This window comes from Streptomyces sp. WI03-4A (assembly GCF_033792105.1).
Lineage (GTDB): Bacteria > Actinomycetota > Actinomycetes > Streptomycetales > Streptomycetaceae > Streptomyces > Streptomyces collinus_A.
Map to the genome: position 1 here is coordinate 110,442 of NZ_JARAUO010000013.1, position 48,332 is coordinate 158,773.

Consider the following 48,332-nt stretch of genomic DNA (forward strand, 5'->3'; position numbering starts at 1 on the left):
GGCGTTCGGCCGGCTGCGTTCCTCGGTCGACCGGTACTGCCAGCGGCACGCTGCGGCGCCCGTGCTCGTCGTACCGCCGCACTGGGAGGCCCCGGCCGTCCCCGCCCTCGCGGCCTGAGGGGCCGGGTCGCGCGGGCCCGCTCCTCCCCCGGCCCTCCGCCCCTTCCCCTCCTCGCCGCTCCCGCTCCCCGTCCGTCCCCCTCGGCAGGCCCCGGTTCCGACCGGGGCCTGCCGCGCGTGCCGGCCGGATGCGCGGGTCGCGGGCCGGAGGGAGCATGAAGGAACAGCACGCAGCACGCCACACACGCCTCACCCTTCCAGACGGGTGTCCGACGCGGGACATGGCCATGAACCAGACGGACACGTACAGCACCCTGCACCGCGACTACGCCTTCGCGGACGCGTTGCGGGAGACCATCGAGCAGCTGGACGCGAACACGGGCCTGGTCTACCTGCTCGCGGACGACGAACGGACCCTGCGCACCGCGATCGTGGCCGGAGCCCAGCCGACGATCTTCACGATGCCGGAACAGGTGGACGTGGGCGATCCCTACGCCACGGCGGCCGCGTTCCGCACCGGGGAGATGACCATGGCCGGGTTCCCGACCCCCCACTCCCCCGACCTGAAGCTCGCCAGCCGGGTCCCGTTCCCGTACTCGGTGGTGTCCGTCCCCCTGGACACGCCGGCAGGGCGCCTCGGTGTGGTCACCGTCATCTGGATACCGCCCCGCACCCGCTTCCTGTACGCCCGGCAGGTGGCATGGCTGGTGAACAGGGTCACGAGCCTGGCCGGCGCCCTGGCCGCGTTGGCCGCCACGGGGGTCTCGATGCGGCCGGGCAACAAGCCCGCCCTGCTGCCGGTGTACCGGCGCGGCGTCCCGCCGGCGGGGACCGCCAACTTCGGCTGGGGCCTGCCGGGCCTTCCCGGCTCGACCGAGGTCAGCTTCATGTACCAGGTGCACCAGCTGGCCGCCGAGCTGAACGAGGCGGCCAGCGTGAACGAGGTCATGGCCGTGACCCGCAAGCGCATCATGACGCCCTTCGGCGCCCGCTCGTTCCTCGTCAGCACCTTCAGGGACGGCAGGCTGTGGGTGGCCGGCCACAGCGGCTACCCCACGGTCGCCCTCCGACTGCTGCACGGTTCGGCGGCCGACCCGCACCGCCCCGACGCCGACGCCCTGCTGAAACACACCTCCCTGTTCTTCGAGGACCGCACCACCCTGCTCGCGTCGTATCCCAGCGCAGTCGAGGACGGTGTGGAAGCGGCCGTGTTCCTGCCCATCGTCATGAGCGGCCGCCCCACCGGCGTGTGCACCCTCGGCTTCGACCGGCCACGGACCTTCAGCTCCCAGGAGCGCGCCGTCTCGATGATGATGATGGATCTCCTGGGCCCCGCCCTGGAGCGGGCGAGCCTCGGGGAGAGCGCGCGCACTCTCGCCGAGAGCCTGCAGAAGAAGCTCCTGCCCCGGGACCTGGTCGAGGTCCCCGGCATGGTCACCACCGCTCGCTACGTGCCCGCGCCCTCCACCGCGGGTCTGGGCGGCGACTGGTACGACATGGTGCCGCTGTCCGGCGGCCGCATCGCCCTGGTCGTCGGTGACGTCGAGGGCCACAGCATCGAGAGCTCCGTGGTCATGGGGCAGCTGCGCAGCGCGGTCCGCGCCTACGCCACGGAGGGCCACTCCCCCGGCGCCGTCATGGTGCGCGCCAACCGGCTGCTGAACGAACTCGACACCGACCTCATGGCCACCTGCTGTCTGATCAGCTTCGACATCAACAGCGGGCTCGCCGAGGCCGCGCTGGCCGGCCACCCGGGCCCGCTGCTGCGCACCCCCGACGGCTTCGTCCACTCGCCCCAGCTGCCGCCCAACGTCCCGCTCGGTGTCGAGCCCGAGGCGACGTACGGCGTCAGGGAGCTGACGGTCACCCCCGACACGCTCCTGATGCTCTACACCGACGGCATGACCGAGTCGCGCTCGCTCGACACCGCCCTGTGGGCGCGCACCCTGCTGAAGCCGGCGTCCGCCTCGCTGGAGAAGCTCGCCGACCACCTCCTCGAAGAGGCGACCACGCACGGGACGCACCGCGACGACGTGGCCCTCCTCCTCGCCCGCTACGAGGGGCCGCGCCCCGGTCCCAACCGGCGTATCACCCGCAAGACGTTCCACCGGCACGACCTCCGGGCGGTGAAGGCGGCCCGCCAGTTCATCAGCGACAGCCTCCACACATGGGGGATGGACCAGATGATCGACAGCTTCCAGCTCGTCACCTCGGAGATCGTCACCAACGCCCTCATCCACGCAGACAGCGACGTGGACCTGCGGCTGCGCGAGTACCCCGACCACCTGCGCCTGGAAGTGCGCGACGGGGACCCCACCCCGCCGGTCCCCGCGTCCATCACGCTCACCGACGACACCAACGAGCACGCCGAGCACGGCAGGGGCCTGATCATCGTCGACAGCCTCTCCTCCGAGTGGGGCAACTCGCCCAGCGGGCGCGGCAAGACGGTCTGGGTGGACATGTACAACCAGTGAGGCCCGTTCAGCGAGGCCCGTTCAGTGGGCCTCGCTGCCGGTGGCCGGTGCCCGTCGCCCGGTGGCGGTCTCGTGGGCCGTCTCGTCGTGTCCTGGCTCGCCGTGCGCGATCCGCGTCAGATCGGTCAGCAGCGAGTTCAGCCAGGACGTCGTCGCGTAGTACAGCCGGGGTGCGCCGGGTGGCTCCTCCGTGCAGGCCGTCAGGCTCGGGGCGATGTGCGCGACGGAGGCGGCCGGGGTGTCGCCTCCCGGGTCCAGCGCGGCGGAGACCAGCAGCATGCGTCCGCACACCCGGTCGCCCAGCCTGTCGACGGAGTCGGCCGCCGCGGGGACCAGCCCGGCGAGCGGCGGCTCCAGCAGGCGCTGTGAGCCCCACAGGGTGTGGTGCCCGGCGATCAGTGTCGCCTGCGAGTCCACCGCGGGCACCGCCACCCGTCTGCCCGTGGACCCGAAGGGCGCCGGCTCGCTCAGGAACTGCGCGTACGCGGATTCCGCGAGGATGACGGAGTGCTGCAGCGACCGGTGGCCGTGCACCCCGGGCGGCGCGGCCACCGCCCCGCCCTCCGCCACCGAGGCGCTGGTCGCCACGACGACCTCGGCCGCCCTGCGCAGGAGTTCCGCCTCGGCGTTGCGCAGCTCGTCGTGGGCACCCCGGGGCCAGGCCAGCAGGCCGAAGACCGCGCCGATCGCGCTGCCGACCAGGACGTCCAGCATCCGTACCTCCGCCAGATGCCAGGTCGGCGGCGCGAGCTGGGCGAAGACCAGGGCCACGAGCACGGTGAACATGCCCTGTGCCCAGCCGACCCCCTTGACCGGCCCCACGGTGAAGGCGAACAGCATCCACACCGGCAGGACGGCGGCGTACACGGCGGTGTCCGTCGCCACCAGGTCGAGGACGCCGGCGGTCACCAGGGCGCCGGCGAGGGTGCCGGTGAGCGCCTTGCGGATGGTGCCCCAGGTCTCGTCCATGGTGGTCCGGGTGAGGGTGAGGGTCGCCAGGGTGGCCCAGAAGCCGTGGGGCAGCGTGTCCACGCCGGCCACGAGCCTGGCCGCGGCCAGGGCCAGGGCGATGCGGACCGCGTTCTGGAAGAACACCGACCGCCGCTCGGCGTGGCCGCGCACCCGGTGCCACCACAGGGCCGGGGCGCGCTCGGTGGCGTACCAGAAGCGGCCGGGTGACTCCTGCGCCGGGGCCCGGCGGCCGTGCACCGCCAGATCCGCCGCGGTGCCCATGGCGAGCGCCGCGTCGGCGATCTCCAGGGCGGCCGCGTGCCGGCGCAGTACGGCGGGCGGGAACACCGGCACCGCGGCGGTCCCGTCGACCGGGCCGGCAGCGGAGGTGTGTGAAGAGGCGGGGGCACGTCCGGAGACCGTGTCGCCGGACAGGGCGGCCAGGCGGGCCCGTGCCGCGGCCAGTTCCTCGTACGCGGCCACGGGAGAGGGCCCCTGGCCCAGGCAGGCCGCCGTCGCCGCGGACAGCCGCGCGACCGCGTGCAGTACGGCGGTCACCTCGGGGCCCGGGTCGTCGCCGGGAGTTGCGGGCAGTTGCGCCAGCCGGCTGAGCAGGGTGCGAGTGGCCAGCCCGGTGTGGGTCAGGGCGCGCTCGCGCACCCCGGGCCCGGCCGGTCGTTCCGCCTCCGGCACCGCTGTCAGCCGCAGGGTCCGGCCGGCGTCCCGGGTGGCCCGGACGCCCGCGGCGTCCAGGGCGTACGGGGGCGCGGCGAGGAGGTTCGCGCAGCGCGCGGCGGTCCGCGCGGCCCCGGCGGCGCGCTCCCGGTACGGCGGCGGGGCGGGCTCGGGGAGGATCAGTGCCTCGGCGGCGATGAACAGGAGCAGCCCGGTGGTCGTCCCGAGCAGGCGGTCGCCGAGCGAGGCGGGGTCGTAGGGCGGGAACGACGGCAGGATGTAGAGGAGCTGGAGACCGGGTGTCGCGCCGGCCAGACGGGGGCCGCCCACGGCGGCGAAGGTCAGCGCGAAGCCGATCAGCAGCATGCCGGCGACGGCGCTCCACGTCTCCACCGAGAGGTAGGTGCCGGCCACCACCACGGCCCAGCACACCGGCAGCAGGCGGGCCGCCACCGCGGCGCGCTGGCGCCCGGTGCCGGGGATCTTGGAGAGGCCGCCCAGTGCCACCGCCGTGAAGAGGGCGTAGGTGGCGGAGACCGGGCGGTCGAGGCCGTAGCGGAAGAGGTAGAAGCCCGTCGCGGCGACGAGCGTCACGCGCAGCGCCCTGCGGCCCGAGGCCGCGTAGGTCGCCCTGATCCGGCCGGCTGGGACACCCCGCACCCTTACAGGATCACGCAGTCCCGGTCACCCGGCACGTTGCCGGGCCTCTGGTGCCCGTCCGGTGCCGGGTGACCAGGAGCCGGGTGACCAGGTGCCGGTTTCCCGGTTCTCGCGCGCCGTTCGTGCTTGTATGCACTCCTGGCCCGGTTCTGGAGGTGGCGGACTGATGGTGTCCTGGGGAAGCGTCGCCGCGTTCGCGGCACTGGCCCTGCTGGTGATCGCGGTCCCGGGGCCGAGCGTGCTGTTCGTGATCGGCCGGGCGCTCGCCCACGGCCGCCGCACCGCGCTCGCGACCGTCCTCGGCAACCTGCTGGGCTCCTACTTCCTGGTGACGGCCGTGGCCTGGGGCCTTGGCGCGCTCGTGGAGACCTCGGCGGTGGTGTTCACGGTCGTGAAACTGGCCGGCGCGGTGTACCTCGTCCACCTGGGGGTCCACGCCTTCCGGCACCGGAAGGCGCTGCGCGTCGCGGACGTCGAGGCGCCGGCGGCGGAGCGGCGCGGCGACCTGCGCACGGTCCTGGACGGGGCCCTCGTGGGGGCCACCAATCCCAAGGGCATCGTCTTCTTCGCGGCCGTGCTGCCGCAGTTCGTGAACCACTCGACGGGCAACGTCCCGCTCCAGATGATGCTGCTGGGTCTGGTACCGGTCGCCATCGGCCTGATCACGGACACCGCCTGGGGGCTGGGTGCCTCGGCCGCCCGTTCCTGGTTCGCGCGCTCGGAGCGCCGGCTGTCGATGGTCGGCGGGGCGGGCGGCCTCGCGATGATCGGCCTGGGCGTGACCGTGGCGGCGACGGGCCGCGCCGACTGACCGCGGGCTTGCCCGGCGGGCGTGCGGCGCGGTGATCGCGCCGCACGTCACGTGGCGCCGGCTCCGGTGATGCCGTCGTCCTCCTCCACCGCGGCCCGGCCGTTCCGGGCGGCCCGCACGCCGGGCGGCGGGGCGGTGAGGTGGTCCAGGACGTTGGTGATGCGGAGCATGCGCTCCAGCACGTCCGGGCGGTTGTCCAGGTGCAGGACGGCGCCCATGGCACTGGCACGGCGGTGGATCATCAGCAGCGCCGAGAGACCGGAGGAGTCGATCCAGGTCAACTCGCTGAAGTCCAGCCGTACGTCGCGCAGCGAAGCCTGGTCGCCCGTCAGGTGCTCGATGACCGCTTCGAGCAGATCGTCACTCGTGTCGTAGTCGAGTTCGCCTGCCACCCGCACGGTCAGGGTGGCGGGGTCGTGGTCGAAGCTGAGCGTGAACTCGCTGGGGGGCAAGGTCGTCATGCGTGGGTGCCGGGGCCGGGGACAGGACGGGTGGAGCGGTCGTGCAGGGCAGCGACTCCCAGTTTGACGAGGTGCACGCTGCGGGGGAAGTCTCGCAGTTCACCGGCCAGGATTTCCAGGCCGGTCGCCAGGGAGTGGGCGGGGACCCTGCGGGCTTCGAGGATGTCCGCGGTCCAGGTGACGAACGTGGTGAAGAGGTCGGGGTCGTCGACGTAGAGGGCCGTGGACAGGAAGTCCACGACGTGGGCGATGTCCTCCGCCGTGCGCTCGCGCTGCGCGTCGCTGTAGCCGCGCATGGCAGGGAAGCGGGCGTCCAGCTCGACCAGCGTCTGCTTGACGAGCTGGGGGCGGCTGCGGACGACCATCGTGTACTCCTGGTCGGCCAGGTGGGGCAGGTCGTCCACGGCGTGGCGGCTGGCCGAGGGGTCCGGCCGGGTCATGCCCTCCTCCAGCACGGCGACGGCGCCGAGCGCGTCGGCCGCCCACCGGTCGGCGCCCAGCGCCCGGGCGTAGCGGCCGTCGGGGCCGAAGGCGCGGCCGCCCGTCAGGACGGGGACGCCGACGGCCTGGCAGGCCGTGATGGCGGCGTGGGCCTTCGGGAGGTGGGTCGGGAGGGACCCGGAGAGCAGGACGGCCTCCGGGTTGGTGTGGTGCAGGTGGGCGACGAGGTGCGGAGTGGGGGTCTGGGCGCCGAGGAAGTCGACCCGCCAGCCGCGCAGCGACAGGATCTCGGCCACGAGCCGGGCGGGGAAGGCGTGCCACTCTCCGTCGACGCAGCTGACCGTGACCCGGCCCCGGTGCGGGGGGCTGCCTCTGCCGTCCCGCTGCCGTGCGTGGGCCAGGGAGGCGGTCACCCGCTCGTTTATGGCGGTGGCGGCGTGCTCCTGGGCCACCGTGATGCGGTCGGCGGCCCATTCGACGCCGATCCTCTCCTGGACCGGCGCGACGACTCCGAGGAGCAGCGTCTCCTCGTCCGTGCCGTCGGCGAGCGCCTGGTGGACGACGTCGGCGGCCGCGTGTTCGTCGCCGTCGGCGACGGCCTGCCACAGTCTCTCCGCGAGGTCGGCCGTCGCGGTGGGACGACTCACTTGTTCCTCCTGTTCGGGCCGTGCCCGCCCACGACCGTCAACGGGCCGGTCCTCGGAGCGCTGATGGCCACGGCGGCCATGTCGTCGTGCCGGCCCGAGCCCAGCCACTGAGCGGCCAGCATCTGCACCCGCTCCACGACGGCCTCGGCAGGCATGCCCGCGCATTCGGCCAGCGCCCGGTGCACGCGGTGTTCGCCGAAGAGTTCGTCGCCCAGCGGGCCGCCGCGGGCTTCGGTGATGCCGTCCGTGTAGAGCAGGCAGGTCTCCCCGGGCGCGAGCACGGTCTCCACGGTCTGCGTGGTGACGGTCGGCAGTGCCCCGACGAGGGTTCCGTGGGTGCGTACCTCCTCGACCGTGCCGTCGGCCCGGACGATCAGCGGCGGCAGGTGCCCGGCGCTGGTCAGCCGGAGCCGGGCGCGCCCGGCCCGGCGCCGTACGGAGGCCAGGACCAGGGTCGCGAAGCGGGTGTGGTGGGAGGTGAGAAGAGCGCCGTTGAGCAGGTTCAGGACCCGCTCGTGGTCGTCGGCGAGCGGCAGCAGGGCGTGCAGCGTGTTGCGGATCTTGCCGGTCAGCACCGCCGCGTCCAGGCCCTTGCCCGCCACGTCGCCGAGGACGACGAGGGTCTCCACCGACGGGTCGGAGCCGGGGTGGACGTCGTAGAAGTCGCCGCCGATCCGCTCGTGGTCGCTGGAGGCGCGGTAGCTGCCGGCGTACTCGACGCCGTGCACGTGGTGCAGCGCGGGCGGCAGCAGCTCGCGCATGAGCGTGGCGGTGATGGTGGCCTGTTCGGTGTACAGGCGGGCCGCGGAGAGGGCGGCGCCGGCCCGGGCCGCGAACAGGCGGGCGAAGATCTCCTCGCCCTGGGTGAAGGCCTGCTCGGTGCTGGAGCGCAGCAGGATCAGCGCGCCTGCGGGCACGCCGTGGCCGGGGAGCGGGGTGACGATCACCGAGCCGACGGGCCCGGCGAAGCCGTCGGGGATCACCCAGTCGGGGATGTCGGCGGGGTTGATCCAGCGCGCGGGCACGGGCGGGAAGCCCTGGAGCGCCTCGGCCAGGCCGGGCACGCCGGCGATGTCGACCTGCTTGGTGGTCTGGGTGACGGGCTCGCCGCGGCGCGCGTACGTCAGCGGGTGGCGCCGTCCGTGGGCGGGGGCGACGAGGATGGCGGCCTCGGCGAGGTGTTCCGCGGCCATGGATGCGGCCACCTCCATACAGCGCTGGGCGTTCAGCGTGGACAGCAGGGCGCTCGAGACCTGGGAGAGGACCTCGGACCGCGTCTGCGCGTCGGTCAGCGCGGTCTCGGCCAGGTGCCGGTCGGTGTCGTCGACCAGCCACCACACGACGTCGCCGTCACCGCCGAGGGTGGGGTGCGCCTCGAAGAAGCGGTTGTCGATGTGGCCGGTGGACGGGCCGGCGGACACGCCGCGCGATCCGTCGGCGATGCTCTGGTGCGCGCCCCAGAGCCAGGAGGGCACGCTCTCGTGCAGCCAGTCACCGCCGGCGACGCCGGGCAGGATGCGCCGGGCCGCCTCGTTGATCCGGACTAGACCGCCGTGCCGGTCCACGACCAGCACGGGGTAGGGCGCCTCGCTCCACGTCGCGCCGACCCTGAGGTCGGCGTCGGGCGGACGGGCGGGGGTACCGCGGGAAACTGACACAAGCGGAGGCACGCGCCGTGCGCACCTCACCACCTCTCTGCCCTGGGAAACAGTTGTCCTCCGGCAACCGTCCCGCATCCACCCCCTCCGTCGCAAGCCGCCCGGGAAATGCACACGGGAGCGACACACTGGACGCCGCCCGGATTCGACCGGGCGTTCGCCGGTCGATCGCCCGGGCCAGGACTCCGCGTGACGCACCACGGCTCCAGGGGCCGGCGTCCCGCGGCACGGTTCAGCCATCGCCTGCCCCGAAGCGATCCGAATCACTCATTAGGCGCCAGTGACGGATATCGCGCGATTTCCCGCCCGGGCCGCATGACATGTTGACCTCTCCCGTCTCCCCGGTCGTCCCGAGAGGACACGCATGCCCGCTTCCGCACCGGCCGACTCCGTCCCGCGTTACCCGAAGTGGTCGGACCGCCTCATACGCCAACTGGACACCTTCGCGGCGCACCGGTCGGGGGCTGAGACGGTCCCGGCCCTGGTACTCGTCAGGCAGGACGGCGGTGACACGCGGGCACCGGCCTTCGTGGTCCGCGAGTACAAGCACCGGCTGTCACGGGATCGCGGGAGCCCGCGCTTCCAGGTGCCGCACGCCGTCGTCGACGACGCGGACCTGCCCGGCGGCTTCCTGGCGGCCGTCGACCACGTCGCCCTGCGGTTCCAGCTCACCATGCCGTCGGGACGGCTGCGGCTGCCGGCCTTCCACACCTGCCGGACGGTGCTGGACGCGGAGAGCGGCAGCGGCGACGTCCGGGCACGACAGCAGCCGCTCGTCGAGGCGCTGTACGCGGAACTGCTGACCCGGCGGCAGACGCTGCGGGCCGGCGCCCGCGTCGCGGAGTTCCTGGGCCGGCACTTCCTGACCGGCTGGCTGCAGGGGCTCGTCGCCGCGCTGATCGTCGGCTTCCCCAACTGGTGCTACCGGTTCCACCTGCGCCACTGGGGTCTGCGGTGGGTCGCGGACGAGTGCGGTACGGCCGGTTTCCTGGACGCCGCGCTCGGCTTCTGCCAGGACGGCGACGCGGACCCTGAGGACCCTCGCGTGCGCCGTGTCCTGCTGCGCGCGCTCCTCACCGACCTGCGCCGGGCCACCCGTGGCAGAAGCCGGCTGAGCCACCTGTGGGCCAGGCGCCGCTGGTCGTTCGTCGTCCTCGTCCCGGAGATCGACGACGTCGAGGGCCCCGGCCGGGCGTTCCTCGACACGTTCGAGGAACTGGCCGCCGACCAGTCGTCGCGGCCGCTGCTCGTCCTGGCCGGCTGCGCGGGCACCCCGCCGGACTACGCCGCCCCGCCGGTCGCCGAGCCCGACCGGCCCAACGGCGTCGCCGACATGGTGTTCACCTTCCTCAAGGAGGGCAGCGCCGAACCCGTACGCCTGGTCACGCTCCCGGCCGAGGACGACACGGAGGGCACGGCACAGAAGAAGATCGGGGCGCACCCGGAGGTCAGCGCCCGCAGGGACCGCTTCCTGGACTGGCTGCGCCCGGCCGCGCTGCCCGTCCTGGCCACGGCCACCGCCGCCGTCGTCCTCGCCCCGCACTACCTCTGGCCGGCCACGCCCGCCGCGCGGCCGGCCCCGCCGTCGTGCGTCACGGTCGGCACGGGCGAGCGGGTGGGCGTCACCGACGGCACGCAGTGCGATCTCGCCGTGCCGGGCAAGCCCGGAGAGGAGCTGCGCGACCTGGAGCGCCGGGTCGCGGCGGAGAACGCCGGCGTCCCGGACGGGCGGTACCGCACGCTGGTCTTCCTGGCGCCTTTGAGCCTGCAGAAGGGCGTGTACGACGACCCGCCCATCGGCCTGCAGATCCTGCGCGGGGCCATCGCCCAGCAGCACCGGCTCAACAACGAGGTCCGGCAGAACAAGATGCCGATCCGGCTGCTCATCGCCAACACCGGCCAGTACTTCCAGTACGGCTCCCGGCGCTCCGGGGCGTCGAAGGCGCCGGACGTCACCAAGATGATCATCAGTCGGCAGCGCAAGGACCACATCGCCGCCGTCATCGGCATCACCCAGAGCCGCCCCGAGTCGCTGAACGCGGTGCGGGAACTCGACCAGGCCGGAATCCCGGTGATCGCCAACGGGGTGACCGGCAGCAACATGGTCGGCCCCGACTCACCGCAGCGCTACTTCCAGATCTCGGCGCCCGACGCGCGGGTCGCACCCGTCCTCGCCGACTTCGTCCGTCACTCCCCCGCGGTCCGCGGGCTCACCAGCGACGCCCCGCACGCCGTCGTCGTCTACGACCCCACCGACAGCTACTTCAGCACGGACCTGAAGAACCTCTTCGTCGCCGCCTACCGGGGACACGGCGGCGTCGACGAGATCACCTACAGCGAGAAGCCCGGCGCGACGACTCCGGACGACATCGCCACCGACGTCTGCAACCGGGTCGCGGCCACCCACGGCATCGTCGTGTACCTGGGCCGGTCGGGCGTCCTGCCCAGCCTCCTCAACGCGATGCGGAACGCGGGCGGCCAGTGCCAGCCGCCGCAGGGCACCACCGTTCCGCTGATCGCCGAGAGCGCCCCCATCGACTTCCAGCTCCACCCCGTGCGCACCGCGCACGCGTACCCGTACATGACGCTGCTCTACGAGACGGCCGACGCGCCCACGCACTCCCGCGATCCCTACGCGCAGTTCACCCGGGACTTCGCCGCCGTCTTCGGCCACCGCAGCGCCGACGCCGACGCCGCGGGCGGCTTCGACACCGTGGGCATCGTCACCAAGGTCGTCGAGAACCTGCTGCCCGCGTCCCGCGACGTCCAGCCCAACGACATCTACCTCTGGCTCACCGCCCACGGCGTGGCCCAGTACCCGGGGGCGTCCGGTGTGCTCCGCCTGGACGGCAAGGACAAGTACCCGCCCGACAAGGCGGTGTTCATCCGCGAGATCGCCCAGCCGGACGGCACCACCGCAACCCTGCTGAGCTGCGGGATCCTGCCGAACCGGCAGAATCCGGCCGACTGGGGCACACCTCCCGACACCTTCCCCTGCCCGAGGGACGGCGCGGCCCCGGCGTCCGGCTGAGGCGTCAGGCCGAGGCGTCCGGGTGAGCAGTTCGGCCGAGGCGTCCGGCTGGGGCGTCCGGGTACCGTTCCGGGCGCGTCGTTCAGGCGGTGCCGAGGAACCCTTCGAGTGCCTCTGCGACCTCGTCCGGGGCCTCGACCTGCGGATAGTGGCCGACGGCGGGCGGCCCGGCGAGCTCCGTCACCGTCGCGTGCGGCATGCGCTCCCGGATGCGCGGCAGCACATGGGCACCGCTGATCGGGTCGGCGGGCCCCCACACGAACAGCGTCGGGCCCCGGTACCCCTCCAGCACCTGCACCCAGCGAGCCCGGTGGGTACGCCGCTCGTCGATGTAGCGCAGCAGCCGCGGCGCCGGCAGGCGGCCACCGTCCCGGGAGACGCTCTCCCACATGGTGTGCAGATCCTGGTCCGGTACAGCCCGGCCCAGGACCCGGCGCATGGACGAACGGAAGCCGCGCTCGGTGACGGCCCGGGCGAGCACGGGGCCGAGCGGGCCGCGGAGGAGCCGCTGCACGGTGAGGGGCCGGTGCAGATCGGGGTAGAGGCCGCCGTTCAGCCAGGCCGTCCTGGTGATCCGGCCGGGATCCCGCGCGAGCAGTTCCTGGGCGACGCTCACCCCGTAGTCGTGGGCGACGAGGGCGGTGTCGCCGATGGCGAGGCGGCGCCAGACGTCCTCCACCAGGTCGGCCTGTTCGAGCACGGAGTACTCGTGTCCGCGTGGTTTGTCGCTGTACCCGAAGCCGAGCAGGTCGAGGGTGGTGACGCGATGGCCGCGCGCAGCCAGCCGGGGCACGATCAGCGACCAGTCGTGGGAGGAGGTGGGAAAGCCGTGCACGAGCGTCACGGGCGGACCGGCGGCGGGGCCGTCCTGGCGGACGAACAGCGTGTGCGCGCCCGAGCGTCCCTGGGCGGGCATCCGGTCTCCCCCGGCGGCCCACCGCGCGCCGGAGGGCATGGCGGTCCGTGACATCAGCGGTCCTCCCGGGTAGCGGCGACGCCGTCGAGGAGGCAGCGCAGACCGAAATCGAACTCGTCGTCGCCGTCCGGGCCGCCGAGCAGCGCGGAGTGGGCCGTGACGAGCGGGTGCCTGCCGGCGGGCAGCGCGGCGAACAGGTCGCTCATCGCCGCGCGTTGGGCGGGCGTACGGGCCGCTCCCCCGGTGTCCAGCACCACGGCGCCCACCACGTAGTGGGTGACGGTGAGGTAGATGCGCACCGCGCTCTCGGCCGGCCAGCCCGCCCCGGTCAGCAGCCGCAGTCCCTGTTCCCGGGCCAGGAGGGCGTTGGGGCCGAGGAGTTGCCCCCGGGTGAGCAGCGGGACGAGCGCGCGGTGCGCGAGGAGGACGCGCCGGTACTCCCGTGCCCCCGCCTCGGTACCGGCCCGCCAGTCCGGGCCCGGCTCGGGCAGGGTGATCTCTCCCAGCATGTGGTCGACCAGTTCGACGAGAAGGGCCTCGCGGCTCGGCACGTGCCGGTAGAGCGAGGTGTGCCGGACGTCCAGGCGTTCGGCCACCGTCCGCATCGTGAGCGCGTCGAGACCCTCCTCGTCGGCGATGCGGAGGGAGGCCCGCATGATCGCCTCCAGCGAGAGCCCTTCTGGCCGGGACCGACGACGGGCCCGGGCGGCATAGCGGGCACTCCACCAGGCGGGCGAGCCCACGTCGGGGGGCGAGCCGGCGTCGGGGGGCGGCGCGTTCTCCTGGCCGTGCGTGTCTTCCTGGTCGTGCGCGCTCATCCGGTCCGCCGTCCGTCAGTTCGTGTCCTGGCCTGCCGTTCGGACGCCGGAGAGGTGCCGTGCTTGCGTCCGGTGGACGCACTTTATGCGTCCACTGGACGCATGAGCAAGGATCGCTCGTCCGCCCGTCGGTCGGGCCGGGACGCTCAGGAGCCGGAAGGGCTCGCGCCGCGTGCGCCGTCCTGCTGGAGGAGGGCGCTGATCTGGGCGATGTCGGCGGCGATGGACAGGATCGCGTCGGCGGACGCCGCCATGGCGTCGTTGAAGGCGACGGCGAACAGCTGGTAGCGACCCCCTCCGACGTCGAGGTAGCCGGCCATGGCGCGTGAGTCGACCAGTGCCTGGCCGGTGAGGCTGTTACCGACGGCGCGGGTCCCGGTCTTCGCGAAGACCTTGCCCTTGGCCGGGCTGTGGGTACCGAACAGGGCGAGGTCCCCGCTCGTGCCCAGGACGGGCAGCGCCTCCCGGAACCGCGCCGCCTGCGGTGTGGTCGTCCAGTACGTCAGCAGCGGCATGTAGGCCCGGGGCGTGAAGGCGTCGCCGGGAACTCCGCCCTCGCCGTCGGCCTGCGAGGCCTGGGCGGGGTCGACGCCGGTCTTGGTGTTGAACGCCTTGATGGCGGCGAACCCGTCCTCGCAGTTCTTGCTGCCGCGCCGCACGGCGAGCATGCACACCTGCAGGTCGGCGCCCAGGTTGTGGCTGACCTTGAGGATCAGCGTCGCCTGCTGCGAGAAGGGCGCGGAGACCAGTTTCGCGACCGGGTCACCGGTCGGGGTGCGGGCCGGGGGCGCGGGGGCGGGGCCGGTCACCGGGGCGTCCACGGTGACGCCCGCGCGTTCCAGGGCCTCGATGAAGGCGGTGCGGGCGAACGGCGCAGGCGCCGTGATCGGGGCTGTGACCAGCCACGGCTGGGCGTCGGCCGCCAGTGTGCCGGTCACCTTGATGACACCGTCCGCGCCCGTGGTGGCCGTGATGGCGGTCGGCTTGCCCGCCGGGACGGTCCTGACGTCGTAGGAGACCGAGTTCCTGGCGGTCTGCGGGCGCCAGGTGAACGCCGCCTTCCGGCCGGGCTTGGTGGGCGTGCTCAGGATGTCGATGAGGTTGTCGTTGATGATGATCGGCGTCGGGTCCGTGGTGAGGTCCGGGTCGGGGGCGAAGAGGCGGTCGTCGACGCTCACGTCCCCTGTGACGTGCCGGATGCCGCGGGCGCGCACCTGTTCGGCCAGGCTGTCGAGTCCGGCGAGGGGGTTCTCGGGGGTCAGGGTGGCGTGCCCGGGCAGGGCGTCGGCGTAGGTGTGGTCCACGGGACGGTAGTCGAGAGTGCCGTCCGGCTTGGTGCGGCCGCCCATCGTCAGGTCTCCCGAGCCGACCAGCACCAGACCGCCGTCCAGGGTGTCGCCGTGCACCTGGCCCTGGGCGTACACCGGTGTCGTGATGCGGTGGTCGCCGCCGAAGACGTCCCAGGCGGTCGACACGGTGAACAGCTTGGTCGTCGAGCCGGGCACGAACAGCCGCTCCGGGTTCAGCGAGGTGACCGTGCGGCCGCTGACCGGGTCGACCACCAGCAGACCGAACTGTCCGTGCCGGTAGACGGGCTTGTCCATGATCTTCTGGATGCGCGGGTCGATCCGGTCCGCGTCCGTCTCGGCCGAGGCCCCGGTGCACGCGCCGGTCAGCAGCGCGAGCGAGCACAGGCACAGCCACGCGGCCGGCGCACGGCGCCATGTGTCACGCCGGGCGCGCGTGCGGGCGTACGCGGACCGCGCACCGGGGGCACCTTCGCGACAGGCCGCCCGCGCGCCACCTCGCGCACCGAAGCCGTGCGGGCCGTCGGGCAGCCGGTGTCCCGCGTACCTCGCCATGCCCGGGCCTCCCTGTCCGCGGACGGGAGCAGCCACCCGTCTCCGGGCCACCAGCGTCCTGGAGGCTCGAGGGACGTGCGCGCCGGGCAACGCATACGGGTGCTTCGCGCCGGCGCCGGCGTCGGCGGTGCGGATCGCTGGTCCGGTCGCCGATCCGGTCCGGCTGATCGCCGCAGCCGGGTTTCCAGCCCCCAGGCGGGCGAAACCCGGAGCGATACGAGGGGAGCCTGTAGGGATGCGGGCCTGCAGGGACACGGGTGGAGCGCGGAGGAGGCACGAACACGGAGGGCTTCGGGCGAGGGCTTCGGGCGCGGCCGTCCCCGGCCAGGTGGCGGGGGCGCGTCGGCCGGTCGGCGGGGTCGTTCCGGACATCTGACGGATGCCCCGCGGGGCCGCCGTCCCCGAACCTGGAGCACAGGAGACATCGCGGCGTCTCACACGATCCGGAGTCACGCTGCGCCGAGGAGGAGGTCGATCCCATGACGGTCCGCCTGACGTTCCTGTGCGTGCCCGGCGGTGGAGCCACCACGGGTCCGCTGTTCGACGACGCCCCCCTGAGCACCCACGGTCTGCACGTGGCAGGCGCCACGAGGACGACGCTGCCGCCCTGCCACGAGCTGGCCCTGCGGGCGCCCTCTTGGCGCTGTGCGCAGGCCGCCGACGCCCTCGGTCTGGTGGCGGCGCCCGAGCCGGCGCTGCGCGACCTCGACCTCGGCAGCTGGACGGGGCTCGCCCTCGACGACGTCGCCGCGGCCGACCCCGACGGGTTCACGGCGTGGCTCACCGATCCGGACGCCGCGCCCCACGGAGGCGAGTCCGTACGCGAGCTGTGCCGCCGTACCGCGGACTGGATGAACGGCACCGCGCCCGACACGGGCCACACGGTGGTCCTCGCCGAAGCGGCCGTGGTCCGGGCCGCACTCATCCACGCGCTCGCCGAACCGGCACGGGCCTTCTGGCACCTCGGCGTGCCGTCCCTCTCCCCCGTCTCCCTCACCCGGCGAAACGGCTCCTGGGACGTCCGTCTCGGCCACCTTGCCGGTGAGCCGGGTCGGCGAGAGGTGTTCTCGCAGTCGGCGACGCTCATCCGCCCGCGCCGGGCCGACTGGACGTCGGGGACCGACCAGGTCCTTCCGGGACACGATCTGCACTAGCGTCCGCCGCGAGGACGGCCGGGAGCCGCGCCACTCGCCGGCAACGGCCCTGGGCCGGGCAGGATCACCTGCCCGGCCCATCTTCGAGTCGGCCGCGAGCCGTGGATCAGCTCGTCAGCGGATCAGTGCCAGCGGCCGCCGCGACGGTCGTGGTCGCGGAACCGGTCGCCGCGGTCGTGCCAGCGGCGACCGTCGTGCCAGCCGCGGCCGTTGTGCCAGCCGCCGCCGTGGCGCCAGTGGTCGTCGCGCCGCCAGCCGCCGTCACGACGGTGGTCGCCCATGTGCCTGTGGTCGACGCGACGCCAGCCGTTGTCGTCGCGGCGGTGGTCGCCGCCCCAGGAACGGTCCCCCGGGCCGGGGTAGTTGTGCGGCGCGCCGAGGACGAAGCCGGCCGGGTGCGGGTGGGCCGCGGAGTGGTCGGCGGCAGCGGCGGGCAGGGCTGCCGCGCCGACGAGGGCCGCACCCACGCCGAAGGCGACGGCGAGGCGACGAGCGGATGCAAAAACGGACACCAGGTCCCCTTTCACGGGATGCGCCTCCCAGCCGGCCGCGGTCCTGCGTGTCGGCCGCCTGAGGGGCGTTGTTTCGGGTGGCGGCTGGTCGGCCGCGCATCCACACCCTGCAACCCGCGTCCCGGCGTTGCCGAACGACGCGCGAGGGACATTACCGATTGAAGACATTTCCATGACACTCACCTGCAATGACCATCTATGAGATGAATGCGCACTTTTCTACCCCTTTATGTCGTTTCTTGCCTGGTTAGACGGCGAATCGCACCGACCTCCGCCGAGCCGCACAAACCGGCCGGTCACCCGAAAGTGAGCAACAGACCACTAAGCCGGTCAGGTCACGATCAGACGATCGGACCGGCCCCGTGCATACTGTCCGCGCACTGATCCGCGTCACGATCCCCGGCATCCTCAGAGAGGTCGATCCACCGTGTGGACCGAGAGGGTCTCCGCAGTGGAGGACGACCGGGCGCATCGACCTCTAGGCCGCCTCTCGCGACCTCGCGAGCGACTGCCGAGGCTTGCTTGACTCTCACACCGTGTCAGGCGGTGAGGTCGGAGACATCATGTTCACCATCGGAGACTTCGCCCGGCACGGCCGCGTCTCGGTCCGGATGCTGCGTCACTACGACGCGACCGGCCTGCTACGTCCGGCCCACGTCGACCCCGCCAGCGGCTATCGCCGCTACACCGCCGCCCAACTGGCCCGTCTCAACCGGATCATCGCGCTCAAGGATCTCGGATTCACGCTCCGGCAGGTCCAGGACATCGTGGACGAGAGAGTCGACGCCGAGGAGTTGCGCGGCATGCTGCGGCTGCGGCGGGCCGAACTGGAGACCGCGGTGGCCGCGGCGGAAGCACGGCTGGTCCAGGTCGAGGCGAGGCTCCGAGCGATCGAGAGCGAGGGGCACATGCCCACGAACGACGTCGTGATCAAGAAGGTCCCCACCGTCCGGGTGGCAGAGCTGACCGCGACCGCCGCGAGCTTCGCGCCCGAAGCCATCGGCCCGGTCATCGGACCGCTCTACGACGAGCTGTTCCGGCGGCTCGGCTCGGCGGGCGTCGCCCCCGACGGGCCCGGCATCGCGTACTACGAGGACGCCCCGGAGGGCGGCGGAGGGATCAGCGTCCATGCCGCCGTGCAGGTCGCCGCGCCTCTCCGGGACGGAGGCGAGGACGGGACGGACGACGGCGTGCGCGTCCTGGACCTGCCGGCGCTCGACGAGGCGGCGACCATCGTGCACCGCGGTTCCATGGACACCGTGCTTCCTACGGCACAGGCGCTGGCCCGCTGGGTGGACGCCCACGGCTACCGGTCCACCGGCCGTCCCCGCGAGGTCAATCTGGAGTGCCCGGAGAACCGCGAGGACTGGGTGACCGAACTACAGGTGCCGGTGACCCGGGCCTGACCCGGCAGGCTTATGCGGGGAGCCTGCCGCCTTCCGTCTCCACCCTGCCCGCCGCGGTGTTCCGCTGTTCGGTGTCCCGGGCGGGGAGATCTGAACGGCCGGTGTTCCTTCGGCGACACGACTCGATCAGGAAATGAGCCTTCTCCAACGCCGAACCGGTCATACAGTATGCGGAATCGCCCCGTCGACAAGTCCGACGTAAGTAGGGTGATGACCATGAAGGCACTTTTGTTGTCTGGTGGCTCAGGTACCCGTTTGCGCCCCATAACCCATACCTCGGCGAAACAACTTGTACCTGTCGCCAACAAGCCGGTGCTGTTCTACGGTCTGGAAGCGATCGCCGAGGCCGGCATCACCGAGGTCGGGATCATCGTCGGGGACACGGCCGAGGAGATCCGGGAGGCGGTCGGAGACGGTTCCGCGTTCGGTCTCGACGTCACCTACATCCCGCAGGAAGCTCCCCTGGGCCTGGCCCACGCGGTGCTGATCGCCCGTGAGTTCCTGGGCGAGGACGACTTCGTGATGTACCTCGGCGACAACTTCATCGTCGGCGGCATAGCCGGGCTGGTGGACGCCTTCCGCGCCGAGCGGCCCGACGCCCAGATCCTGCTGACGAAGGTGCCGAACCCCACCGCCTTCGGGGTGGCGGAGCTGGACGCGGCGGGCCAGGTCGTCGGCCTGGAGGAGAAGCCCCGGCATCCCAAGAGCGAGCTGGCGCTGGTCGGCGTGTACCTCTTCACCCCGGCCGTGCACGAGGCCGTCCGCTCCATCGAGCCCTCCTGGCGTGGGGAGTTGGAGATCACGCACGCCATCCAGTGGCTGATCGACGCCGGGCGGGACGTGCGCTCCACGACGATCTCCGGCTACTGGAAGGACACCGGGAACGTCACGGACATGCTGGAGGTCAACCGCTCGGTGCTGGAATCCCTGGAGCGGCGGATCGACGGCACGGTCGACGGGGACAGCGAGATCATCGGACGGGTACGCATCGAGGCGGGCGCGAAGGTGACCGGCAGCCGGATCGTCGGCCCGGTGGTCGTCGGCGGGAACACGGTCATCACCGACTCGTACATCGGCCCCTACACCTCGATCTCCGGGGACTGCCGGATCGAGGACAGCGAGATCGAGTACTCCATCGTGCTGCGCGACTCCTCGGTGAGCGGCGTCCGGCGGGTGGAGGCCTCCCTCATCGGCCGCAGCGTCGAGGTCACCCCCGCTCCCCGCAAGCCCGCTGCCCACCGTTTCGTGCTCGGCGACCACAGCAAGGTGCAGATCTCGTCATGACGACAAAGATCCTGGTGACCGGCGGTGCCGGATTCATCGGCTCCCACTACGTCCGCACGCTCCTGGGCCCGGCCGGCCCGGGTGACGTGGCCGTCACGGTGCTGGACAAGCTCACCTACGCGGGCAATCCGGCCAACCTCGACGAGGTCCGCGACCACCGCGGATTCGCCTTCGTCAAGGGCGACATCTGCGACGGCGAGCTGGTCGGCGAGCTGCTCGCCGGGCACGACCAGGTCGTGCACTTCGCCGCCGAGTCGCACGTGGACCGCTCGATCCTGGGCGCCGGGGAGTTCGTCCGGACCAACGTCCTGGGCACGCAGACGCTGCTGGACGCGGCGCTGCGCCAGGACCGACCGAAGACGTTCCTGCACGTCTCCACCGACGAGGTGTACGGCTCCATCGACACCGGCTCCTGGCCGGAGACGGACCCGTTGTCGCCCAACTCCCCGTACGCCGCCTCCAAGGCGTCCAGCGACCTGATCGCGCTGGCGTACCACCGCACCCACGGCCTGGACGTGCGGGTGACCCGCTGCTCCAACAACTACGGCCACCACCAGTTCCCCGAGAAGGTCGTCCCGCTGTTCATCACCAACCTGCTGGACGGCAGGAAGGTCCCGCTGTACGGCGACGGCGGCAATGTGCGGGACTGGCTGCACATCGACGACCACGTCCAGGCCCTCGAACTGGTGCGCACCGGGGGGCGGGCCGGCGAGGCGTACAACATCGGGGGCGGGACCGAGCTGTCCAACAGGGAGCTGACGTCCCTGCTGCTGGAGGCGTGCGGCGCGGACTGGGATTCCGGCGTCGAGTTCGTCGCCGACCGCAAGGGGCACGACCGCCGCTACTCCGTGGACTGCGGCAAGCTGCGCACTGAGCTGGGCTACGAGCCCCGCAAGGATTTCGCCACCGGCCTTGCCGAGACGGTCACTTGGTACCGCGAGAACCGCGACTGGTGGGAGCCGATCAAGGAGCGCGCGGCGCTGTGACGCGGATGCCCTCGGAGTTCGCACGGCCGGCTCGCGACGACGAACAGGGAACGACGACGACCACGTGGCTGATCACCGGTGCCGGCGGCATGCTCGGGCAGGACGTCCTGGCCCGGCTGCGCCGAGGCGGTGAGCGGGCCGCCGGGCTGGCCCGCGGTGAGCTCGACATAGCCGACGCCGACGCGGTGCGGGAGGCGGTGGCCGTCCACCGCCCCGGGATCGTGGTCAACTGCGCCGCGTGGACGGCCGTCGACGACGCGGAGGCGCACGAGGCCGAGGCCCTGCGGGTCAACGGTGACGGGCCCGGTCGGCTCGCCGAGGCGTGCGCGGAGTCGGGCGCCCGGCTGGTCCACGTCTCGACGGACTACGTGTTCGCCGGCGACGGGACGGCCCCCTACGCCGAGGACGCGCCGACGGCACCCCGGGGCGCGTACGGGCGCACCAAACTGGCCGGGGAGAGGGCGGTGCTGGCCGCGCTCCCCGACGCCGGGTACGTCGTACGCACGGCCTGGCTGTACGGGGCGGGGGGCGGGAACTTCGTCGACACGATGATCAGGCTGGAGTCGTCGAAGGACACGGTCGACGTGGTCGACGACCAGCGTGGCCAGCCGACCTGGACGGTGGATCTCGCGGACCGGCTGGTGCGGCTGGGGCAGGCCGCCCTGGCCGGTGGCGCGCCGGGCGGGATCTACCACGGCACCAGCGGTGGGGAGACGACCTGGTTCGGTCTGGCCCGTGAGGTGTTCCGGCTGCTCGGCGCGGACCCCGGCCGGGTCAGGCCGACGACCGGCGACGCCTTCGTACGGCCCGCCCCGCGCCCCGCGTACAGCGTCCTGGGGCACGAGGGGTGGCGCCGGGCCGGGATCGAGCCGATCCGTCCGTGGCGCGAGGCGCTGGAGGCGGCGTTTCCGGTTCTGCTCGACGAGAGGAAGGGTTCAGCCACGTGAGCACCAGGATCCAGCCGACCGCACAGGTCGACGAGACGGCCGCCATCGGTGCGGGGACGACGGTCTGGGATCTGGCCCAGATACGGGAGGACGCCCGGCTGGGTGCCGGGTGCATCGTGGGCCGGGGGGCGTACGTCGGTCCGGGGGTGCGGATCGGCGACAACGTGAAGCTGCAGAACCACGCGCTGGTGTACGAGCCCGCGGTGCTGGGGGACGGGGTGTTCGTCGGTCCGGCGGCGGTGCTCACCAACGACCACTTCCCGCGCTCGGTGGATCCGAACGGCCGGCTCAAGCGCGGGGGCGACTGGGAGGCCGTGGCGGTGGTGGTGGCCGAAGGGGCGTCGCTGGGGGCCCGTTCGGTGTGTGTGGCGCCGGTGCGCGTCGGCCGCTGGGCACTGGTCGCGGCGGGCGCCGTGGTGACCCGGGACGTACCGGACTTCGCGCTCGTGGCGGGCGTGCCGGCGCGGCGGATCGGCTGGGTCGGCCGGGCCGGGGTGCGGCTGGTCGAGCGCGAGCGCGAGCCGGGCGGCTGGGAGTGTCCCGAGACGGGTGAGCTGTACGAGGAGAAGGACGGCGAACTCGTGCCGCGGGCATGACAGTTGATTCTCGCAAAACGCCATACCTCGAACATCCGCAGGCATAACATGTGTTCGAACTGTGCAGACCAGGCACAGTGAGCACACACACGTGCCCAGGGGGGTTACGCAGGTGGGGAAGACCTGTGCCTGACGCGGGGAGCGACGACCGCTCCGTCGCCTGACATCCGCTGTGCCTTCACGCCGGTCGGCCATGTGCGCCACGGCGTTCACCAGTCTGCGCAAAGACCAGGACCCACAGGGGGGTTGGTGTGTCCACACGATGACCAGCACACGTCTCGCGGCGCTCGGCCATGAGGATCCGTCACTGCTCGCGCTCGCCCAACGGCTGCTCTCCGTCGCCGAGTCGGGGCTCCCGGCGATGCTGCTTCCCGGCGGTGAGGCCTTCGTCTTCACCATGGCCGGGCACAAGGCCCCCGACGGTTCCTGGACGCTGGAACGGCGCGGGACCAGCACCCGGTACGCGGCCATCACGGCGCTGGGCGCCCGCTTCCTGCCCGAGGACCGCCAGCGGGCGGTGCTCGGGGGGCGTACCGCGCAGGAGTTCACGGGGCTGCTCGTGGAGTCCCTGCCCGCGGTGACCAACCTGGGGGACGCGGCGCTCATCGCCTGGGCCGCCGCCGAGACCGAGCACCCCAAGCTGTCCGACGCCGTCGAGCGGGTCGGCGCCCTGGACGAGGAGGGCCGGCCGCAGTACACCGTCGAGGCGGCGTGGGTGCTGTCCGCTCTCGCCGCGGCGCGCGGCACGGTCGATGTGGAGAGACGTTTCACCGCAGCTCGCGACCGTCTGCTGCGGGCCCGGATCGGGGACAGCCCGCTGTTCCCGCACGCCACCGGACCCGGCCTGGTGCCCTGGTACCGGGCGCATGTGAGCTGCTTCGCCGACCAGACCTACCCGCTGCAGGCCCTGGCCCGCGCCCACGCCGGTACGGACGGCGGCGACCCGGCGGCGCTGGCCGCCTCCGAGGCGTGCGCGGCACGCATCTGCGAACTCCAGGGCGACGGCGGGCAGTGGTGGTGGCACTACGACGCGCGCACCGGCGGTGTCGTGGAGGGCTACCCGGTCTACAGCGTCCACCAGCACGCGATGGCGCCGACCGCGCTGTTCGATCTCGCCGACGCCGGCGGCACCGACTTCGGGGTGGCCGTCCGCAAGGGACTGCGCTGGATGACCGACGTGCCCGAACTCGCCGGGCGCCCGGAGCACAGGGAGCCGATGATCCTCGACCGGCTCGGCGTCACCTGGCGCAAGGTCTACCGGGGTGACCCGAAGAAGGCCGTGCGGGCCGCGCGGGGCCTGGGCACCCGGGTCGCCCCGGGCCTGCGGCTGAGCCCCCTGGACCGGATGTACCGCCCTGCCTCCGTGGACCGGGAGTGCCGGCCCTACGAGTTCGGCTGGATGCTCCACGCCTGGCTGGGGGGCGGCGAATGAGCGCGCGCCGGTCCCTGTTCGGGGTCGAGCTGGACCCGCTGACGATGGACGAGACCGTACAGCGGTGCCTGGAGGCGGTGCGGGACGAGCGCCAGCTCGAGATCGGGGTGGTCAACGCCGCGAAGCTGGTGAACATGCGGCGTGATCCCCGGCTCGCCGGGGCTGTCGCCGGGTGCGACCTCGTCCTCGCCGACGGGCAGGCCGTGGTCTGGGCCGGCCGGCTGCTGCGCGCCCCGCTGCCCGAACGGGTCGCCGGTATCGACCTCTTCCTGCGGCTGCTGGCCGAGGCGGAGGCGCAGGGCATGTCGGTGTACTTCCTCGGCGCCAGGCACGAGGTGCTGGAGGAGATGCTGCGCCGGGTGGCGGATCGTTTCCCCAACCTCGAGGTGGCCGGCAGCCGGCACGGCTACTTCGACGACTCCGAGCAGGAGGGCATAGCCGACGCGATCGCCCGCAGCGGCGCCCGGATGCTCTTCCTCGGCATGACCTCGCCGAAGAAGGAGATCTTCACCGCCGCCTACGGAGCGCGCACCGGCGCCCGTGTGGTGCACGGGGTCGGCGGCTCCTTCGACATCCTGGCCGGGATCACCAAGCGGGCCCCCGCGTCCTGGCAGCGATGGGGCGTGGAGTGGCTGTACCGCGCGCTGCAGGAGCCGCGCCGCCTGGGCCGGCGCTACCTCACCACCAATGCTGCCTTCCTCGTCATGACGGCGCGCGAGTTCATCCGGCTCACCCCGTCGCCCGCTCCCGCGAACAGGAGTAACTGATGCGCGTCGTCGTGGTTGGACAGGGATACGTCGGACTGCCACTGGCCATCCGCGCCGCCGAGGTCGGGCACGAGGTGATCGGCTACGACGTGGACGCCCTGCGCATCAAGAGCCTCGCCGCCGGTGAGTCGTTCGTCGAGGACGTCTCCTCCGAGCGGATCCGCGCGGCGCTGGACCGTGGCAGCTACCGTCCCAGCGACTCGGCCCGCGACTGCGGCGGCTTCGACGTCGCCGTGGTGACCGTGCCGACCCCGCTGCACGAGGGCTCCCCCGACCTGCGCTACATCAAGGAGTCGGCGGTCACCCTCGCCCGCTACCTGCGCCCCGGCGCCACCGTCGTCCTGGAGTCGACCACCTACCCCGGCACCACCCAGGAGCTGTTCGCCCCGATCCTGGAGGACGGCTCGGGCCTGACCGCGGGCAAGGACTTCCACCTCGGTTACAGCCCGGAGCGGATCGACCCCGGCAACACGGTGTGGGGGTTCAAGGAGACCCCGAAGGTCGTGTCCGGCGTCGACGCCGCCTCGCTCGCCGCCGTGCGGGACTTCTACGGGCAGCTCGTCGACACCACCGTGCCGGTGACCTCACCCAAGGAGGCCGAGCTCGCCAAGCTGCTGGAGAACACCTTCCGGCACGTGAACATCGCGCTGGTCAACGAGGTCGCGATGTTCGCCCACCACCTGGACATCGACGTCTGGCAGGCCATCGACGCCGCCTCCACGAAGCCGTTCGGCTTCATGCGGTTCACGCCCGGGCCGGGCGTCGGCGGCCACTGCCTGCCGATCGACCCCTCGTACCTGTCCTGGCGGGTGCAGCGCGAACTCGGCCAGAGCTTCCGGTTCGTGGAGCTGGCGAACGACATCAACAACCACATGCCGGAGTACGTGGCGCGCCGCATCGGCGACCTGTTCAACGACAGACGCCGTTCGGTGAACGGCTCGAAGATCCTGCTGCTCGGCCTGGCCTACAAGAAGAACACCGGTGACGCCCGCGAGTCGCCCGCCCTGCGCATCTCCCAGCTCCTGCTCGACATGGGGGCCCAGGTGAAGGCGGCGGACCCGCACGTGGTCGAGAGCCTGCCCGTGGACACCCGGCTGGTGCGGGTCGAACCGACCCCCGAGGAGCTGGCGGCCGCCGACGTGGTGGTCCTGCTCACCGACCACGACAGCTTCGACTACGACCTCGTCACCGAGCACGCCCCCTTCGTGCTCGACTGCCGCCGGCGGCTGTCGCCCGGGCCCACGATCGAGGTGCTCTGAACCATGCCGCGCATCGTCTGTGTAGCCGGGGCGCGCCCCAACTACATGAAGATCAAACCGGTGATGGACGCCCTGGAGCGCCGCGGCGCCGAGGTGGTCCTCGTCCACACCGGTCAGCACTACGACCCGTCGATGAACGACGTGTTCTTCGCCGACCTCGGCATCCGGCCACCCGACCGCTTCCTCGGGGTCGGCTCCGGCACCCACGCCGAACAGACCGGGCGCGTGATGACCGCGTTCGAGCCGCTGCTCGGCGAACTGGCCCCGGACGTCGTCGTGGTGGTCGGCGACATCAACTCCACGCTGGCCTGCGCCCTGGTCACCGCGAAGGCGGGGCCCCTGCTGGCCCATGTGGAGGCCGGTCTGCGCAGCCGCGACTGGACCATGCCGGAGGAGGTCAACCGGGTCGCCACCGACCGGGTCAGCGACTATCTGCTGGCCCCCTCCCCCGACGCCGTGGACAACCTGCGCGCGGAGGGCTATCGGGAGGACCAGATCCATCTGGTCGGCAACGTCATGATCGACACGTTGCTGGCCAATCTGGAGCGGGCCAGGTCCTCCGGCGTGCTCGACCGGTACGGCCTGGTGAGGGGCGAGTACGGCCTGGTCACCCTGCACCGTCCGGCCAACGTGGACGACCCCGAGGTGCTCACCGGACTGCTGAAGGCCCTGGGCGAGGTCGCCGGCCGCTGCCCGCTTTTGCTGCCCGTGCATCCGCGCGCGGCCGAGCGGCTGGCCGAGATCGGCGTCCCGGGCGGCGTCCGGCTCGTGCCTCCGGCCGGATACCTGGACTTCATCGCCCTGCAGGACGCCGCCCGTCTCGTACTCACCGACTCCGGCGGTGTGCAGGAGGAGACCACCGCGCTGGGGGTGCCGTGCGTGACCCTGCGGGACAACACCGAGCGGCCCATCACCGTAGAGCAGGGCACCAACCTGCTGGCCGGCCGTGATCCGGCACGGATCGTGTCCCTCGTGCACCGGGTACTGGACACACCGCCCGCGCCGCGCCGGCCCGAGCTGTGGGACGGCCGCGCCAGCGACCGCATCGCCGAGGTGCTGCTGGAGGGAGGCACGGCGAGCACCCGACCCAGACCGACCGACCGAGCGTTGCCCATATGATCCGCACGCACCATATGCTCGTCGAACGTCTGGTCGTAAGGGGGGACCACCATGGATCTCGCTGAGATCTTCCGGGTCATGCGCAGGCGCTGGTACGTCCTGCTGCCCGGACTGCTGCTGACCGCCTGTCTGACGGTCGCCGTGTCCCTGGTGGTTCCGGTCACCTACCAGTCGCAGAGCACGGTGGTCCTCCTCAACTCGCAGAAGGCCACCGTCGCCTACGACGGCAACCCCTTCCTCAGCACCCAGACCTCGCTCACCGGCATGGCCGACAGCCTGGCCCGCAACCTCAACTCCGACGTCTCCGTGCGCGTGCTCAAGTCCCGTGGCGCGACGGGCACGTTCGAGGCCAAGCTCGCCGACAACGCGCAGGGGCCGCTGATGTGGCTGACCGTCACCGGCACGGACAAGGCTGCCGTGCTGTCCTCGGACCGTCTGCTGACCGCGTACGCCAAGGAACGGCTCGACCAGTTCCAGAAGCAGCAGTCGGTCGCGCCGAAGGCCATGATCCGCATGACGACGATCGTGCCCCCGCAGAACCCGGTGGCGCAGACCAAGACCCGCCTGGAGTACCTGATCCTGGCCGGCCTCCTGGGCCTGGTGGTCAGCCTGGTCGCCGCGTTCTACGTGGAGGCGCGCCGCCGCTCGCGTACGCCGGCGGCGCCGCCGCGGGAAGCCGCGCCACCGCCCACCGCCCCGGACGCGGCGCAGGGCGAGCCGGTCGCCGAACGGACCATCGCCCTGCGGACGCAGCCCAGTTGGTCGCGGACCGCCGAGAACAGGACCGCGGCGGAGCCGAGGGCCGGGCGGTCCGCCACGGCCGTGGCGCCCGCCGCCGAGCCGCTCGACGAGGAGTCGACTCATGGACAGCGTTCGCACACCGGACAGCGGGACCGCTGAGCCGAGCGACACCCCCGCTCCCCCTTCCCTGGGCCGCAAGGTCGTCACGGCCGCCCGGTGGAGCCTGATCAACACCGTCGTCATGCGCCTCGGCAACTTCGCCACGGGCATCCTGCTGGCGCGCTTCGCGCTCGGACCGGCCGAGTGGGGCGTCTACGGCCTCGCCCAGACGGTGCTGCTGGTCCTGCTGTCCGCGAACGAGCTGGGCGTCGGCCTGGCCATCGTCCGCTGGGACGGCGACCCCCGCCGGTTCGCGCCCACGGTGCTGACCCTGGGCGCCGTGTCCAGCGGCCTGCTGTACGCCGCCATCTTCTTCGCCGCGCCCACGGTGGCCGGGCTGCTCGACTCGCCCGGCGCCTCGGGCGTCCTGCGGGTGATGTGCCTGTGCCTGGTGATCGACGGGGTGGCCCAGGTGCCCGCCGGGATCCTGACCCGCGAGTTCGCGCAGGGCAGGCGCATGGTCATCGACGCCCTCAACTTCGTCCTCAGCACCGCCGTCACCCTGGTCCTGGCGTTCGCCGGCTGGGGCGCGATGAGCTTCGCCTGGGGCGCGGTCGCCGGAAACGTCGCCGCCCTCGTCGGCTGCGCGCTGGCCGCCCCCGGTGCCCTGCGGTTCGGCTGGGACCCCCGACAGGCGCGCGCCCTGCTCAAGTTCGGGCTTCCGCTGGCGGGCGCGAGCCTGCTCGCCCTCGCCGTGGTCAACGTGGACACCATGGTCGTCGGTTCCTCCCTCGGCCAGACCGCCCTCGGCTTCTACGTCCTGGCGTTCAACATGTCGGGCTGGCCGGTGCGGATCATCTCCGAGGCCGCCCGCCGCGTCTCCTTCGCCGGCTTCTCCCGTCTCGCGGACTCCCCGCAGGCCCTCGCCCAGGGGTTCAGCCGCGCCCTGGGCGTCCTGGTGACGGGCACCGTGCCGCTGTGCGTCCTGCTGGGCGGCCTCGCCGCCCCGGTCGTCCACCTCGTCTACGGCAGCACCTGGGTGCCCGCCGCCGCCGCGCTGCCCTGGCTGATGGCCCTCGGGCTGGTCCGTATCGGCTGCGAACTCGCCTACGACTGCCTCGTCGCCGCCGGTCAGCGCCGCTCGCTCATCCTCGTCCAGGGACTCTGGGTCCTCGCCCTCGTCCCCGTCCTCGTCGTCGGCGCCCGCCTCGGCGGCATCGTCGGTGTCTCCCAGGGCCATGTCGTGGTCGCCGCCGCCCTGGTCGTCCCCGCGTTCCTCTACGCCCTCGGCAGGGCCGGGATCGGCCTCGCCCCCATCGCCCGGGCCTGTGCCTGGCCGTTCTTCGCGGGCGCCGTGATGACCCTGGTGCTGCTGACCGCGAAGTGGCTGCTCGGCGACGGCACCCCCGCTCTCCTCGGCACCGGCGCGGCGGCCCTCGCCTGCTACGCGGTGTGCGTACTGCCCAGCCGGCGCTACCTGCTCGGCTCCCGGACCCCGGAGACCGCATGACCAGGCTCCACCGCCGCCCGCTCGCCCGACCCGCTCTCACCCGTCCCGCCCTCGGCGTGCTGACCCTCGTGCTGTGCGCCGCCTGTTCGTCGGGCGGCGGGCCCACCCGGGCCGACCGCTCCCCGCACGCCCCGCGCACCTCCGCCGACCCCGGCCCGCCTCCCCCGCCTCCCACCAGCGTCTTATCCTCCTCCCCCGGGGCGGCCCCCAGCACGTCGACCGCTCCGCCCTCACGGCGTCCGACCCGTCGCCCGTCCGCGTCACCCCGGCCGGCCGGCTTCCCCGACGCCCGTACCACCGGTCCCCGCGTTCCCCTCACCCCGCACCGCACCGGCGACATGACCGTCAAGACCGACGGCACCGTCATCAGGGGGTGGGACCTCACCGGCTCGCTCGACATCTACGCGAACGACGTGACGATCATCGACTCCAGGATCACCTCCACCAACTGGTGGGGGGTCAACCTGCGCCCCGGGTACCACGGGCTGCGCGTCCTGCACAGCACCGTCACCGCGATCCCCGGCAAGGGCCCCGACAACGGCGGCGAGGACTACGCCGTCTCCAACATGGGCACCAGCTCGGTCGAGGTCGGCTGGTGCGACATCTCGGTCTTCGGCAACGCGCTGTCCATGGGGCAGGGGCACATCCACGACAACTACGTCCACGACCTCGTGCCCTTCCGCAACGCGGGCGGCGAGTGGCAGCACACCGACGCGGTGATCAGCGGGGGCGGCAACAAGGGCAGCCTGATCATCCGGCACAACACGTTACTCAACCCGGTCGCCGTGGACCGGGGAGCCTCCGCGAGCATCGGCCTGTTCGCCGACACCGGCCATGTCTCCAACACCGTGATCGACGGCAACCTGCTGGCCGGCGGCGCCTACTCGCTCTACGGCGGCGGCGACGGGGCCACCGGGATCACGGTCACGAACAACGTCTTCTCCACCCGCTACCACCGCAACGCCGGTGGCTACGGAGCCGTCGCCGCCTGGAACGCCGACGGCTCGGGCAACGTCTGGCGCGGCAACCGCTTGTCCGACGGCACCCCGATCACCCCCGAGCCGGACCGCTGAGGAAGAGGATCATGCGACGCATCGCCCGCGCCCCCTGGGAGCTCCTCAAGCGCGCCTTCGGCTGGCTCGTCCTGTTCGAGCTGCGCAACAAGGTCCTGCTCGCGCCGTCCGCGTTGCGGCTGCGCCGTCTGGAGACCGCCGAGGTCCGGCGTCTCGCGGCCGCCGGCGACCGGCCCGCCGCCCTGGTCGCCACCGTCATCGCCACCCATCGCCGCCCCGACGACCTGCGGGCGGCCGTCCGCTCGGCCCTGGCCCAGACCGTCCGCGACCAGGTCGTGGTCGTCGTCGACGACGGCGCCGGACTGCCCGAACTGCCCGCCGACCCCCGACTGTTCGCCGTCTCGCTGGCGCAAAACACCGGAGTCGCCGGCGTGGTGCGCAACGTCGGCATCCGCCTGACCCGCTCGCGGTACGTGGCGTTCCTCGACGACGACAACCTGTGGGAACCCGACCACCTGGAGCGCGCCCTCGCGGTCCTGGAGTCGCCCCAGGGTCCCGACGGCGTCTACACGGCGCTGCGCCGCGTCCTGCCGGACGGCACCGAACGGGATGTCCTGTCCGTGCCGTTCGACCGCCGCCGGGCCGCCAGGGAGTCGTTCCTGGACACCAACGCGTTCGTCGCGCGGCGCACCCGCGCCCTGCGCTTCAGCCGGCTGCGCCGCACGCCCGAGGTGATGCCGCGCGAGGACTGGGAGCTGGTCCGCCGCTACAGCCGCGGCCACAGCGTGCGCCACGTGCCGCACGCCACCGTGCGGTACCTGGTCAACCCCGCCAGCTTCTACACGACCTGGTCCGGCTGAGCCGTCCCGGCCGTGGCTCACGGGCCCGGTGTGGTCCGCAGCGCGCCCGGCCGGAGCAGGGCGGCCGCCGCCGCGCGGCTGGCCTCGCGGCCGAGCGCGGCCCGGGACGCCTCGCGCAGGAACACGGCGGCCCGGAAGCACGCCGTCGCGAGGGCGCCGTGGCGCCGCCCGTACAGCCGCACGCGGTTGAGGGTGAGCAGCCGCCACAGCCGGGGCGAGACCTGGGAGTCGCCGCCCAGGTGGACGGCCTCGGCCGTCGGCTCCAGCTGGGTGGCGTATCCGAGGTCCCGCGCCCGCAGGCAGTACTCGGTCTCCTCCGAGTACAGGAAGAACGACTCGTCCCACGGGCCGCAGGCGGTCAGGCAGCCGGCCGAGACGGCCATGAGCGCGCCGGTCGCCCAGTCCGCCCGGGTGGGCCGCCGGTACGCGGCGGGGTCGGTGACGAGCTCGCTGAGCGCCGGGAACCGGCCGGCCCTGCGGTTGCCGATGACGGCCTCGCCGAGCGCCCGGGACACGCTCGACTCGCGGCGCAGCGAGAAGTGGGGCGTGTCGTGGCCCTCCTCGTACAGGAGGGGGACGGCGATCCCCACGTCTCCGTCCAGGCGGTCGACGAGCCGCTTGGCGCAGCCCTGCCGCATCCGGATGTCGGGGTTGCAGATCAGGACGGCGCCGTGTCCGCCCTCCCACGCGCCGGCGGCCGCCAGCGCCGCGTTGATCCCGGCGGCGTACCCGGCGTTGCGGCCGGTCTGGACGACGGTGGCCTCGGGGGCCAGCGTGCGCAGCACGTCGACGGTGTCGTCGGCCGAGTCGTTGTCGGCGACGGCCAGTCGCCAGTCGAGCCCGGCCATGGCGTCGGCGAGCGAGGCGAGGAACCCGGGGAGCACCGAGGCGCTGTTCCAGGTGACGACGATGACGGCGACGGGACTCATCGGGACTCCACGAGTTGGGGCTGCGGGGGCTCGGCGGACGCGCGGGGGCCCGGGGCGGCGGTGGCGGCCGCTTCACGCCGGATGAACCCCAGGTAGCTGGCCCCCGCTCCCAGCACCAGGAAGAACATGCCGGCGAACATCGGGAAGCTCAGCGAGTCGAAGGTGGCGCTGCTGACCATGGCGACCACCGAGGAGGCGAAGAAGGCCTGCCCGAGTTCGCGGTCGGACTCCGTGCCGGCGAGCCGCCGGACGGCGCCGCCCTGGTGGATGCCGGTGACGAACAGGGTGAGCAGGGCGACCATGCCGAGCACGCCCATCTCGGCCAGGGACAGCATGTACTGGTTGTCGGTGAAGAAGTACAGGTCGGGGGTGAAGGTGCCGAACCCCCGTCCGAAGAAGGGGTGTTCCTTCAGGTAGGGCACGATCGCGCTGTACTTGACGGTGCGGGCCTGGGTGCTGCTGTCGGAGTTGGACAGGAACGAGGCGAACAAGCCCGTGATGGTGCCGATCAGGCCGGGCACGAGCACCTTGAAGACGGCCACGGAGGCGGTCATCACGCCGATCGCGGCCCAGCGCCGGGCCGGCTTCCAGCGCGGCACCATCACCAGGGCCACCAGCAGCAGCCCGATGATCGAGGTCCGCGACACCGACAGGGGCAGCGCGCCGGCCATGAGCACCACCGGCCCCCAGCGGCGCGCGGCGTGCAGGTGACGGCGCACCGGGTCCAGGGCCTGCTGGATCGCGAAGGGCAGCAGGATCGCCAGCATGCCGGCGAACTCCAGTGGCTGGGCGGTGGTGGCCCGGGGCCGGGTGAAGGCGCCGCGGTCCATGGCGGACACCTGGGCCACGCTGGTCTGGAGCCCGGGGATGTGGATGGAGTCGGCGATGTTGGTGGCGGCGAAGAAGTCGTAGAAGCCGATCGCGGCGACGACCGACCCCAGCACCACCAGGCGCCGCATCAGCACGTCGAGCCGACTGCGCTCCTGCACTCCGGCCGAGGTCAGCACGACCAGCGACACCCACACCAGGAAACCGATGAGGCCGCGGTCGGCGCCGAGGACCTCCTGGTGGGAGCTCTCGCGCAGCGCGTCGGCGACGTAGGCCGCGAGGACGGCCGCGCCGAGCACGCACAGCGCGACCCGGACGAGCCGGGTGCCTGGCGCGGGCAGGATGCGGCCGCCGAGCCAGGTCGCCAGGTACCAGAGCAGGCCGAGCAGGGCGAAGACGTTGGCCGGGGTGCCGACGCCGCCGAGCGCGGGCAGGGCCAGGTTGGAGGGGATGAACAGGGCCAGCACCAGGTAGACGGTGAGGATCGCGGTGGCGTCGACGCGCCGGCCCAGCGCGCCCGTGCGCAGCCGGCCGGGGCCGCGGGGCCTGCGCTCGCGTGGTGCGGCGTTCCTGGCGGGCCTGCGGCGGCGGACCACCGCGACGCCCTCCATCAGGATCGACAGCAGGAACGCGCTGACGACGCCGAGGATGACGACGGCCGCGATGTCCTGGTAGCGGCTCTTTGACTTCGCCACAGGGGTCTGCGGCAGTACGACGGGCGCGGTCTGCACGAAGTAGGCGGGCGGGACCTTGGCGGCGGCCTGCAGGGCGCTGAGCTGTTCGCCGGCGAAGGTGGTCAGGGTGTTGGTCTCCCTGAGCACCTTCGCCCGGTCGGTTCCGGTGACGCTGAGCATGAGCAGCGGGCTGTCGCTGGCCGGAGCGAACCCGGCGGTGTAGGGGTCGGTGACACCCCGGCCGCGCAACTCCTTGGCGGCGTCGTTGGATTCGAGGGTCCGGATCAGGACGTCGGCGGTGACGATGAGCGAACCGCCCGCGTTCGAGATGGGGTTGCCGAAGGTCGGCGCCAGCCGGGCCACCGCCGAGGAGTCGAGCAGGGCGACCGAGCTCTGCGACTGGTAGGAGACCGGCACGGTGACGTACAGGTACGAGCCGCCGAGCAGACTGAGCAGGGTGAAGGGCACCATGAAGTACCAACGCCTGCGCAGAATGGCCCATATCTCACCGAGGCTCACGAACCGTCCCTCCATTCGGTGGCATGCCGCCGTGCGTCCTGCCAGTATCGGGAGTGACGGAAGGAACCCGTATGTCGCCTGGGAACGTCGCCGACGCGCTGCTCCGCCGCTGGTACGTCGTGGTGGTCGCACTGCTGCTGACGGCGGCCGGTGCGTACCAGGTGGTCCGTCCCGCCCCGCAGTACGTGGGCTCCGCGGTGGTCGTCCTCAAGCCGCCAGTGACGCGCAACCAGCCCAACCAGTACACCAATCTGCTGCCGCCGCTCGCCGTGGTCTCCTACGCGGCCGTCCAGCAGTTGCAGTCCCCGGCCGGCACCGAGGAGCTGCGCGCCGCGGGTGTCTCGGGGACGTACCACCTGATCCCCCGCAACAGCGGCACCAGCGCGACGCCCCGCTATCTGATCCCCTCCCTGCAGGTGCAGTCGCAGGCGTCCGGTGCCGACGCCGCCGTCACGGCGGTGCGCCGCATCATCGACGTGTACACCCGGCATGTCGACGCGATGCAGTCGGCGCAGGGCGTCGCGGACGGCTCGCGGATCACCGCCTCGGTCCTGACCTCGCCCAGCGCCGCCGAGGTGCAGGGTGACAAGAGCCGGGGTCTGGCGGGCACGGCCCTGCTGGGCCTGACCGCCGGCGTGCTGGGGGCGCTGTGGCTCGACCGGTACCTGATGGGCCGCCGGGAGGCCCCGCGCCGCCGGCACACCGCCGCGGTCCCCGCGGCCCACTGAGTCGGACTGCCGGATCATCAGATGCCGCGGCGCTTCCAGGACTCCCACCACAGCTGCTCCCGGCCGCGCTCGGCGACGGCCGACCAGACGAGGGGCTGCAGGTAGGGCATGGCCTTGGGGCCGATCCGTCTGCGCAGCCGCAGGGCGCGGTACTCGGGCAGCGCCCGGTAGCCCGGCAGGCACTCCTCGGCGAACGCCACGCAGTCGTCGACCGGCACGATGCCGGTTCGGCCCCGGTCGTAGGCCCGGTAGGCGCGGCGCAGCGCGAAGCGGGCGAGCCGGGTGTGGACCTGCTCGGCGAGGCGGTCGGCGTGCGGCAGCCGGTCGGCGCACTTGGCGAGGACGGAGTCGAACGCGACGAGGCGCTGGCGCAGGTCGTCGAGCTGGCCGCCGAAGTCGGTGGTGGACATGTTCTTGCCGTGGACGCGGTAGAAGGCCTGGTCGGCGCCGCGGACGTAGCCGACGTCGGCGTGCGCGGCGAGCCGCATCCACATCTCGATGTCACCGGCGTGCGGCAGGGCCGGGTCGTAGCCGCCGACGGTGCGCTGGAGGCTGGTGCGGACGACGACCTCCGGTGAGGTGATGCAGCCGGTGCCCTCGCGGAAGCGCCGCTCCAGCCACCAGTGGCCGGGGTAGACGACCGAGCCGGTGCCGCGGGTGCGGGCCTTGGGCAGGGGTCCGCCGTGCCGGAAGCGCAGGGGGCGTCCGTAGGCGAAGCCCGCCTCGGGGTGGGCGTCGAGCAGCGCGGCGGCCCTGACCAGCGCGCCCGGGACCAGCCGGTCGTCGGCGGACAGGAGCGCGACGTAGTCGCCGTCGGCCCACTCCAGGAGACCTTCGTTGTAGGTGGCGATGTGGCCCTTGTTGGTCGTGTGGGCGACGACCTCGATGCGCGGGTCGGCGGCGGCCAGTTTGTGCGCGACCTCCGCCGAGTCGTCGGGCGAGGCGTCGTCGATGATGAGCACGCGGACGTCGACACCGTCCTGCTCGTCCAGGACGCTGCTCACGCAGTCGGCGAGGAAGTGGCCGTACTTGTAGCAGGGGATCACAACACTGACGCTGCTCATCGGGTGGATGCCAATCCCCGGTGGCGGCCCGTGCCGAGTCGGGCGTGGGCCGCCACCGGTGCGTTCTGACGGGTCAGTTCTTCTTCTTGTGGACGGTCTTGCCGGTCAGGGTCCAGCTCTGGGACTTCACCGTGTGGCGGTGCTTGTCCCTGGCCGTGACCGTGACCTTGAACCGGGTGCCGTCCGGCAGCGGGGCGGACAGGTGGACGGACGCCTTGTGGGTGGCCCGGTCGTAGGACACGACGGCCGTCACGTGGAGCTTCCTCGCTGCCTTGGGGCCCTTCAGTACGGTCACGCTCGCCTTGACGGACGACACCGCGGCCGTGTCGGGCACGGACATCACGAGGGCGCCCGCCGCGTCGGCGGTGTGGGCCACCGAGGAGGTGGGCACCTCCGACGCCTTGGCGCTCGCCAGGGACGCGCTCGGGTTGTCGGCGGTGAAGACGGGGCCCACCCAGTAGTTCGCGGAACCGTAGGAACCGTTGGGGAAGGCCGGGTCGGCACCGTAGCGGTACAGCCCGTTGTGATGCGCGGTGGTGTCGGCCGTGGCCGTGAGCGGGTACGACTGGTGGGCGCCGGCGAAGTAGCCGCCGTCCACGGCGTAGTGCCCGTTCGGGGCGTGGTAGGAGACGACGTACGGGGTGCCGGCGGTGACGGCCACGGGAGTGGCGAAGGTGAGTGTCTGCCAGCCGGACGCCGTCTCGTTGGTGAAGGTGCCGGTCGCCAGCAGCGCGCCGGCGTCGGACCACAGGCTGCCGGTGTGGGTACCGGTGTTCCCGGTGCCCTTGTAGAAGGTGACGCCGGTGATCCAGCCGTCCGCCGAGGACGTGAACCGGGTGCCCAGCTCGACGGAGTTGGTGTCCCCGGACATGTCGGTGGTGGCCGGCACCGCGGAGGAGCTCCACAGCGTGCACGGGCAGGTCACCGCGGGCGGGGTGGAACTGGTGGTGAAGGACCAGGTCACCGGGTCCGTCATGGCGTTGCCCCACACGTCGGAGGCCTGGACGGAGGCGGTGTACGCGGTGTGCAGGGCCAGCTGCGTGGACGGTGTGAAGACCGCCTTGTTCGACGCGGGGTAGGTGAGGGCGCCCGGTACGGCGTCGCCGTCCGCGTCCTTCACGGTGAGCCTCACGCTGTCGGTGTCGACGGCCGAGCTGAAGGTGGCCGACACCGGGGCGGTGATGGAGGTGGCGGTCGCTCCCGAGGTCGGGGAGGTCGACGTGACGGTGGGCGGGGTGGTGCTGGCCGTCGAGGTGTCCAGCACCACGTCGACCCAGTAGTTGCTGCCGGAGGACTGGGAGGACGGGAAGGCGCTGGTCGAGCCGTAGTGGTAGACGCCGTTGCCGCCGTCGGTGCCGGACTTCAGCGCGGTCAGCGGAGCCAGTCCGGCGTCGCCGCCGGAGAAGTAGCCGCCGTCGTAGGAGTATCCGCCGTTGGGGGCGAAGTACGAGGCGACGTATGTGGTGTTGGCCTTGACGGTCACCGGGGTGGCGAAGTTCAGCTGCTGCCAGCCGGACGCCGTCTCGTTGGTGAAGGTGCCGGTGGCCAGGCGGGTGCCGGAGGCGGTCCACAGGCTGCCGGTGTGGGTCCCGGTGTTGGCGGGCGACTTGTAGAAGCGGACACCGGTGATGGAACCGGCCACCGTGGTGCGGAACTTGGCGCCGAGTTCGACGGAGCTGCCGTCACCCGCGTTGACGGTGCCCGGCACGGCGGAGGCCGGCCAGACGGTGCAGGGGCATGCCTGGGGACCGACGGTGACCGGCAGGGTGGTGACGGCGCCGATGTTCACGCTGTCGTCGACCGCGCGGACCTTGATGGACGCCGCGCCCGGGGTGGTCGGGGTCCAGGTGTAGCTCCAGGACGCCAGGCCGGTGGCGGCCTTCCAGGTCGTGCCGCCGTCCGTGGACACCTCGACGCGGGCCACCACGCCGCCCGAGTCGGTGGCGGTGCCCTTGACGGTGACCGGCTTCAGCGCCGGGACGGTGACCCCGGAGGCCGGGCTGGTCACGGTGACGGACGGGCCGGTGGTGTCGCTGGAGGCCGTGGCGGCGACCAGGTTGCTCTGCCGGGTCAGCGGCTGGACGCCCATGTCGGCGAGCACGTTCAGCGTCGCCTGCTGCATCCGGGAGTCCTCGGTGACCACCGTGTCGTCGGGGTTGTACGTCGGGATGTTGGTCAGGCCCCACGACCACTGGACGGTGCCGGTGCCGAACACCAGGGCCCCGGAGGTCTGGTCGCGGAACTCGACGAGGTTGTGCGTGGCGGTGCCGTTGCCGTAGACGTTGCCCCAGTCCATGCGGAGCTTGCCGTCGTTGATGTCGACCGTGGTGGACGACACGTCGATCGCTCCGGCGGGCCGGGTGCTGTTGTCCAGGTCGCTGTCCCACTCGTAGCCGAGGGTGCCGGTCGGGAAGGTGGCGGTCTGCCCGGAGCTGAGGCCCGCGATGGAGGTGTTGCGCCAGATCCGGTTCCTGCCGTACGAGCCGGGGACGGTGATGGCGTCGCTGCGGTAGCCGTTCACCGTGAACATGGAGCCGGTGAGGATGTTCGGCGGCTGGTAGTCCTGCCCGTAGTCCTTGCCCGCCGGGTCCATCCAGGTGCCGGTCCAGCTTCCGCTGGGGTCGGCTGTGCCGTTGTTCTGCGCCATCTTGGTCATCTTGTAGCAGACCAGGGTGCGGTTCGCGGTGTTCGCGCCGTCGATGCTGGAGGCGAGCCGGGTCTTCCAGAAGACCTCGTTGCCGCTGAAGAAGCCCTCGCGCAGGCCGGCCTTCCGGGCGGCCAGGACGTTGGAGTACTGGCTCTGCGTCCAGTACTCGTCGTGCCCGGAGGACAGGTACACCTTGTGGTTCTTCAGCAGGGTCGCGCCGTTGGTGGACACGTCGACGCCGGAGAGGTAGCTGACGTCGTAGCCGTTGCGCTCCAGCCAGGACAGCATCATGAACTCGGAGCCGTAGATTCCGTTGTCGCCGCCGATGTCCAGCGGCCGGTTGTAGCTGACCTCGTAGGCGCGGCCGTCCGGGGCGGGCCCGGTGCCGCCGTAGAGGTCCTGGCCGCCGTAGTCGTTGTACGCCTGCCAGGTCTGGTCGCTGGTCTGCACGACGACGTCCGAGGTACTGGAGTCCTTGCGGACGACGAACGGGTACGGCATGAGTCCGTCGCCGTCGGCCTGCGTCAGATTGGCGATGTACAGTCCGGACACGGCGTCGCTGGGCACGGTCCAGCTCGCGGTGACGGGCCAGTTGCCGCAGTCGACCAGCCCCGTGGTGCTCTTGGTGGCGCAACCGGCGGGCTTGGTCAGGTAGTTGGCCGGGTAGGTGATTGCCGCCTGCGCCGCGGTCGACATCTCGCGCGCGCCGTCGCCGCCGTACCAGCCGAGCCGGTAGATCTCGATGCGGTACGGGGTCTTCGATTGGACCTTGAACTGGACGGTGTCGCCCGCCTGCACGCTCTCCTTGGTACTGAAGCCCTTGATGTCGCCATAGGCGTTGGGCGAGAACCAGTCGGACTTGGGGCTGCCCGGCTTGGAGTTCTCGCACACGACGGGGTTGGAGCCCGTTCCGCACGGATCGGATGCCGCTTGCGCGGTGACGGCCCCTGGGAGCACCGCCCATACCAATGCTGCCACGACGGCGAGGCGGCCGCCCCGGATCCGTCTGCTCCATCTGTTCATGTGTACCTCTCAGCGGTGCTGTGCAGGGCCGACCCGTGCGGTCGGAGTGGTGCGGTGAAACCGGGGACCGGTCAGCCGCGGAGCGCGTCGGCCAGCGCGTCCACGACCCGCTGCTGCTGGTCGGGGTTGATCTGCGGGTACAGCGGGAGCGACAGGATCCGCTCCGCCGCCTTCTCGGCGTGGGGGAACTCCCCGCGGGAGTGGCCGAGATGGCGGTACGCCGGTGTGAGGTGGACCGGCGCCGGATAGTGCACCCCGGCGCCGATGCCCTCCGCGTTGAGCTTGCCCACGACGTCGTCGCGGTCCGTGTCGGCGACCTGGATCACGTAGAGGTGCCAGACGTGGACGTTGCCGGGCGCGGTCGTCGGGAGGACGACCCGGCCGGCCGCAGCGAGGTCGGCGAGGAGGGCGTCGTAGCGGGCCGCGGCGGCCCGCCGGGCCGCGTTGCTGGCCGCCAGCCGCGCCAGTTTGGCGCGCAGGACGACGGCCTGGAGACCGTCGAGGCGGCTGTTGAAACCGGGGACGTCGTGCCGGTACTTGGCGACACCCCCGTGGTTGGCGATCGCGCGCACCAGTCCGGCCAGGTCCTCGTCGTCGGTGAGCACCGCGCCCGCGTCGCCGTAGGCGCCCAGGTTCTTGCCCGGGTAGAAGCTGGTGGCGGCGATGGTGCCGCTGCCCGGGGTACGGCCGTCGCGGGTGGCGCCCTGGCACTGTGCGGCGTCCTCCACGATCCTTACTCCGTCGGGCAGTCGCGCCGCGAGCGCGGTGACGTCGGCCATCTGGCCGTAGAGGTGGACGGGGACGACCGCGCGGGTGGCCGGGCCCACAGCGTCCAGCGCGGCCCGAGGGTCGAGCAGGAGGCTGTCGGGCAGACAGTCCGCGAGGACCGGCCGCGCACCGGTCCTGGCCACCGCGCCCGCGGTCGCGATGAAGGTGTTGGCCGGCACCACGACCTCGTCCCCGGCCCCGACTCCGACCGCGCGCAGGGCGAGTTCGACGGCGTCGGTGCCGTTGGCGACCCCCACGCAGTGGGCGACGCCGCCGAAGTCGGCGTACTCGCGCTCGAACCCGCGCACCTCGTCGCCGCCGATGAACGCGGTGCCCGCCAGCACCCGTTCGAATCCTGCCCGGACCTCGTCGGCGACCTCCTCATGGGCCGCCTTGAGGTCGACAAGCGGAATCTGGTTCATGTGGCCGGTCCCCCCGTTGTTCGTGTCACCAGTTCGTCGAGCGCCGGCGCGCCCGCCGTGCGCAGCCGCCGGGCCGGGCTGCCCGCCCAGACCTCGCCCGGCGGAATGTCGCCGAGCACCGTGCTCCCCATGCCGACCAGCGACCAGGCGCCGACCGTCGTGCCCTCCCGGACCAGGGCGCCGGAGCCCACGTAGGCGCCCCGTTCCAGTCGGACTCCCCCGCCGAGCCGGACACCGGCGGCGAGCGTGGCGCAGTCCTCGACCACGTCGTCGTGGGTGAGCACGGCGTGCGGCATCACCGCGACGTGCGCGCCCACCCGTACGGCGGCGGTCAGGACGCAGTGCGCCAGCAGGACCGAGCCGGGCCCGACCTCGGAGGTCGACGACACCGCCGCCGTCGGGTGCAGCACGGTGGCGTAGCGCTCGGCGGGCAGGCCGAGTCGGCGCACCAGACGGGCGCGGGCCGCGTAGTCCCGGGGATTGCCCACGCAGACCACGACCCGCGCCCCGGGCAGGTCGTGGACGACGTCGCAGCCGCCCAGGACGGGCACGCCGTCCACCTCGGTGCCGTGCAGGGCGGCGTTGTCGTCGAGGTGCCCGAGCAGCTTCGTCTCGCCCGCGTCGCGTACGGCCTGCGCGGTCTCCCGGGCGAAGCCGCCGGCGCCGACGATCAGGAGTTCGCTCATGGGCCGGCCTGTTCGCGCAGCACCGCGACCACCCGGTCCTGCTGGGCCTCGGTCATCGTGTGGAACAGCGGCAGGATCAGCGAGTCGCGGCTGATCCGCTCGGTGATCGGCAGCGGTGCCGCGGGATGGCCGGCGTAGGCGGGTTCGAGGTGCGAGGCCATGATGCCGCGGCGGGCGGAGACGCCGGCCGCGGCGAGCGCGGCGAGCAGGTCGTCCCGGCCGACGGGGAAGTCCTCGGCCAGCAGCACCCAGTAGGACTGGAAGTTGCTCTGCCCGTGGGCGGGGTCGCGGACCGGGGTGAGCCCGGGGACGTCCCGCAGCAGCGTCTCGTACCGGGCCGCCAGTGCTCGGCGGCGGGTCACCATGGCGTCGAGCTTGCCGAGCTGGACGAGGCCGATCGCCGCCTGGACGTCCGTCATCCGGTAGTTGAAGCCGACCTCCAGGTAGCTCTCCAGGACGGGCTTGTCGCTGGCGTGCCGCTCGGCCGCCGAGGCGTTCATGCCGTGCTCGCGCAGCCGGCGCAGGCGGGCGGCCCACTGGGCGTCGTCCGTGGTGATCATGCCGCCCTCGCCGGTGGTGACGACCTTGCGGGGGTGGAAGGACCAGGCGGCCAGCAGCGCGCCGTGCCCGACGGGTTTGCCGCCGGCGGTGGAGCCGATGGCGCAGGCCGCGTCCTCGACGAGCGGGAGGTCCCATTCGGCGCAGGCGGCGCGCAGGGCGGCCACGTCGGCCGGCACGCCGCCCTGGTGGACGGCGAGCACGGCCTTGGTGCGTGGGGTGCGGACCGCGTCCACGGTGGCCCCGGTCAGGTTGCCGGTGGTCGGGTCCACGTCCGCGAAGACGGGCTCGGCCCCCACGTAGCGGACCGCGTTGGCGGTGGCGATGAACGACAGCGAGGGCACCACGACCTCGTCGCCGGGGCCGAGGCCGAGCGCGACGAGCGACAGGTGCAGGGCGGTGGTGCACGAGCTGACGGCGATGCCGTGCTCGGCGCCCACCCGCTCGGCGAAGGCCCGCTCGAAGGCGGCGACCCGGGGGCCCTGGGCGACCCAGCCGGACAGCACGGCGTCGGACGCGGCGCGGGCCTCCTCCTCGCCGAGCCAGGGGATCATCACCGGGATGCGGTCCGTGCTCATCGCGCGGCACCCTCCGTGGCGGCGGCGTCGGCGGCGCGCTCGGCGCGCCACCAGTCCACGAGGTCGCGCAGGCCCGTGCGCAGGTCGATCCGGGCCTCGAAGCCGAGCCGTTCGGCCGCCCGGCCGGTCTCGGCGAGCCGCCGTACGACCCCGTTCACCGCGCGGGCGGGTCCGTGCTCGGGGGCCAGACCGGAGGCGCCCATCGCCTCCAGCAGGCCCTCGGCGAGTTCCTTCAGCGAGGTCTCGGTGCCGCTGGCGACGTTGAACACCTCGTCGGTGAGGTCCGACTCGGCGGCCAGCACGTTGGCCCTGGCGATGTCCCGGACGTCGACGAAGTCCATGGTCTGGCTGCCGTCGCCGAGGATCAGCGGCGCCTCACCGGACTCGATGCGTTCCATCCAGCGGATGAGCACCTCGGTGTAGAGGCCGTGGATGTCCATGCGGGGGCCGTAGACGTTGAAGTACCGCAGGGCCACGTAGTCCAGGCCGTACATGGCGTGGAAGCTGCGCAGCATGCCCTCGTTGAACGCCTTGGCCGCGCCGTAGAACGTGTCGTTGTTGTACGGGTGGTGGCGTTCGGTGGTCGGGAACTCCTCGGCCATGCCGTAGACGGACGCCGAGGACGAGGCGATCACCTTGCCCACGCCGGCCTCGACCGCTGCCTCCAGGACGTTGAAGGTGCCGTCGACCATCACCTCGTTGGCGAGCCGGGGTTCCTCCGCGCACTGCGTGATGCGGATCGCGGCGAGGTGGAACACCAGGTCGGCGCCCTCGGTGACCTTCCGTACGGTGGCGGCGTCCCGGATGTCGCCCTCGACGACCTGGACGGCGCCGCTGCCCAGGGCCTTGGCGAGGTTGCCCATCCGCCCGCGCACGAAGTTGTCGAGCACGACGATCTCGCGGGCACCGCCCTCGGCCAGGAGGTCGACGAGGTTCGAGCCGATGGTGCCCGCCCCTCCGGTGACCAGGATCTTCTTGCCACGTACCTTGCTCAACTGCATGGCCCTCTCGGTGGGTTGAACGGTCAGTGCCCGGCGCGCAGGCCGACGACGGCGCCGCGGAACTCCAGGCTCCGGGAGGCCGCTTCGAGGATGTCCAGGACGCGCAGGCCCGCGCGGCCGTCGGTCAGCGGTGCCCGTTCGTTCCGGATCGCGTCGGCGAACTCGTCGACCATGCTGCGCAGCGCTTCCTTCTCGCCGATCGCGGGGGCGACCATGTCGCCCGAGCGGTACGAGACGAGCATCTCGCGGCGCTCGTCGGCGCCGATCTCCTGCGGTGCGGCGAGGTCCACCCCGCGGTCGTAGACCGACACGCGCTGGAGCGGGTTGAGGTCGTCCCAGAGCAGGGTGCGCTTGGCGCCGCCCACCATGGTGGTGCGCACCTTGGTCGGGGAGAGCCAGTTGACGTGCACGTGAGCGATGGCGCCGGTGTTGAGCTGGAGGGTCAGATAGGCCACGCAGGCCTGGCCGGCGCCGATCGGGTCGGCTCCGTGGGCGGCGACGGCGACCGGTTCGACGTGGTCGGGGAGGATGAAGTCCAGGATGGACAGGTCGTGCGGGGCGAGGTCCCACAGGACGTCGATGTCCTTCTGGACGAGGCCGAGGTTGATCCGGACCGAGTCGACGAAGTGGATCTCGCCGAGCTCTCCGGAGCGGACCAGTTCGCGGATGCGGCCCACGGCGGGCGTGTAGCAGTAGGTGTGGTCGCACATGAGGGTGAGGCCGCGCTCCTCGGCCTCGGTCACCAGGCGCATCCCGTCGGCGTACGTCGCCGCGAGGGGCTTCTCCACCAGGACGTGCTTGCCGGCGCGCAGGGCTTCCAGGGCGATGTCGAGGTGGGTGCCGGCCGGGGTGGCGACGGCGACGGCGGCCACGGACGGGTCGGCGAGGACGGCCGCGTAGTCCGAGGTGGCCTGGACCGTGGAGTAGCCGCCGAGCACCCGCTGGGCACGGTCCACGTCGAGGTCGCACAGCCAGCGCAGCCGGAACCGGTCGCTGGCCTGGAAGTTGCGTACGAGGTTGGGGCCCCAGTAGCCGGCCCCGACGACGGCGACCCCCAACGGCTCGGTGCTGTGCGTCACTTGCTTCCTCTTCCGTCGGTCCATCAGTAGGCCCCCGTGCCTCGCACCACCGCGGACCCGGTGCGCAGCAGGATCGTCAGGTCGAGACTCATCGACCAGTTGTCCACGTATCCGAGATCAAGCCGAACGGCCTCGTCCCAGGGCAGGTCGGAGCGGCCGCTGACCTGCCAGAGCCCGGTGAGGCCGGGCTTCACGAGCATCCGGCGCTTGATGTCCGGCGTGTACTCCTCCACTTCCCGGGGCAGCGGCGGGCGCGGGCCGACGAGCGACATGTGGCCCTTGACCACGTTGATGAGCTGCGGCAGTTCGTCGAGCGAGCTGCGGCGCAGCAGCGAGCCGACCCGGGTGACCCGCGGGTCCTCCTTGACCTTGAACAGCAGGCCGTCGCTGTTCTGGTTGAGGTGCTCGAGTTCGGCCCTCAGGGCCTCCGAGTCCGGCCGCATCGTGCGGAACTTGAGCATGGTGAAGTGGTCGCCGTACCGGCCCACGCGCTGCTGTCTGAAGAGTGCGGGACCGGAGCTGTCCAGCCGCACGATCAGGGCGATCAGCAGCATGGGAAGCGCGAGGAGCAGCAGGAGCGCCGCCGCGAAGGAACGATCCAGCACTTCCTTGGGCAGGCGGGAGAACCGGGAGAGGTTCGGCGCCTGGATCCGCAGCAGGGGCACCCCGTTGGTGGGGCGCACGGCGAGCCGTGGCGCGGACACGTCGGTCAGGACGGGGGCCAGCAGGAACTCGACGCCCTGCACGGCGGTGGTCCAGGACATCCGGCGCAGCACGGAGGCGTCGGCCTCCGGGACCGGCAGCGCGACCACGGTGGTGACGCGCATGACCCGGATGACGTCGTCCATGTCGCCGATGCCGCCGAGCACCGGCAGCCCCAGCCTGCGGACCGCCGAGGCGTTCTCCGGGTCGCTCAGACAGACCCCGGCGAGCTGGAGTTCCTGTGCGCCACCGCGCCGCAGGACCGCGACCAGTTCCACGATCCCGCGCGTGGGCCCGACCAGGAGGGTGGCGCTGCGGTCGCGGCCGCGTGCCCAGCGTCGGTGCAGCCGGCGGCGCAGCGTGTACCGGAGCGGCAGGGCTATCACGGCGGCCGCCGCTGCGGCCATGGTCATGTCATGAAGAAGGCCGGAACCGTGCGTGAACAGCCAGTACGCGACGGCCGCCAGGGCCGACAGGGCGGCGGCCCCGCGCAGCACGCGCCGGTACTCCTCGGTGCCGAGACCCAGGGTGCTGCGATCGTAGGACCGGTGGGCCACCATGGCCCCGATCCAGGCGGGCGGCAGCACCAGCGCCACCGCCCAGCGGCCGTAGACCGCGTGGATCAGAAGGGCCGCGACGACGGCGGCGAAGCCGTCCGCGACCAGTAGGACGACGCGGTACTTCTGTTCCCAACGTCTTCGACGTGTCTGTGGAGTTCGATCTTCCACAACCACTTGCTCATGCGTGACCTCAATGGTCATGCGCCCCCCACCACATGCGCGGCTACCCGTGACCGAAGTGCCCTGGACACAGCGGCACTGGAAAGCGAGGAGGCTTCAGCGGTTCCCCAACCGCCGCAGGCCCCCAGCATGCTGGTTACTACGGTCCAAAGGTTCAAATCCGTTCAACGGACCGGCTCATGACGCACAGTCAAGAACAAGTTCCCCACCCAAACCGGCCCGACGATCCTCAATCTAGACCACGCGGCGCAGCGGCGTGAACAGTTGGACGAAACACATGTCGCAATAGTGACACCGACGGCATACTGCCCAGGTGACGAGCATCGTGATCCCGGCCCACAACGAGGCGCGAGTCATCGGCCGGCTCCTCGACTCACTGTTGGCCGATTCCCGCGAGGGCGAGACGGACGGGACGGTCGAGACGGACGTCCACGAGCCGGACATCGTCGTGGTGTGCAACGGCTGCACCGACGACACGGCGCGCGTGGCGGCCGAACGCGGCCCGCGCGTACGGGTGGTGGAGATCCCCGTCCCCTCCAAACACACCGCGCTGCGCACCGGCGACGACCACGCGCGCGGCTTCCCGCGCGTCTACGTGGACGCCGACGTAGTACTCACGGACGCCGACGTACGGGCGCTGACCGCCCCCCTGCGCGACGAGACCTCCGGCGCCCTCGCCACCGCCCCCGCACGCCGGATTCCGCTGGCCGCCTGTGCTTGGCGGGTGCGCGCCTACTACCAGGTGTGGCAGCGGCTCCCCGCCGTCCGCGAGGGGCTGTTCGGCCGGGGCGTCATCGCCGTCTCGAAGTCCGGGTACGAACGGCTCGCCGCGCTCCCTCCGCTGATGGCGGACGACCTGGCCGCGTCCATGGCCTTCGCCCCGGAGGAACGGCTCGTGGTCGAGGCGGCCGGTGTCGTGATCCAACCCCCGCGCACCTGGAGTGACTTGATCAAGCGCCGCGTCCGGGCCGCGGTGTCCACGGCCCAGGTCGAACAGCAGCAGGCCGGGCAGCAGGGCGCGCCGCGCACCAGCAAGGCGGACCTGAAGGACCTGCTCCGCCGGGAGCCGAGGCTCCTGGCGGCTGTCGTGGTCTTCGTCGCGGCGGCCGTCGCCGCCCGGCGGAGGGCCGAAAAGGCCATCCGGGAGCGGGACTTCGGCACCTGGCTACGGGACGAGAGCAGCCGGCAGAACTGATCTCACCGCAGATCGCACCGCAGGTCCCACCGCACCAGGAGCTCCTTCTTGTACCTCACCGACCGTTCAGCGCCTCCGAAGGACGGCACCGGCCAGGGCCGGGAACGCGCCCCCGGGCGCAGGGTCGCCCCGGTCGTGCTCGTGCTCGGCACGGTCAGCCTGATCACCGACGTCTCCTCGGAGATGGTCACCGCCGTCCTGCCGCTCTACCTCGTCACCACGCTCGGCTTCAGCCCGCTGGGGTTCGGCACCCTCGACGGCGTCTACAACGGCGTCAGCGCACTGGTCCAGCTCACCGGCGGCCACCTCGCCGACCGGGTGCGCAACCACAAGCTGCTGGCCGGGCTCGGCTACGGCCTGTCCGCGCTGTGCAAACCGCTGCTGCTGCTCGCCGGCAGCATCGGCACGCTCGGCGCCGTCCTGGCCCTCGAACGCACCGGCAAGGGCCTGCGCACCGCCCCGCGCGACGCGATGATCTCGCTGTCCACCCGGCCCGAGAACCAGGGCCGGGCCTTCGGCGTGCACCGGGCGTTGGACACCACCGGGGCGATGCTCGGCCCGCTGGCCGCCTTCCTCATCCTGCGCACGGCGGTCGACGGCTACGACGCCGTGTTCGCCGTGAGCGCGTGCGTCGCCGCACTCGGCGTGCTCGTCCTGGTCCTGTTCGTCCCCGGCGGGCGACGGAACGCGTGGCCGGAGGCGGCGGGTCCGGGGGGCACGGGGCGGGACGGCACGGGTGCGCGGGGCGGAGGCGTGCCGGACGGGGAGTCGGACGCAGCGGGTGCGCGCGGCGGCCTTCCGTACGGCTCGGGCACTTGGGACGCCCGGCCGGGCGACGCGGGGGTGCGGGGCGCGCGGCTGGTCGACACGGGCGCGGCGGACGCCGGGCCGGGCGACGCGAGCGTGTGGAGCGCCCCGCCAGACGGCTCCGGCACCCGAGACGCCCGGCCTGACGACGCGGGCATGCGGGGCGCTCGCCCGGTCGGCACGGGTGCGGGGGACGCCGGGCCGGGCAGCGTTGGCGTACGGGACGGGGAGCCG

Annotated in this window: 39 protein-coding genes (1 of these 39 only partly in view); 21 read left to right on the forward strand and 18 right to left on the reverse strand. The window is 72.4% G+C overall.

The features are described 5' to 3' along the window. On the forward strand, positions 1–118 hold the 3' end of the coding sequence (locus PV343_RS16440; protein ID WP_319147649.1) for a universal stress protein. The gene continues 377 nt to the left of window position 1, outside the view; only the last 118 of its 495 coding nucleotides appear in the window; its start codon lies beyond the left edge, outside the window; its stop codon occupies positions 116–118. A 229-nt stretch (positions 119–347) separates the two neighbouring features. Then, entirely contained in the window at positions 348–2,534 is a 2,187-nt protein-coding gene (locus PV343_RS16445) for an ATP-binding SpoIIE family protein phosphatase (RefSeq protein WP_319147650.1), read from the forward strand. 21 nt (positions 2,535–2,555) lie between these two features. On the opposite strand, the gene PV343_RS16450 is transcribed toward PV343_RS16445, so the two are convergent. Continuing rightward, positions 2,556–4,820, reverse strand: a complete 2,265-nt coding sequence (locus PV343_RS16450) for an FUSC family protein (RefSeq protein WP_319147651.1) — start codon at positions 4,818–4,820, stop codon at positions 2,556–2,558. A gap of 166 nt (positions 4,821–4,986) precedes the next feature. Here PV343_RS16450 and PV343_RS16455 point away from each other — a divergent pair, with 166 nt between their 5' ends. Then, positions 4,987–5,631, forward strand: a complete 645-nt coding sequence (locus PV343_RS16455) for a LysE family translocator (protein WP_319147652.1) — start codon at positions 4,987–4,989, stop codon at positions 5,629–5,631. 47 nt (positions 5,632–5,678) lie between these two features. Here PV343_RS16455 and PV343_RS16460 read toward each other — a convergent pair whose 3' ends face one another. Genes PV343_RS16460 through PV343_RS16470 form a run of 3 tightly spaced genes read right to left on the reverse strand, consistent with a single transcriptional unit; the run spans position 5,679 to position 8,838 of the window. Then, a complete protein-coding gene (locus PV343_RS16460; protein WP_319147653.1) occupies positions 5,679–6,092 on the reverse strand; it encodes an STAS domain-containing protein in 414 nt (137 codons plus the stop codon). Further along, positions 6,089–7,180, reverse strand: coding sequence for a B12-binding domain-containing protein (locus PV343_RS16465; RefSeq protein ID WP_319147654.1), 1,092 nt, complete (start codon positions 7,178–7,180; stop codon positions 6,089–6,091). Before PV343_RS16465 ends, PV343_RS16460 begins: the two co-directional genes overlap by 4 nt. Then, positions 7,177–8,838: a PP2C family protein-serine/threonine phosphatase gene (locus tag PV343_RS16470; protein WP_319147655.1), complete on the reverse strand. Its 1,662-nt coding sequence runs from the start codon at positions 8,836–8,838 to the stop codon at positions 7,177–7,179. Before PV343_RS16470 ends, PV343_RS16465 begins: the two co-directional genes overlap by 4 nt. Before the next feature lie 364 nt (positions 8,839–9,202). Between PV343_RS16470 and PV343_RS16475 the strand changes: the two genes are divergently transcribed. Then, a complete protein-coding gene (locus PV343_RS16475) occupies positions 9,203–11,869 on the forward strand; it encodes an ABC transporter substrate-binding protein (RefSeq protein ID WP_319147656.1) in 2,667 nt (888 codons plus the stop codon). Positions 11,870–11,951: 82 nt separating this feature from the next. On the opposite strand, the gene PV343_RS16480 is transcribed toward PV343_RS16475, so the two are convergent. From PV343_RS16480 to dacB, 3 genes are all read right to left on the reverse strand, one after another. Further along, positions 11,952–12,839 carry an alpha/beta hydrolase gene (locus tag PV343_RS16480; RefSeq protein ID WP_319147657.1) on the reverse strand — a complete coding sequence of 296 codons (888 nt, stop codon included), beginning with the start codon at positions 12,837–12,839 and terminating at the stop codon, positions 11,952–11,954. After that, positions 12,839–13,603: a TetR/AcrR family transcriptional regulator gene (locus tag PV343_RS16485; RefSeq protein WP_319147658.1), complete on the reverse strand. Its 765-nt coding sequence runs from the start codon at positions 13,601–13,603 to the stop codon at positions 12,839–12,841. Before PV343_RS16485 ends, PV343_RS16480 begins: the two co-directional genes overlap by 1 nt. 146 nt (positions 13,604–13,749) lie before the next feature. After that, entirely contained in the window at positions 13,750–15,465 is a 1,716-nt protein-coding gene (gene dacB, locus PV343_RS16490; protein WP_319147659.1) for a D-alanyl-D-alanine carboxypeptidase/D-alanyl-D-alanine-endopeptidase, read from the reverse strand. 479 nt (positions 15,466–15,944) lie between these two features. Here dacB and PV343_RS16495 point away from each other — a divergent pair, with 479 nt between their 5' ends. After that, positions 15,945–16,619, forward strand: coding sequence for a histidine phosphatase family protein (locus PV343_RS16495; RefSeq protein WP_319147660.1), 675 nt, complete (start codon positions 15,945–15,947; stop codon positions 16,617–16,619). A gap of 122 nt (positions 16,620–16,741) precedes the next feature. Here the strand turns inward: PV343_RS16495 and PV343_RS16500 are convergent, their stop codons facing one another. Then, positions 16,742–17,131: a hypothetical protein gene (locus PV343_RS16500; RefSeq protein ID WP_319147661.1), complete on the reverse strand. Its 390-nt coding sequence runs from the start codon at positions 17,129–17,131 to the stop codon at positions 16,742–16,744. A 563-nt stretch (positions 17,132–17,694) separates the two neighbouring features. On the opposite strand from PV343_RS16500, the gene PV343_RS16505 reads away from it, so the two are divergent. From PV343_RS16505 to PV343_RS16565, 13 genes are all read left to right on the forward strand, one after another. Continuing rightward, entirely contained in the window at positions 17,695–18,537 is an 843-nt protein-coding gene (locus PV343_RS16505; protein WP_319147662.1) for a MerR family transcriptional regulator, read from the forward strand. A 216-nt stretch (positions 18,538–18,753) separates the two neighbouring features. Next, on the forward strand, positions 18,754–19,821 hold the full coding sequence (locus tag PV343_RS16510; RefSeq protein WP_319147663.1) for a glucose-1-phosphate thymidylyltransferase: 1,068 nt from the start codon (positions 18,754–18,756) through the stop codon (positions 19,819–19,821). After that, positions 19,818–20,807 (forward strand): dTDP-glucose 4,6-dehydratase, encoded by a 990-nt coding sequence (gene rfbB / locus PV343_RS16515; protein ID WP_319147664.1) that lies wholly within the window; start codon positions 19,818–19,820, stop codon positions 20,805–20,807. Before PV343_RS16510 ends, rfbB begins: the two co-directional genes overlap by 4 nt. 5 nt (positions 20,808–20,812) lie before the next feature. Next, entirely contained in the window at positions 20,813–21,754 is a 942-nt protein-coding gene (gene rfbD, locus PV343_RS16520) for a dTDP-4-dehydrorhamnose reductase (RefSeq protein WP_319147693.1), read from the forward strand. Beyond that, positions 21,751–22,350, forward strand: a complete 600-nt coding sequence (locus tag PV343_RS16525) for an acyltransferase (protein ID WP_319147665.1) — start codon at positions 21,751–21,753, stop codon at positions 22,348–22,350. Before rfbD ends, PV343_RS16525 begins: the two co-directional genes overlap by 4 nt. A 262-nt stretch (positions 22,351–22,612) precedes the next feature. After that, entirely contained in the window at positions 22,613–23,782 is a 1,170-nt protein-coding gene (locus tag PV343_RS16530; RefSeq protein WP_319147666.1) for a hypothetical protein, read from the forward strand. Then, the gene (locus tag PV343_RS16535) at positions 23,779–24,549 is read left to right on the forward strand and encodes a WecB/TagA/CpsF family glycosyltransferase (protein WP_319147667.1); all 771 of its coding nucleotides are present in this window, start codon (positions 23,779–23,781) and stop codon (positions 24,547–24,549) included. The genes PV343_RS16530 and PV343_RS16535 overlap by 4 nt, the downstream gene beginning before the upstream one ends. Beyond that, positions 24,549–25,808 carry a nucleotide sugar dehydrogenase gene (locus PV343_RS16540; RefSeq protein ID WP_319147668.1) on the forward strand — a complete coding sequence of 420 codons (1,260 nt, stop codon included), beginning with the start codon at positions 24,549–24,551 and terminating at the stop codon, positions 25,806–25,808. The genes PV343_RS16535 and PV343_RS16540 overlap by 1 nt, the downstream gene beginning before the upstream one ends. 3 nt (positions 25,809–25,811) lie before the next feature. Next, entirely contained in the window at positions 25,812–26,927 is a 1,116-nt protein-coding gene (gene wecB, locus PV343_RS16545; RefSeq protein ID WP_319147669.1) for a non-hydrolyzing UDP-N-acetylglucosamine 2-epimerase, read from the forward strand. A 51-nt stretch (positions 26,928–26,978) separates the two neighbouring features. Next, positions 26,979–27,827 (forward strand): Wzz/FepE/Etk N-terminal domain-containing protein, encoded by an 849-nt coding sequence (locus PV343_RS16550; RefSeq protein ID WP_319147670.1) that lies wholly within the window; start codon positions 26,979–26,981, stop codon positions 27,825–27,827. Further along, the gene (locus PV343_RS16555) at positions 27,790–29,277 is read left to right on the forward strand and encodes an oligosaccharide flippase family protein (protein ID WP_319147671.1); all 1,488 of its coding nucleotides are present in this window, start codon (positions 27,790–27,792) and stop codon (positions 29,275–29,277) included. Before PV343_RS16550 ends, PV343_RS16555 begins: the two co-directional genes overlap by 38 nt. A gap of 338 nt (positions 29,278–29,615) precedes the next feature. Continuing rightward, positions 29,616–30,350, forward strand: coding sequence for a hypothetical protein (locus PV343_RS16560; RefSeq protein ID WP_319147672.1), 735 nt, complete (start codon positions 29,616–29,618; stop codon positions 30,348–30,350). A gap of 11 nt (positions 30,351–30,361) precedes the next feature. Further along, positions 30,362–31,150 carry a glycosyltransferase family 2 protein gene (locus tag PV343_RS16565; RefSeq protein WP_319147673.1) on the forward strand — a complete coding sequence of 263 codons (789 nt, stop codon included), beginning with the start codon at positions 30,362–30,364 and terminating at the stop codon, positions 31,148–31,150. 17 nt (positions 31,151–31,167) lie between these two features. On the opposite strand, the gene PV343_RS16570 is transcribed toward PV343_RS16565, so the two are convergent. After that, positions 31,168–32,079 carry a glycosyltransferase family 2 protein gene (locus tag PV343_RS16570; protein WP_319147674.1) on the reverse strand — a complete coding sequence of 304 codons (912 nt, stop codon included), beginning with the start codon at positions 32,077–32,079 and terminating at the stop codon, positions 31,168–31,170. After that, positions 32,076–34,100: an O-antigen ligase family protein gene (locus tag PV343_RS16575; protein ID WP_319147675.1), complete on the reverse strand. Its 2,025-nt coding sequence runs from the start codon at positions 34,098–34,100 to the stop codon at positions 32,076–32,078. Before PV343_RS16575 ends, PV343_RS16570 begins: the two co-directional genes overlap by 4 nt. Positions 34,101–34,171: 71 nt before the next feature. On the opposite strand from PV343_RS16575, the gene PV343_RS16580 reads away from it, so the two are divergent. Then, a complete protein-coding gene (locus PV343_RS16580) occupies positions 34,172–34,828 on the forward strand; it encodes a hypothetical protein (RefSeq protein WP_319147676.1) in 657 nt (218 codons plus the stop codon). 17 nt (positions 34,829–34,845) lie between these two features. On the opposite strand, the gene PV343_RS16585 is transcribed toward PV343_RS16580, so the two are convergent. The 8 genes from PV343_RS16585 to PV343_RS16620 form a co-directional block, all read right to left on the reverse strand. Then, complete coding sequence (locus PV343_RS16585; protein ID WP_319147677.1) at positions 34,846–35,892, reverse strand: glycosyltransferase family 2 protein; 1,047 nt, start codon at positions 35,890–35,892, stop codon at positions 34,846–34,848. A 73-nt stretch (positions 35,893–35,965) separates the two neighbouring features. Further along, positions 35,966–39,430 (reverse strand): DUF4082 domain-containing protein, encoded by a 3,465-nt coding sequence (locus tag PV343_RS16590; RefSeq protein ID WP_319147678.1) that lies wholly within the window; start codon positions 39,428–39,430, stop codon positions 35,966–35,968. A 203-nt stretch (positions 39,431–39,633) separates the two neighbouring features. After that, positions 39,634–40,752 carry a DegT/DnrJ/EryC1/StrS family aminotransferase gene (locus PV343_RS16595; RefSeq protein ID WP_319147679.1) on the reverse strand — a complete coding sequence of 373 codons (1,119 nt, stop codon included), beginning with the start codon at positions 40,750–40,752 and terminating at the stop codon, positions 39,634–39,636. Further along, the gene (locus PV343_RS16600; protein WP_319147680.1) at positions 40,749–41,438 is read right to left on the reverse strand and encodes an acetyltransferase; all 690 of its coding nucleotides are present in this window, start codon (positions 41,436–41,438) and stop codon (positions 40,749–40,751) included. The genes PV343_RS16595 and PV343_RS16600 overlap by 4 nt, the downstream gene beginning before the upstream one ends. Next, the gene (locus PV343_RS16605; protein ID WP_319147681.1) at positions 41,435–42,574 is read right to left on the reverse strand and encodes a DegT/DnrJ/EryC1/StrS family aminotransferase; all 1,140 of its coding nucleotides are present in this window, start codon (positions 42,572–42,574) and stop codon (positions 41,435–41,437) included. The genes PV343_RS16600 and PV343_RS16605 overlap by 4 nt, the downstream gene beginning before the upstream one ends. Further along, a complete protein-coding gene (locus tag PV343_RS16610; RefSeq protein ID WP_319147682.1) occupies positions 42,571–43,575 on the reverse strand; it encodes an NAD-dependent epimerase/dehydratase family protein in 1,005 nt (334 codons plus the stop codon). Before PV343_RS16610 ends, PV343_RS16605 begins: the two co-directional genes overlap by 4 nt. 23 nt (positions 43,576–43,598) lie before the next feature. Further along, positions 43,599–44,654 carry a Gfo/Idh/MocA family protein gene (locus tag PV343_RS16615; protein ID WP_319147683.1) on the reverse strand — a complete coding sequence of 352 codons (1,056 nt, stop codon included), beginning with the start codon at positions 44,652–44,654 and terminating at the stop codon, positions 43,599–43,601. 23 nt (positions 44,655–44,677) lie between these two features. Next, positions 44,678–46,084 (reverse strand): sugar transferase, encoded by a 1,407-nt coding sequence (locus tag PV343_RS16620; RefSeq protein ID WP_319147684.1) that lies wholly within the window; start codon positions 46,082–46,084, stop codon positions 44,678–44,680. 325 nt (positions 46,085–46,409) lie between these two features. On the opposite strand from PV343_RS16620, the gene PV343_RS16625 reads away from it, so the two are divergent. Together PV343_RS16625 and PV343_RS16630 are read left to right on the forward strand one after the other, a co-directional pair. Further along, a complete protein-coding gene (locus PV343_RS16625; protein WP_319147685.1) occupies positions 46,410–47,291 on the forward strand; it encodes a glycosyltransferase in 882 nt (293 codons plus the stop codon). Between the two features lie 48 nt (positions 47,292–47,339). After that, positions 47,340–48,332 (forward strand): MFS transporter (locus tag PV343_RS16630; RefSeq protein WP_319147686.1); only part of this gene is annotated, 993 nt, incomplete at its 3' end.

Coding starts and splice junctions, on each gene's coding strand:
- PV343_RS16445 (WP_319147650.1), top strand. CDS start 348: ATGAACCAGACGGACACGTACAGCACCCTGCACCGCGACTACGCCTTC.
- PV343_RS16455 (WP_319147652.1), top strand. CDS start 4,987: ATGGTGTCCTGGGGAAGCGTCGCCGCGTTCGCGGCACTGGCCCTGCTG.
- PV343_RS16460 (WP_319147653.1), bottom strand. CDS start 6,092: ATGACGACCTTGCCCCCCAGCGAGTTCACGCTCAGCTTCGACCACGAC.
- PV343_RS16475 (WP_319147656.1), top strand. CDS start 9,203: ATGCCCGCTTCCGCACCGGCCGACTCCGTCCCGCGTTACCCGAAGTGG.
- PV343_RS16480 (WP_319147657.1), bottom strand. CDS start 12,839: ATGTCACGGACCGCCATGCCCTCCGGCGCGCGGTGGGCCGCCGGGGGA.
- PV343_RS16485 (WP_319147658.1), bottom strand. CDS start 13,603: ATGAGCGCGCACGACCAGGAAGACACGCACGGCCAGGAGAACGCGCCG.
- dacB (WP_319147659.1), bottom strand. CDS start 15,465: ATGGCGAGGTACGCGGGACACCGGCTGCCCGACGGCCCGCACGGCTTC.
- PV343_RS16495 (WP_319147660.1), top strand. CDS start 15,945: ATGACGGTCCGCCTGACGTTCCTGTGCGTGCCCGGCGGTGGAGCCACC.
- PV343_RS16505 (WP_319147662.1), top strand. CDS start 17,695: ATGTTCACCATCGGAGACTTCGCCCGGCACGGCCGCGTCTCGGTCCGG.
- PV343_RS16510 (WP_319147663.1), top strand. CDS start 18,754: ATGAAGGCACTTTTGTTGTCTGGTGGCTCAGGTACCCGTTTGCGCCCC.
- rfbB (WP_319147664.1), top strand. CDS start 19,818: ATGACGACAAAGATCCTGGTGACCGGCGGTGCCGGATTCATCGGCTCC.
- rfbD (WP_319147693.1), top strand. CDS start 20,813: ATGCCCTCGGAGTTCGCACGGCCGGCTCGCGACGACGAACAGGGAACG.
- PV343_RS16530 (WP_319147666.1), top strand. CDS start 22,613: ATGACCAGCACACGTCTCGCGGCGCTCGGCCATGAGGATCCGTCACTG.
- PV343_RS16535 (WP_319147667.1), top strand. CDS start 23,779: ATGAGCGCGCGCCGGTCCCTGTTCGGGGTCGAGCTGGACCCGCTGACG.
- PV343_RS16540 (WP_319147668.1), top strand. CDS start 24,549: ATGCGCGTCGTCGTGGTTGGACAGGGATACGTCGGACTGCCACTGGCC.
- wecB (WP_319147669.1), top strand. CDS start 25,812: ATGCCGCGCATCGTCTGTGTAGCCGGGGCGCGCCCCAACTACATGAAG.
- PV343_RS16550 (WP_319147670.1), top strand. CDS start 26,979: ATGGATCTCGCTGAGATCTTCCGGGTCATGCGCAGGCGCTGGTACGTC.
- PV343_RS16555 (WP_319147671.1), top strand. CDS start 27,790: ATGGACAGCGTTCGCACACCGGACAGCGGGACCGCTGAGCCGAGCGAC.
- PV343_RS16560 (WP_319147672.1), top strand. CDS start 29,616: ATGACCGTCAAGACCGACGGCACCGTCATCAGGGGGTGGGACCTCACC.
- PV343_RS16565 (WP_319147673.1), top strand. CDS start 30,362: ATGCGACGCATCGCCCGCGCCCCCTGGGAGCTCCTCAAGCGCGCCTTC.
- PV343_RS16570 (WP_319147674.1), bottom strand. CDS start 32,079: ATGAGTCCCGTCGCCGTCATCGTCGTCACCTGGAACAGCGCCTCGGTG.
- PV343_RS16580 (WP_319147676.1), top strand. CDS start 34,172: ATGTCGCCTGGGAACGTCGCCGACGCGCTGCTCCGCCGCTGGTACGTC.
- PV343_RS16585 (WP_319147677.1), bottom strand. CDS start 35,892: ATGAGCAGCGTCAGTGTTGTGATCCCCTGCTACAAGTACGGCCACTTC.
- PV343_RS16595 (WP_319147679.1), bottom strand. CDS start 40,752: ATGAACCAGATTCCGCTTGTCGACCTCAAGGCGGCCCATGAGGAGGTC.
- PV343_RS16600 (WP_319147680.1), bottom strand. CDS start 41,438: ATGAGCGAACTCCTGATCGTCGGCGCCGGCGGCTTCGCCCGGGAGACC.
- PV343_RS16605 (WP_319147681.1), bottom strand. CDS start 42,574: ATGAGCACGGACCGCATCCCGGTGATGATCCCCTGGCTCGGCGAGGAG.
- PV343_RS16610 (WP_319147682.1), bottom strand. CDS start 43,575: ATGCAGTTGAGCAAGGTACGTGGCAAGAAGATCCTGGTCACCGGAGGG.